Annotated in this window: 62 protein-coding genes (2 of these 62 running past the window's edge); 32 read left to right on the forward strand and 30 right to left on the reverse strand. The window is 39.1% G+C overall.

Going from position 1 to position 57,671, the window contains the following annotated elements:
* Positions 1-599, reverse strand: the start of a protein-coding gene (icd, locus tag CWB62_RS03120) for an NADP-dependent isocitrate dehydrogenase (protein WP_138530027.1). It extends 670 nt beyond the left edge of the window; 599 of the gene's 1,269 nt are visible here — the first part of the coding sequence; its start codon is at positions 597-599; the stop codon falls past the left edge of the window.
* Positions 600-785: 186 nt separating this feature from the next.
* On the opposite strand from icd, the gene CWB62_RS03125 reads away from it, so the two are divergent.
* Positions 786-1,586: a M61 family metallopeptidase gene (locus tag CWB62_RS03125; RefSeq protein WP_138530026.1), complete on the forward strand. Its 801-nt coding sequence runs from the start codon at positions 786-788 to the stop codon at positions 1,584-1,586.
* Positions 1,587-1,626: 40 nt separating this feature from the next.
* On the opposite strand, the gene CWB62_RS03130 is transcribed toward CWB62_RS03125, so the two are convergent.
* Positions 1,627-2,181, reverse strand: coding sequence for a dienelactone hydrolase family protein (locus tag CWB62_RS03130; protein WP_138530024.1), 555 nt, complete (start codon positions 2,179-2,181; stop codon positions 1,627-1,629).
* A 390-nt stretch (positions 2,182-2,571) separates the two neighbouring features.
* On the opposite strand from CWB62_RS03130, the gene CWB62_RS18610 reads away from it, so the two are divergent.
* The gene (locus tag CWB62_RS18610) at positions 2,572-2,715 is read left to right on the forward strand and encodes a hypothetical protein (protein ID WP_008113633.1); all 144 of its coding nucleotides are present in this window, start codon (positions 2,572-2,574) and stop codon (positions 2,713-2,715) included.
* Between the two features lie 126 nt (positions 2,716-2,841).
* Positions 2,842-3,675 carry a TIGR02285 family protein gene (locus tag CWB62_RS03135; RefSeq protein ID WP_138530022.1) on the forward strand — a complete coding sequence of 278 codons (834 nt, stop codon included), beginning with the start codon at positions 2,842-2,844 and terminating at the stop codon, positions 3,673-3,675.
* 59 nt (positions 3,676-3,734) lie between these two features.
* Here the strand turns inward: CWB62_RS03135 and CWB62_RS03140 are convergent, their stop codons facing one another.
* The 5 genes from CWB62_RS03140 to rnm form a co-directional block, all read right to left on the reverse strand.
* Positions 3,735-4,313 (reverse strand): YceI family protein, encoded by a 579-nt coding sequence (locus CWB62_RS03140; protein WP_138530020.1) that lies wholly within the window; start codon positions 4,311-4,313, stop codon positions 3,735-3,737.
* A gap of 1 nt (position 4,314) precedes the next feature.
* On the reverse strand, positions 4,315-4,866 hold the full coding sequence (locus tag CWB62_RS03145; RefSeq protein ID WP_138530018.1) for a cytochrome b: 552 nt from the start codon (positions 4,864-4,866) through the stop codon (positions 4,315-4,317).
* Positions 4,867-5,034: 168 nt separating this feature from the next.
* Positions 5,035-5,859, reverse strand: coding sequence for a segregation and condensation protein A (locus tag CWB62_RS03150; protein WP_058404402.1), 825 nt, complete (start codon positions 5,857-5,859; stop codon positions 5,035-5,037).
* Positions 5,860-5,865: 6 nt separating this feature from the next.
* Positions 5,866-6,486, reverse strand: a complete 621-nt coding sequence (locus tag CWB62_RS03155) for an L-threonylcarbamoyladenylate synthase (protein ID WP_138530016.1) — start codon at positions 6,484-6,486, stop codon at positions 5,866-5,868.
* Complete coding sequence (rnm, locus tag CWB62_RS03160) at positions 6,483-7,337, reverse strand: RNase RNM (RefSeq protein ID WP_138530014.1); 855 nt, start codon at positions 7,335-7,337, stop codon at positions 6,483-6,485. Before rnm ends, CWB62_RS03155 begins: the two co-directional genes overlap by 4 nt.
* A gap of 446 nt (positions 7,338-7,783) precedes the next feature.
* Here rnm and CWB62_RS03165 point away from each other — a divergent pair, with 446 nt between their 5' ends.
* Genes CWB62_RS03165 through trpA form a run of 6 tightly spaced genes read left to right on the forward strand, consistent with a single transcriptional unit; the run spans position 7,784 to position 14,374 of the window.
* Positions 7,784-9,352: an anthranilate synthase component 1 gene (locus CWB62_RS03165; RefSeq protein ID WP_138530012.1), complete on the forward strand. Its 1,569-nt coding sequence runs from the start codon at positions 7,784-7,786 to the stop codon at positions 9,350-9,352.
* A 1-nt stretch (position 9,353) separates the two neighbouring features.
* Entirely contained in the window at positions 9,354-9,956 is a 603-nt protein-coding gene (locus CWB62_RS03170) for an aminodeoxychorismate/anthranilate synthase component II (protein ID WP_138530010.1), read from the forward strand.
* A 10-nt stretch (positions 9,957-9,966) separates the two neighbouring features.
* Entirely contained in the window at positions 9,967-11,004 is a 1,038-nt protein-coding gene (gene trpD, locus CWB62_RS03175; protein WP_138530008.1) for an anthranilate phosphoribosyltransferase, read from the forward strand.
* The gene (trpCF, locus tag CWB62_RS03180) at positions 10,997-12,361 is read left to right on the forward strand and encodes a bifunctional indole-3-glycerol-phosphate synthase TrpC/phosphoribosylanthranilate isomerase TrpF (protein WP_138530006.1); all 1,365 of its coding nucleotides are present in this window, start codon (positions 10,997-10,999) and stop codon (positions 12,359-12,361) included. The genes trpD and trpCF overlap by 8 nt, the downstream gene beginning before the upstream one ends.
* A gap of 7 nt (positions 12,362-12,368) precedes the next feature.
* Positions 12,369-13,553: a tryptophan synthase subunit beta gene (gene trpB / locus CWB62_RS03185; protein ID WP_058404476.1), complete on the forward strand. Its 1,185-nt coding sequence runs from the start codon at positions 12,369-12,371 to the stop codon at positions 13,551-13,553.
* The gene (gene trpA / locus CWB62_RS03190) at positions 13,550-14,374 is read left to right on the forward strand and encodes a tryptophan synthase subunit alpha (RefSeq protein ID WP_138530004.1); all 825 of its coding nucleotides are present in this window, start codon (positions 13,550-13,552) and stop codon (positions 14,372-14,374) included. The genes trpB and trpA overlap by 4 nt, the downstream gene beginning before the upstream one ends.
* Before the next feature lie 70 nt (positions 14,375-14,444).
* Here trpA and CWB62_RS03195 read toward each other — a convergent pair whose 3' ends face one another.
* Both CWB62_RS03195 and CWB62_RS03200 read right to left on the reverse strand, forming a co-directional pair.
* Positions 14,445-15,023, reverse strand: a complete 579-nt coding sequence (locus tag CWB62_RS03195) for a type 1 glutamine amidotransferase domain-containing protein (RefSeq protein ID WP_058404395.1) — start codon at positions 15,021-15,023, stop codon at positions 14,445-14,447.
* 207 nt (positions 15,024-15,230) lie between these two features.
* A complete protein-coding gene (locus CWB62_RS03200) occupies positions 15,231-15,500 on the reverse strand; it encodes an HU family DNA-binding protein (protein ID WP_058404394.1) in 270 nt (89 codons plus the stop codon).
* A 171-nt stretch (positions 15,501-15,671) separates the two neighbouring features.
* Between CWB62_RS03200 and ispZ the strand changes: the two genes are divergently transcribed.
* A complete protein-coding gene (ispZ, locus tag CWB62_RS03205; RefSeq protein WP_138530002.1) occupies positions 15,672-16,247 on the forward strand; it encodes a septation protein IspZ in 576 nt (191 codons plus the stop codon).
* Positions 16,248-16,309: 62 nt separating this feature from the next.
* Positions 16,310-16,951 (forward strand): CPBP family intramembrane glutamic endopeptidase, encoded by a 642-nt coding sequence (locus tag CWB62_RS03210; protein ID WP_138530000.1) that lies wholly within the window; start codon positions 16,310-16,312, stop codon positions 16,949-16,951.
* Between the two features lie 54 nt (positions 16,952-17,005).
* Here CWB62_RS03210 and CWB62_RS03215 read toward each other — a convergent pair whose 3' ends face one another.
* On the reverse strand, positions 17,006-18,430 hold the full coding sequence (locus CWB62_RS03215; protein WP_138529998.1) for a sodium-dependent transporter: 1,425 nt from the start codon (positions 18,428-18,430) through the stop codon (positions 17,006-17,008).
* 189 nt (positions 18,431-18,619) lie between these two features.
* On the opposite strand from CWB62_RS03215, the gene CWB62_RS03220 reads away from it, so the two are divergent.
* From CWB62_RS03220 to CWB62_RS03245, 6 genes are all read left to right on the forward strand, one after another.
* Entirely contained in the window at positions 18,620-18,922 is a 303-nt protein-coding gene (locus tag CWB62_RS03220) for a YciI family protein (RefSeq protein ID WP_058404391.1), read from the forward strand.
* Between the two features lie 155 nt (positions 18,923-19,077).
* Positions 19,078-19,338 (forward strand): PepSY domain-containing protein, encoded by a 261-nt coding sequence (locus CWB62_RS03225; protein WP_008127725.1) that lies wholly within the window; start codon positions 19,078-19,080, stop codon positions 19,336-19,338.
* A gap of 3 nt (positions 19,339-19,341) precedes the next feature.
* Positions 19,342-20,016: a response regulator transcription factor gene (locus tag CWB62_RS03230; protein ID WP_138529996.1), complete on the forward strand. Its 675-nt coding sequence runs from the start codon at positions 19,342-19,344 to the stop codon at positions 20,014-20,016.
* Entirely contained in the window at positions 20,010-21,347 is a 1,338-nt protein-coding gene (locus CWB62_RS03235) for an ATP-binding protein (protein WP_138529994.1), read from the forward strand. The genes CWB62_RS03230 and CWB62_RS03235 overlap by 7 nt, the downstream gene beginning before the upstream one ends.
* Positions 21,334-21,744 carry a hypothetical protein gene (locus tag CWB62_RS03240; RefSeq protein WP_138529992.1) on the forward strand — a complete coding sequence of 137 codons (411 nt, stop codon included), beginning with the start codon at positions 21,334-21,336 and terminating at the stop codon, positions 21,742-21,744. Before CWB62_RS03235 ends, CWB62_RS03240 begins: the two co-directional genes overlap by 14 nt.
* Positions 21,745-21,846: 102 nt before the next feature.
* Positions 21,847-22,917 (forward strand): flavin monoamine oxidase family protein, encoded by a 1,071-nt coding sequence (locus CWB62_RS03245; protein ID WP_138529990.1) that lies wholly within the window; start codon positions 21,847-21,849, stop codon positions 22,915-22,917.
* Positions 22,918-22,955: 38 nt separating this feature from the next.
* On the opposite strand, the gene CWB62_RS03250 is transcribed toward CWB62_RS03245, so the two are convergent.
* A complete protein-coding gene (locus CWB62_RS03250) occupies positions 22,956-23,990 on the reverse strand; it encodes an AI-2E family transporter (RefSeq protein WP_058404385.1) in 1,035 nt (344 codons plus the stop codon).
* Between the two features lie 170 nt (positions 23,991-24,160).
* Here CWB62_RS03250 and CWB62_RS03255 point away from each other — a divergent pair, with 170 nt between their 5' ends.
* Positions 24,161-25,051, forward strand: coding sequence for a TIGR01777 family oxidoreductase (locus CWB62_RS03255; RefSeq protein WP_138529988.1), 891 nt, complete (start codon positions 24,161-24,163; stop codon positions 25,049-25,051).
* Between the two features lie 143 nt (positions 25,052-25,194).
* Positions 25,195-26,358: a GGDEF domain-containing protein gene (locus CWB62_RS03260; RefSeq protein WP_058404383.1), complete on the forward strand. Its 1,164-nt coding sequence runs from the start codon at positions 25,195-25,197 to the stop codon at positions 26,356-26,358.
* A 106-nt stretch (positions 26,359-26,464) separates the two neighbouring features.
* Here the strand turns inward: CWB62_RS03260 and CWB62_RS03265 are convergent, their stop codons facing one another.
* Both CWB62_RS03265 and CWB62_RS03270 read right to left on the reverse strand, forming a co-directional pair.
* Positions 26,465-29,014: a glycoside hydrolase family 3 protein gene (locus CWB62_RS03265; protein ID WP_138529986.1), complete on the reverse strand. Its 2,550-nt coding sequence runs from the start codon at positions 29,012-29,014 to the stop codon at positions 26,465-26,467.
* On the reverse strand, positions 29,014-30,288 hold the full coding sequence (locus tag CWB62_RS03270; protein WP_138529984.1) for a sugar MFS transporter: 1,275 nt from the start codon (positions 30,286-30,288) through the stop codon (positions 29,014-29,016). Before CWB62_RS03270 ends, CWB62_RS03265 begins: the two co-directional genes overlap by 1 nt.
* A gap of 258 nt (positions 30,289-30,546) precedes the next feature.
* Here CWB62_RS03270 and CWB62_RS03275 point away from each other — a divergent pair, with 258 nt between their 5' ends.
* The 3 genes from CWB62_RS03275 to CWB62_RS03285 are packed head-to-tail and all read left to right on the forward strand — an operon-like array spanning position 30,547 to position 34,314.
* Positions 30,547-31,875, forward strand: a complete 1,329-nt coding sequence (locus CWB62_RS03275; protein WP_058404380.1) for a GH1 family beta-glucosidase — start codon at positions 30,547-30,549, stop codon at positions 31,873-31,875.
* A gap of 53 nt (positions 31,876-31,928) precedes the next feature.
* On the forward strand, positions 31,929-33,266 hold the full coding sequence (locus tag CWB62_RS03280) for a glycoside-pentoside-hexuronide (GPH):cation symporter (protein ID WP_058404379.1): 1,338 nt from the start codon (positions 31,929-31,931) through the stop codon (positions 33,264-33,266).
* Positions 33,267-33,309: 43 nt separating this feature from the next.
* Positions 33,310-34,314, forward strand: a complete 1,005-nt coding sequence (locus CWB62_RS03285) for a LacI family DNA-binding transcriptional regulator (RefSeq protein WP_058404378.1) — start codon at positions 33,310-33,312, stop codon at positions 34,312-34,314.
* A 48-nt stretch (positions 34,315-34,362) separates the two neighbouring features.
* Here the strand turns inward: CWB62_RS03285 and CWB62_RS03290 are convergent, their stop codons facing one another.
* Complete coding sequence (locus CWB62_RS03290) at positions 34,363-35,031, reverse strand: DUF2987 domain-containing protein (RefSeq protein WP_058404377.1); 669 nt, start codon at positions 35,029-35,031, stop codon at positions 34,363-34,365.
* The gene (locus CWB62_RS03295; RefSeq protein WP_058404376.1) at positions 35,024-35,833 is read right to left on the reverse strand and encodes a glucosaminidase domain-containing protein; all 810 of its coding nucleotides are present in this window, start codon (positions 35,831-35,833) and stop codon (positions 35,024-35,026) included. The genes CWB62_RS03290 and CWB62_RS03295 overlap by 8 nt, the downstream gene beginning before the upstream one ends.
* 169 nt (positions 35,834-36,002) lie before the next feature.
* On the opposite strand from CWB62_RS03295, the gene CWB62_RS03300 reads away from it, so the two are divergent.
* The gene (locus tag CWB62_RS03300) at positions 36,003-37,295 is read left to right on the forward strand and encodes an anti-phage deoxyguanosine triphosphatase (RefSeq protein ID WP_138529982.1); all 1,293 of its coding nucleotides are present in this window, start codon (positions 36,003-36,005) and stop codon (positions 37,293-37,295) included.
* A gap of 90 nt (positions 37,296-37,385) precedes the next feature.
* On the opposite strand, the gene CWB62_RS03305 is transcribed toward CWB62_RS03300, so the two are convergent.
* A complete protein-coding gene (locus tag CWB62_RS03305; protein ID WP_138529980.1) occupies positions 37,386-39,545 on the reverse strand; it encodes a prolyl oligopeptidase family serine peptidase in 2,160 nt (719 codons plus the stop codon).
* Positions 39,546-39,701: 156 nt separating this feature from the next.
* Between CWB62_RS03305 and CWB62_RS03310 the strand changes: the two genes are divergently transcribed.
* Positions 39,702-40,016, forward strand: a complete 315-nt coding sequence (locus tag CWB62_RS03310; protein ID WP_138529978.1) for an Mpo1-like protein — start codon at positions 39,702-39,704, stop codon at positions 40,014-40,016.
* A gap of 84 nt (positions 40,017-40,100) precedes the next feature.
* Here CWB62_RS03310 and CWB62_RS03315 read toward each other — a convergent pair whose 3' ends face one another.
* The 3 genes from CWB62_RS03315 to CWB62_RS03325 all read right to left on the reverse strand — a co-directional run bounded on the left by CWB62_RS03315 (position 40,101) and on the right by CWB62_RS03325 (position 43,402).
* Positions 40,101-41,147, reverse strand: a complete 1,047-nt coding sequence (locus tag CWB62_RS03315) for a branched-chain amino acid aminotransferase (protein WP_138529976.1) — start codon at positions 41,145-41,147, stop codon at positions 40,101-40,103.
* 162 nt (positions 41,148-41,309) lie between these two features.
* On the reverse strand, positions 41,310-42,362 hold the full coding sequence (locus tag CWB62_RS03320) for a fatty acid desaturase family protein (protein WP_138529974.1): 1,053 nt from the start codon (positions 42,360-42,362) through the stop codon (positions 41,310-41,312).
* On the reverse strand, positions 42,359-43,402 hold the full coding sequence (locus tag CWB62_RS03325) for a ferredoxin reductase (protein ID WP_138529972.1): 1,044 nt from the start codon (positions 43,400-43,402) through the stop codon (positions 42,359-42,361). The genes CWB62_RS03320 and CWB62_RS03325 overlap by 4 nt, the downstream gene beginning before the upstream one ends.
* Before the next feature lie 403 nt (positions 43,403-43,805).
* On the opposite strand from CWB62_RS03325, the gene CWB62_RS03330 reads away from it, so the two are divergent.
* From CWB62_RS03330 to CWB62_RS03355, 6 genes are all read left to right on the forward strand, one after another.
* Positions 43,806-44,969 (forward strand): PQQ-dependent sugar dehydrogenase, encoded by a 1,164-nt coding sequence (locus CWB62_RS03330; RefSeq protein ID WP_138529970.1) that lies wholly within the window; start codon positions 43,806-43,808, stop codon positions 44,967-44,969.
* A gap of 143 nt (positions 44,970-45,112) precedes the next feature.
* Positions 45,113-45,292: a DUF6435 family protein gene (locus tag CWB62_RS03335; protein ID WP_138529968.1), complete on the forward strand. Its 180-nt coding sequence runs from the start codon at positions 45,113-45,115 to the stop codon at positions 45,290-45,292.
* Positions 45,293-45,739: 447 nt separating this feature from the next.
* Complete coding sequence (locus tag CWB62_RS03340; RefSeq protein WP_138529966.1) at positions 45,740-46,087, forward strand: hypothetical protein; 348 nt, start codon at positions 45,740-45,742, stop codon at positions 46,085-46,087.
* Positions 46,088-46,414: 327 nt separating this feature from the next.
* Positions 46,415-46,768 carry a DUF4844 domain-containing protein gene (locus CWB62_RS03345; protein ID WP_249310782.1) on the forward strand — a complete coding sequence of 118 codons (354 nt, stop codon included), beginning with the start codon at positions 46,415-46,417 and terminating at the stop codon, positions 46,766-46,768.
* A 130-nt stretch (positions 46,769-46,898) separates the two neighbouring features.
* Positions 46,899-47,282 (forward strand): DUF6678 family protein, encoded by a 384-nt coding sequence (locus CWB62_RS03350; RefSeq protein ID WP_138529962.1) that lies wholly within the window; start codon positions 46,899-46,901, stop codon positions 47,280-47,282.
* Positions 47,283-48,029: 747 nt separating this feature from the next.
* The gene (locus CWB62_RS03355) at positions 48,030-48,425 is read left to right on the forward strand and encodes a hypothetical protein (protein ID WP_138529960.1); all 396 of its coding nucleotides are present in this window, start codon (positions 48,030-48,032) and stop codon (positions 48,423-48,425) included.
* 30 nt (positions 48,426-48,455) lie between these two features.
* On the opposite strand, the gene CWB62_RS03360 is transcribed toward CWB62_RS03355, so the two are convergent.
* From CWB62_RS03360 to CWB62_RS03390, 7 genes are all read right to left on the reverse strand, one after another.
* Complete coding sequence (locus tag CWB62_RS03360) at positions 48,456-48,911, reverse strand: GNAT family N-acetyltransferase (RefSeq protein ID WP_138529958.1); 456 nt, start codon at positions 48,909-48,911, stop codon at positions 48,456-48,458.
* Positions 48,912-48,933: 22 nt separating this feature from the next.
* The gene (locus CWB62_RS03365; RefSeq protein WP_138529956.1) at positions 48,934-49,524 is read right to left on the reverse strand and encodes a DUF2238 domain-containing protein; all 591 of its coding nucleotides are present in this window, start codon (positions 49,522-49,524) and stop codon (positions 48,934-48,936) included.
* 101 nt (positions 49,525-49,625) lie between these two features.
* A complete protein-coding gene (locus CWB62_RS03370) occupies positions 49,626-50,417 on the reverse strand; it encodes an SDR family oxidoreductase (RefSeq protein ID WP_138529954.1) in 792 nt (263 codons plus the stop codon).
* Positions 50,418-50,435: 18 nt separating this feature from the next.
* Positions 50,436-50,939, reverse strand: a complete 504-nt coding sequence (locus CWB62_RS03375; RefSeq protein WP_138529952.1) for an Mpo1 family 2-hydroxy fatty acid dioxygenase — start codon at positions 50,937-50,939, stop codon at positions 50,436-50,438.
* Between the two features lie 88 nt (positions 50,940-51,027).
* Positions 51,028-51,429 carry a hypothetical protein gene (locus tag CWB62_RS03380; RefSeq protein WP_138529950.1) on the reverse strand — a complete coding sequence of 134 codons (402 nt, stop codon included), beginning with the start codon at positions 51,427-51,429 and terminating at the stop codon, positions 51,028-51,030.
* A gap of 269 nt (positions 51,430-51,698) precedes the next feature.
* Entirely contained in the window at positions 51,699-52,376 is a 678-nt protein-coding gene (locus CWB62_RS03385) for a Crp/Fnr family transcriptional regulator (RefSeq protein WP_138529948.1), read from the reverse strand.
* 1 nt (position 52,377) lies between these two features.
* Positions 52,378-53,319, reverse strand: coding sequence for a LysR family transcriptional regulator (locus CWB62_RS03390; RefSeq protein WP_138529946.1), 942 nt, complete (start codon positions 53,317-53,319; stop codon positions 52,378-52,380).
* 113 nt (positions 53,320-53,432) lie between these two features.
* Here CWB62_RS03390 and CWB62_RS03395 point away from each other — a divergent pair, with 113 nt between their 5' ends.
* Entirely contained in the window at positions 53,433-54,380 is a 948-nt protein-coding gene (locus CWB62_RS03395; protein WP_138529944.1) for a sodium-dependent bicarbonate transport family permease, read from the forward strand.
* A gap of 33 nt (positions 54,381-54,413) precedes the next feature.
* Here the strand turns inward: CWB62_RS03395 and CWB62_RS03400 are convergent, their stop codons facing one another.
* From CWB62_RS03400 to CWB62_RS03415, 4 genes are all read right to left on the reverse strand, one after another.
* Entirely contained in the window at positions 54,414-54,941 is a 528-nt protein-coding gene (locus CWB62_RS03400; protein ID WP_138529943.1) for a M23 family metallopeptidase, read from the reverse strand.
* Positions 54,942-55,087: 146 nt separating this feature from the next.
* Complete coding sequence (locus tag CWB62_RS03405) at positions 55,088-55,495, reverse strand: hypothetical protein (protein ID WP_138529939.1); 408 nt, start codon at positions 55,493-55,495, stop codon at positions 55,088-55,090.
* 314 nt (positions 55,496-55,809) lie between these two features.
* Entirely contained in the window at positions 55,810-56,214 is a 405-nt protein-coding gene (locus CWB62_RS03410) for a hypothetical protein (RefSeq protein WP_138529936.1), read from the reverse strand.
* Positions 56,215-56,559: 345 nt separating this feature from the next.
* Positions 56,560-57,372 carry an alpha/beta fold hydrolase gene (locus CWB62_RS03415; RefSeq protein WP_138529934.1) on the reverse strand — a complete coding sequence of 271 codons (813 nt, stop codon included), beginning with the start codon at positions 57,370-57,372 and terminating at the stop codon, positions 56,560-56,562.
* 203 nt (positions 57,373-57,575) lie between these two features.
* Between CWB62_RS03415 and sbcB the strand changes: the two genes are divergently transcribed.
* A protein-coding gene (gene sbcB, locus CWB62_RS03420) for an exodeoxyribonuclease I (RefSeq protein ID WP_138529932.1) crosses the window boundary here: on the forward strand, positions 57,576-57,671 show its 5' end (the start). The gene runs 1,350 nt beyond the window's last position; 96 of the gene's 1,446 nt are visible here — the first part of the coding sequence; its start codon is at positions 57,576-57,578; the stop codon falls past the right edge of the window.

Below are 57,671 nucleotides of genomic sequence, written 5' to 3' on the forward strand. Positions count from 1 at the left end.
TTTATACCTATCCCGCAGTCTTGTGAAAATCTAAGACGTGTAACCCCCATTTCTTCACATAAAAAGTCGAGCATTTTTTCACTTTCAATGCTGCCAGCTTGCCACTCAATGCCAGAATATACATCTTCGCTACTGTCACGAAGCACGGTAATATTAGTTGAAAAGGGATTTTTTAATGGAGAAGGCAAAGCACTCATTCCTTTGATGGTACGCATGTTTACAAATAAATCCATTTCTTGGCGCAAGGCAACATTTAAAGACCTAAACCCTCCGCCTAAGGGGGTTGTTAACGGACCTTTTATTGCTATTTTACATGCTCTTACCGCTTGTATTGTTTCTTGTGGAAACCAATCACCATCGTAAAGCTTGGCAGCCTGCTCACCATTAAACACTTGCATCCAATGTATTTTTCGTTTGTTTTGGTAACAGTGTGTAATAGCACAATCTACAATATTTCTCATAACAGGCATGACATCTTGCCCTACACCATCTCCATTAATATAGGCAATAATAGGCTCTGAAGGAATAACCCACTGCCCTTGCTCATCTACCGTTATATGTTGCCCATGCTTGGGCATATTTATATGTTGGTATTGCATTACTAAAGCCTATAAATCAATGTATAAGTACGATTAAAACATGTTAATTGGGATGTGTCTTTAATTGCCTTTTTATAGTTGGTATCAGTTTAAAAAATAACAAATACAGTGTGCTAATGTAGACGAAACGGTGGTCTTATAGCGTGTACGGTTCGTATTAGTTTTTAAATATAATGAGGGGTTTTAATGAAGATATTGTGGACGTTGTTATTTTTATGCTCTTTAAACATCTATGCCCTTGAAGTTGATATTCACCAGCTTAACTCGCTATCTAAAAATGGCCAACAAGTTGTCTCTACTTGGATTGATCAGAGTGTAAAAAAAACTGAAAATACGCTTGGGCCTTTAAAGCAAACTACCTTGCCTATTTATTTAAAGCCTCAATATTTTGCATTTGAGCCTGTACCATGGGCAACGGTAAAGCGAAGCAACCCCGATGGACTTGAACTACACATAGACAGGTATGCTAGTCTAAATGCATTGACTAAAGACTGGACCCTATATCACGAGCTATCGCATTTATATTTGCCGCTTTTTCCCTATTCTGCATTTTGGTTAAGTGAAGGGTTTGCCAGTTACATGCAAAACGTAATTATGCGTGACAGCGGTGTAATAACCCAAGCGCAATTTGTTCAACGATTAAATGCTGGTTTTGATAGAGCTAGACTACAAAGTAAAACCAAATCGCAGCCCTTAAGTGAACTCTCTGCTGATATGTGGAACCAAGGTGCTCAACAACGTGTGTATTGGACAGGCGCTGCGTTTTTTGTTGAAGCCGATTTAGCACTTCAACAGCAAGGTCAAACCCTAGCTGAGATAATAAAAGCCTATCAACTATGCTGTAGAACAGCACGTTCAAGTGCTAAAACGTTTATCAAAGATTTTGATAAACTCTCACGGAGTAGTATTTTTGCTTCTTTATACGCAGAATATAAAAACCGTTCTGACTTCCCAAACATAACAAAAAAATTAATTAATACACTTTAAAATGTTTTACTTTTTAAATTAAAACACACCTCACCCAGAATTATGAAAACTCATTAGACTTTAAATAGTTGTAAAAGTGTTGGTAAGCTTGCTCGTTATAATTTAAAGAACGCTTGTTCATAAATCCATGGCAATAACCTGTTGGTTGGCAAATTACGTTTTGCTTTTCATTAAGCTCATTAATAACAGCTGTAACATCAAAGTGTGTTTCATGGTAAGGAAAAATAAATTCACATGGCACATTGGCTTTTAAATTTAAGTAGTTTCGTATTTGCGATGGATAAAAGCCAACCACTTTTTTAAGATGTGGATTGCCTGTTAATAACTGAGCTCGCCACGCAGCGCTAGCCCCCGCACTAAAGGCGATACAAACTGTAGGTGATATGAGTCTATCAAATTTTTTATGCAACATTGTTGTATACGCGTTATGACCACACTCCTTTATAAAATTTTTATAGTTATTTTCTTCACTTTCAATAGCTTGCTCTTTCCCACCATAGGGTTCAACAAGGGTAAACTTCGTGTTTAATGCTTTACAAAAGTCCTGTAAAGCGGGCGTTTTTCCGTAAATATCACTGACTATTATGTAATGCATACTATTCCTTTTAGTCGTAAATCAACGTATTTAACCAGTTGATAAAATCTATGTTTTATATATTTATACAAATAACTTGCGCGTAATTATTATTTAGGTTAAATTCCCCCTCTGGTTTAAGAAACCACCGCGGTTAACCTATTTACCCTGATCCAGTAAGCCCCGCACAACGTATATTTGAAAGCTAAGTTATTGTACGGCGAGTACCCCTTAAATAATACCGAGATGAATTTTACTATCATCGTAAAAGTGTCATAAAGATCGTCAACACTGTAATGAAGCTAAACACAACATCGTTAATTTATTGACTGCAATCTGCTATAAAAATAGCGCAGAATAAATTACAAGAATAAAGTGAGTTTTATTATGTCTTATAAATATAACGGATCTATGATCCAAATTGCACATCCTGTGCAATCAATTTCAGTAAACAAACATCGTGTTATCTTTAGTGATACGCAAGGTTTAAAAAATGCATTATTTCAAAAAGCAAGTGATGCACGTCAGTTTGTGAAATGGTTAAAAGCCAGCTAAACACAGTTTTCATCGTGGATTAACGCGAGATTATTGAGAATATTATGCCAGCCTTGTTGCTGGCATTTTACTTTTTAATACTTAGGTGTTAAAACACTAACTCAATTACATTCGTTGGTTGCTGTAATGTTACGTGTATTTTTAACTCTTTTACCTTATTTTTTTCTAACTTCATTGTGCCATGCTCAAACAATTAACTGGTTAACCAACGATTTTGCGCCCTACTATATTTTAAATGGTAAATATCAGGGCCAAGGCCGCGACGAAACAATCATTAAATTACTCGAAGACCAACTACCACATGTTGAATTTAACCGTGTTGTAGTGCCTGCTAGCAAGTTAATTCAAACACTCTCAGATAAAACTAATGACGCGTGTGTGCTCTCTCTTTACAAAAACGAAAACAGAAAGCAGCAAATGGTGTTTACTCAAGAGAGTTCTACAGTGGGTTTGTCTCCCTCTGTTGCACTTCATAAAAAACTAGCGAGTGCGCTATCGCTTAAAAACGACACTGAGGTCTCTTTGTATGATTTACTGCAAGAGAAAAAGCTAACATTAGGCGTTTCTTTAAGTCGCTCTTATGGGGAAGCTATTGATCGTATAATTAATTCAACGCCCGATGTTGATATTGTTATTCGTCCTACCCGAGATAGCTTAGCTAGTCTTACCTATATGCTTAATTTAAAACGCATTGATATTTTACTTGGCTACCCAAGTGAACATTTTTATTTAGCTAAATCTATGAACTTTCAAAATAACTTAACCCAAAGGCCGTTAACTGAAGCACCTGCGTTAAGTTATGGCTATATTGGTTGCACTAAAACCGAACAAGGTATTAAAAATATTGCTTTGCTAAACAAACATCTTAAGGTAATAAAACAAACAGATGAATACATTCATGCACTATCAAAGTGGTTGCCCGAGCATTTAAAGCCATTGCTAAAAACAAGAATGAATTAAACCAAAAAGCGCCACTTAATGCGGCGCTTTAAAAGTTAATTATTTAGTGACAGCCCAGCTTATTTACGAATACCTTCAATAAATAATCCTATATCAACATGAGTTGACGCAGGCCCTAAATTATAATTAATACCATAGTCACTTAATTTAAGGCTTGTTTCGCCTTCAAAGCCTACACGGTAACCACCCCATGGGTCTTGGCCTTCACCGATTTTGTCTATTTCAAAGGTGATACTTTTTGTTACACCATGCAATGTAAAATCACCGGTTACTTTGCCTGAATTATCATCATTAAACGTGATGTTAGTACTTTTAAACGTAGCAGTTGGGTATTTATCAACATTTAAAAAATCTTTACCACGTAAGTGTTTATCACGCTCTGCATGATTAGAATCAAGGCTCGTTGTATCTATATTTACCATTATTTGTGACGCATTAGGTTTTTCTGCATCGTAATTAAATTCACCGTCAAACGTATTAAAACGCCCATGTAACCAGCTGTATCCCAAATGCTTTATTTTAAAGTTCACAAAAGCGTGTGCCCCTTTTGTATCAATAATATATTCAGCAGCATTTGCAGCCGATGCTGATAAAACGAGAGCCGCAGATACGGCCGTATTTTTTAGTAATTTTTTCATATTAATCTTCCTTCAATGGGGTAATCATTCTTGTTAACGTTTTATCTTTATCTATAAAATGGTGCTTTAACGCACCCAGCGCATGTAAAATAACAAACCCAATTAATATACATGCACCGTAGTAATGAACTTTTCCTGCAATATCTGCTTGATCATCAAAAACAAAATCAAGAGCGGATACATTAAACAGCATAAATACTTCAATCGGTCGTCCGTCTGCAGTTGAAATTAAGTACCCCGCTACCACAATAACAGCCAATAATATGTACATAACTACATGAGCCGTGTGTGCCAGTTGGTTTATTTTCGAATTTGTTCCTAAAGGTTTTGGATTAACAGATAAAACGCGCCATAAAATCCTAAAAACCAAAACGGCTGCAAGCGTAATACCTATGCTTTTATGTAAATCTAGGGAGCCTTTATACCAGCTGTCATAATAGGTAAGTTCGACCATGTATAAACCCAAGCCAAATAAGCCTATAACAGTAAGCGCCATTAACCAGTGCAAAGTAATGGCAACGAATCCATAAGATAGCGGCGTATTTTTAAGCATAATTAATATCCTGTGTTTTAATATGTACAAGATATAGCAGATTGTCATTTAGTAAAATAGCGTAAACAAACAGCTTCTGTGCATATATGCACAAAAGTAATTGGCGTAAATTAAATTAAGGAAATTAAAGGGTAATTAAAGGGTAATTAAAGTATTTATTAGCAGCGGCTATTCACTAAGACTGACGTAGATTAAACTTTCTGCGTTAACTTGCAGACAAGTAATTAGTCCTTCTTTTATTAGCTCAAGCATAGCTATAAAGCTTACAACAACCCCGCTGCGACCTTCTGATACTTTAAAAAGTTCATTAAATACTATTGCGCTATTTGCCTTGGAGAGTTGGTGTAATATTTGGCTCATACGCTCACGGGTTGACAAAACTTCTGCTGTTATTTGATGATGTTCAAAGGTTTTAGCTCTTGCCATAACTTCACTCAGGGCAAGCATTAAATCTTTAAGCTCTATTTCGGGTAGGTTTTGGTTTGTATCGTCGTTAATAGGCATGACGGCACGGGCAACAAAAATATCACGCCCAACACGAGGAATGTCATCTAGGTTTTCAGCTGCTTTTTTAAATTGCTCGTATTCTTGTAAGCGTTTAATAAGTTCGGCACGCGGATCTTCCTCTTCTTCGAGCTCTTCATGGACAGGAAGTAGCAGGCGTGATTTTATTTGTGCTAATAATGCCGCCATGACTAAATATTCACCGGCGAGCTCTAAGTGAAACTCGCTCATCATTTCAACATAACTAACATATTGCTCTGTAATACTGAATATCGAGAGCTCAAGTACATCAAGCTTATGTTTTTTTATTAAATAAAGAAGTAAATCAAGCGGCCCCTCAAAGGTTTCTAAAATAACTTCGAGTGCGTCAGGTGGAATATATAAGTCTTCAGGTTTATCAACAACGGCTTTTCCATGCAAAAAAGCCAGTGGCAGATTTTGCTGCACTGGCTCATCAATTACTGGTGGGTATTTAGTTGTTGATGTCACGTTTATTTACTCAAACGGGCTCACATCACCACAGCCAACACGCAGTATTTTTACATCGTCTTCAGACAAATCAATTACCGTTGTTGCTTGCTCTGGTAGGTATCCACCGTGAATAATAAGATCGACGTGTTTATCAAGCCTATCTAAAATTTCGTCAGGATCCGATTCTGTAAATTCTTGCCCTGGTAAAATAAGCGAACACGACATGAGTGGCTCGCCTAACTCAGCTAAAAGAGCACATGCTATTGGGTGCTCAATAACACGTATACCAATCGTTTTTTTCTTATCGTTTAATAAACGCTTAGGAACTTCCTTTGTGCCTTTGAAAATAAAGGTGTAAGGGCCCGGCGTATTATTTTTAATTAACCTAAATAGTTGATTATCAACACGTGCATAAGTTGATAACTCTGATAAATCACGGCATACAAGCGTAAAATTGTCGTTCTTATCAATTCCACGAATACGCTCTATACGCTCTTTGGCTTGCTTATTACCAATATTACAACCAATCGCATAGCCCGAATCTGTAGGATAAACAACAATGCCCCCTTGCTTTATGATATCAACAGCCTGAGTTATTAGTCTTGCTTGTGGGTTATCTGGGTGAATATGAAATAATTGACTCATGTTAATGCCCCTTTTGGTCCTTCCCAAACTTGCCAGACACCTTGGCAATCTTTGGGTAAGTATAAATTTTTACCAAGCTCTAAATAGCTTGTTGGAAAATGAAAATCAGAGCCTTGCGAACATAATAGTTCGTACTCTCGGCTAAGTTCGCCCAAAAACTGGCGCTCGCTGGGTGCTTGCTGAGGTTGTGCTACTTCCATTGCATCGCCACCTGCGTTTTTAAATTCAATTAACAGCTTACGTAACCACTTATTAGACATTCGATAGCTACTCGGGTGGGCAAGCACTGCAACGCCCCCTGCTGCATGTATTGCATTAATAGCAGTTTGCATATCGCACCAACAACTTGGTACGTATCCTGTTTTACCTCGCCCTAAATACTTTTTAAATACCCCAGGGAAATTTTTAGCTACTCCACGCTGCATTAATGCACGTGCAAAATGAGCGCGTGTAATTTGTCCATTTACAGCAAGCTCTTTAGCTTGGTCATAAATGCCTTCAAAGCCATTTTTCTCTAAACGAAAGCCTATTTGTGTTGCCCGCTCTTCGCGCTTTTGTTGCTGTGCTGATAATAAGGCATCGAGCTCTTCGTTATCGACATTTATGTTTAAGCCTAGAATATGAATCTCAAAACTTTCCCATTTCGTCGATATTTCTGTGCCTGTAATTAATGACAGCGGAAGATTCTCTGACTTAATAAATGATTGAGCCGGCTTAATAGCTGCCACAGTGTCATGATCGGTAATAGCAAACACATCAATGTTTTTATCTACCGCACGGTTTAATAATTCTTCAACCGTTAAATGCCCGTCTGAATGTGTGGTGTGACTATGTAAATCATATTTTATCAAAAGAAAACTGCTTAAAATTAAGGTTTAAAGGTGTTTATGCAAGTATAACAAGTTTTTTCACTAAATTGTTTTTAATAAACACTTGACACAAAAGCACAAGATACGTTTTACTGTAGCCACTTTAAGGCACATCAAGAATTAAATACTATGAACAATTCAAACCTAAACACAATCTGGTGGTGGCACTCGTAATAATCGGGTGATGAATTGTCGTGTCTGACAAAATTTCAAAACCCGCAAATATGCGGGTTTTTTTATAACTAAATTTTAATAAATACATAATAAATTTGAGGCAGAAAAACATGAATAACGGTCTTACTCTTACACATCATTGGTGGTGGCGCCTGGTATAGCGGGACTGTAATGATCTGTTTGTAATTTAGATACGTTATTCAAACCCCGCATTGCACAGCATTGCGGGGTTTAATTTTTTGAGGGAATGAGGTTTGATTTTTAGTCATATAACAACTACACCGGGTGAAGTAACCAGTATTACGCAAACACGCGATTACATTAGTAGCCCACTTGCATTATACGCAGCGCTTGATAAACCCAACTCACTGCTACTTGAATCAGCTGAAATTGATTCTAAAGACAGTGTAAAAAGTTTAATTTTAGTCGATTGTGCATTACGCATCGTTTGCCAAGGCAAAACAGTCATAATTACAGCCCAATCAAACAATGGGCAGCAGCTGTTAAGTTACTTACAAGCTAATGTTAAAAACTGTAAAGCCGAGCTAAACGATACAAGCCTAACCCTAAATTACTTAAGTACACATAACGACATTGATGAAGCCAGTAAATTAGTAGCGGATAACGCATTTAGTGCCCTACGAACCTGTATAAACTCAATCAAAAGCACCACTAACAATCCATTCTCTTTATTTTTAGGCGGTGTATTTGCCTACGACATGGTTGCAAACTTTGAACAGTTAAGTGATGTGCCCGATGGCGAAAACAGCTGCCCTGACTATGTATTTTATTTAGCTGAAACACTCGTTGTAATTGATCATCAAAAACAAACCACAGAACTGATTGGTAATGTGTTTAACGGCCCAGACGTGCACGCAAACTGTTTTGAAGTAGGTAAACAACTGGAGCGATTAAACAGTCTTTGCGATAACGCAGCCCAGTACAGCGCCCCATTAAACAAAGGGGAATGCGACGTTAATGTAGACATAAGTGACGAGACTTACTGCGAACAAGTTGTAAAACTAAAAAAGAACATTGTTGACGGTGATATTTTTCAGGTTGTTCCCTCTCGAACTTTTTCCCTGCCTTGCCCTAACGCTTTACATGCGTACAGCCAATTAAAACAGCAAAATCCAAGCCCTTACATGTTTTACATGCGCGACGAAGAGTTTGCTTTATTTGGTGCATCGCCGGAATCGGCACTTAAATATGATGTTAATAACCAACAGGTAGAAGTATATCCAATTGCAGGGACTCGCCCTCGTGGTAAGTTTGCTAATGGGCAAATAAATCCTGACTTGGATAGTCGTATTGAGCTTGAACTTAGAAACGATCAAAAAGAACGGGCAGAACACCTAATGCTTGTTGACTTAGCCCGTAACGATGTAGCGCGCATTAGTGTTGCAGGTACTCGTCATGCAAAAGAGCTCTTAAAAGTAGACCGTTATTCGCAGGTTATGCATTTGGTTTCACGTGTTGTTGGCACATTAAAACCAGAACTAGATGCACTGCATGCTTACCAAGCGTGTATGAACATGGGTACCTTGGTAGGCGCACCCAAAGTACGTGCCGCAGAACTTGTTCGCCAAACAGAGGGCAAACGACGCGGCAGTTACGGTGGCGCAGTGGGTTATTTAACCGGTGATGGCGCAATGGACAGCTGTATTGTTATTCGCTCTGCTTTTGTTAAAAACAACATGGCCTATGTTCAAGCTGGGGCTGGGGTTGTATTTGATTCAGACCCGCAATCTGAAGCTAACGAAACACGTGCCAAAGCTCAAGCGGTCATTACCGCCATTAAATCAACTTACGAGGCGGTATAACATGAGTGCATCACAACCAATCAAAATTTACTTTTTAGATAACTTTGACTCGTTTAGTTACAACCTAGTAGACGAACTAACCATGTTAGGCGGTGAGCTTGTTGTATACAGAAATAACATAAGTGCCGACATCATTTTTAATAAAATGAGCCAAGAGCAAGGCCAAGTTTTACTTGTGCTTTCACCAGGTCCTGGCACACCCAGCGATGCAGGCTGTTTGATGGATCTTATTCAGCTGTGCAAAGGCCATTTTCCAATGCTCGGTATTTGCTTAGGGCAACAAGCTTTAACACAAAGTTATGGCGGAGTAATCGGTCACGCAGGTGAAACCGTACATGGTAAGTCGTCAATCATTGAATTAAACGCACATCCTGTTTTTGAAAATATGGGCGAAACAATGCCGGTAGCACGTTACCACTCATTAATGGCCACGAAGGTGCCCGATAGCATAGACGTAATAGCACAATATCAAGACATTCCAATGGCTATTTATCACCATGGTGACAGTGCGTTGGGTTACCAGTTTCACCCTGAATCAATACTAACGCCTAATGGTGCCTTGTTGCTGCAACAAAGTGTTGCTTACTTAACAACTAATAAATAAAGAGGACATTATGAGTACACAATTACCCACTTCCCTTAATGTTCAAAGCGCTATTGAACAGTTAATTACAAAGCAATCACTCAACTACAGCCAATCAAAAGCACTATTTGATGAAATTATGCAAGGTAATATGAGCGATATCGAGCTAACAGCATTACTAATCAGTCTTAAAATAAAAGGTGAAGTTAGTGATGAAATAGCCGGGGCTGCAGCATCCATGCGTGAAAACGCAGTCGCGTTTAATACCACCTGTACACAACTTGCAGATAGCTGCGGCACCGGTGGCGATGGGTCAAACACGATTAATATCAGTACCACCGCCGCTATTGTTGCAGCTGCAGCAGGTATCAACGTGGTAAAACACGGCAACCGCAGTGTGTCGAGTAACTCAGGCTCTGCCGACTTACTCAAAGCGCTCGGTATTAATATAGATATGAGCCCAGAACAAGCAGCAAAATGCCTTGAGCAAACACACTTTACGTTTTTGTTTGCGCCTCATTATCACAGCGGTGTTCGTCATGCGATGGGCGTACGTACTACACTCAAAACACGTACAATTTTTAATATTTTAGGCCCTCTTGCTAACCCAGCGGCACCTGATGTGCAATTACTAGGTGTTTACGACGAGTCGCTATGTATGCCTATGGCACAAACGCTTAAAACATTAGGCACTAAACGCGCAATGGTCGTGCATGGTTCAGGCACTGACGAAATTGCTCTTCACGGGTCAACGCATGTTGTTGAATTAAACAACGGTGAAATAACCCAGTTCACGCTCAACCCAAGCGACTTTGACCTTGCAAACTATTCACTTGAACAACTAGCAGGTGAAGGCCCACAATATAACGCAGATGCAAGTGTTGCTATTTTACAAGGCAAAGGTACTGACGCCCATAATGCCGCTATTGTGGTCAATGTTGCTGCACTTTTATACCTAACAGGAAAAGCCGATTCGCTTAAAGATGGCGCTCAGGCAGTACTCTCACTTTTAAGTTCAGGCAAAGCCATGGACACATTAAATGCAATTATTGAGGTAAGTCATGGCTAATGTATTAGACAAAATTGTTGCTGATAAAAAACGAGAATTAATCGAACGAAAAGCCGCACGTCCGCTTGAAAGTTTCAAAGATCAGGCTGTGCCTACCAGTCGCGATTTTTATAGCGCATTGGCAGCACCGGGGATTCAATTTATTTTAGAGTGTAAAAAAGCATCCCCTTCAAAAGGGTTAATAAGAGAACCTTTTGATTTAACCGAAATCACTGCAGCATACAAAAAGTATGCAAGTTGTATGAGCGTTCTAACCGACACTAAATACTTTCAAGGCAGCTTTGATTACCTTGAATTTGTACGCAGCCAAGTTGAACAGCCTCTTATTTGTAAAGACTTTTTCATAGATGAGTATCAGGTTTACATGGCCCGCATTTATGGTGGCGATGCAATTTTACTTATGCTTTCAGTACTTAATGATGAAGAATATACAGCACTTCACACAGTGGCTGATTCACTCAATATGGCCGTGCTTACAGAAGTAAGTAATGAAGAAGAAGTACACCGAGCACTTGCCCTGAATGCTAAAATTATTGGTATTAATAATCGTGATTTACGTGATTTAAGTACCGATTTAGCAACTACCGAGAGACTGCGTAAATTAATACCTGAAGATAAAGTCGTTATCTCTGAGTCAGGTATCTATACCCATCAAGACGTTAAACGCTTAGCTCCGCTGTGCGATGGCTTTTTAATTGGCAGCTCGCTGATGGCCGAAGCTGATTTAGAGCAAGCATGTCGCCGTGTTATTTTTGGTGAAAATAAAGTGTGTGGGCTTACTCGCAGTCAGGATGCGCAAGCAGCGTATAATGCTGGCGCCATATATGGCGGTTTAATTTTTCACCCTAAATCTCCACGCTGTGTTGATTTAGATTGCGCCCAAGCCATAACGCAATCAGCACCACTAAAATTTGTAGGTGTTTTTGTTGATGAACCAACAGAGAAGGTTGCTCAAGCTGCAAGTGTGTTAAAGTTAGCGGCAGTTCAATTACATGGCAAAGAAAGTGACGATTACATTAAAGCGTTGCGTACACAGTTACCAAACAACTGTGAAATTTGGAAAGCACAAGCAATTAAAGATGCGCTACCAACTCCTATCAATGGCGTTGACCGACACTTGTACGACACTCACAGCGATACACAAGCTGGTGGCACAGGTAAGGTATTTGATTGGTCAGTACTTCGCGATGCAACAACGCCATTTATGCTTGCTGGTGGCTTAAATCCAGACAATATAAAAGATGCGCTTTTTCAAGGCGCTTTAGGCCTTGATTTAAATTCTGGAGTTGAAGACGCTCCAGGTAAAAAGTGCCCAAAAAAATTACATCATGCTTTTACAAGTATCAGAAATTATTGAGGTTAAAATGCAAAATCCAGCTTATTTTGGCGAGTTTGGCGGTATGTTTGTACCCGAGTTACTTGTCCCTGCGCTTAAGCAGTTAGAAAACGAATTTAACAAAGCGCAAAAAGATCCTGAGTTCCAGGCAGAACTTAGTAAATTATTAAATGAGTATGCAGGTCGCCCTACTCCTCTTACTTTAACGCGTAATTTAGTTAAAAATCCAAAGGTTAAACTTTACTTAAAGCGTGAAGATTTACTTCATGGCGGTGCTCATAAAACAAACCAAGTACTCGGCCAAGCATTACTAACAAAACGCATGGGTAAAAAAGAAGTCATTGCTGAAACCGGCGCAGGTCAACATGGTGTTGCTACCGCTTTAGCGTGTGCACTGCTAGGTTTAAAGTGCCGTATTTACATGGGTGCAAAAGACGTGGAACGTCAACAACCTAATGTATTTAGAATGAAATTAATGGGCGCAGAAGTCATTCCTGTTACAGCGGGTTCTGGCACATTAAAAGATGCCGTTAACGAGGCATTACGTGACTGGTCAGCTAACTACCAAGAAGCGCATTACCTATTAGGAACTGCTGCAGGCCCTCACCCATTCCCAACTATTGTTCGCGAATACCAAAAAGTAATTGGTGAAGAAGCCAAGCAACAAGTGCTTGACGCTGAAGGTCGCTTACCAGACGCTGTTATTGCCTGCGTTGGTGGTGGCTCTAACGCTATTGGTATGTTTACCGATTTTATTGACGAGCCTAGTGTAAAACTTATTGGTGTTGAACCTGCGGGTAAAGGTCTAGACACTCATGAACACGGCGCCACTATTTGTAAGGGGACTAAAGGTATACTGCACGGTACATACACTTACATTATGCAAAATGATGATGGCCAAATTGAAGAGTCATACTCTGTATCAGCCGGTCTTGATTACCCAGCGGTAGGCCCACAACATGCATTTTTACATGAAACTGGCCGTGCACAATATGTAGGTATTAGTGATACTGAAGCACTTGATGCATTTCAGTCATTAGCTAAAAACGAAGGTATTATTCCTGCTCTTGAATCAAGCCATGCATTAGCTTATGCGCTCAAATATGCAGAAGAGCAGACGCAAGACAGTGTTATTGTTATTAATTTAAGTGGCCGTGGCGATAAAGATTTAGCACACGTACACAAAGTATTATCTGAAGGAGGCCAGCTATGAGCCAAATTAAGACGGACCGTTATGGTGCTATGTTTTCTGCATTGAATGAAAAAAAACAAGGGGCGTTTGTTCCTTTCGTCACTATTGGCGACCCAGGTAAAGAGCAGAGTATTGCTATCATTAAAAGCTTAATTGATGGTGGCGCTGATGGACTAGAACTAGGTATCCCTTTTTCAGATCCAATAGCTGATGGCCCGGTTATTCAAGCCGCTAATATCCGTGCGCTTGATGTGAATATTAACACCCAAGACTGCTTTGATATTATTAAAGAAATTCGTGAATACAACGCCGATATACCAATAGGCCTGTTACTTTATTCCAACCTAGTGTTTAAGCGTGGCTTAGAAGCGTTTTACAAAGATGCAAAAGCCGTAGGGGTAGACTCTATTTTAGTCGCTGATGTCCCTTTGCATGAGTCTAAAATGTTTAGAAAGGCTGCAATGGACAATGGCGTAGACCCAATATTTATTGCCACGCCTAATGCAAACGACGACACGCTTCGCCAGTGTGCTTCATATGGCCGTGGCTATACCTATTTACTTTCACGTGCGGGTGTAACTGGTACAGATACTAAAGCACAAATGCCTGCAGGTAATATTGTAAATAAATTAAAAGAGTATCATGCAGCTCCTGCACTACTAGGCTTTGGTATTTCAACGCCAGAAGATGTTAAATCAGCATTAAATGCAGGTGCAGCTGGCGCTATTTCTGGTTCAGCGGTAGTAAAAATTATTGAAGCAAACCTTAATGATTTAAACGCAATGACTGCGCAGTTAAAAGCATTTGTCAGCGAAATGAAAGCCGCAACCGCATTACAATAAGTTTAAATTTACGCATTAAAAAAGGGCATTAAAAATGCCCTTTTTTATTTTAAACTCATACTTAGAAAGCTTAATGAGCTTGGTGTTTACCCTCGAGAACTTCTTCAATAAATTTAGCATTAAAAGCATCTAAATCTTCGGGGCTGCGGCTGGTAACCAACCCTCTATCTACGCACACTTCTTCGTCTACCCAATTGGCACCTGCATTCATTAAGTCACTTTTAATACTTGGGAATGAGGTTACCGTGCGGTCACGTAACTTATTTATTTCTGCCAATAGCCAGGGGGCATGACAAATTGCGGCAACCGGTTTGTTTTTTTCTGCACCAAAAAAACCATCTATGAAGGCTTTTGCATGTTTATCTTGGCGAAGGCTATCGGGGTTAAATAACCCACCGGGTAACATTAACGCATCGTAATCAGCAGAGTTAGTATTTGTTACGAGTTTATCTACTGAGACTTTTTCGCCCCATTTATCTTCATTCCACCCAGTAATTTGACCCTCTTTAATAGAGACTATCTCTATTTTGGCTCCAGCATTCAATAATGCATCACGCGGAGAAAACAGCTCACTTTGTTCAAAGCCATCAGTGGCTAGAATTGCAATTTTTTTACCTTCAAGTGGCGTGCGCGATTGTAATTTATTCATTTGGCTCTCCTTATTAAATAATTAAGTGTTTAACTCACTGTATAGTAAGCACATCGGATGCCAGCTTTAACTTACTGAAACTTATTAAAAATATTAATTTATGATAGAGAGCCATGTAAATTATTTATAATTTATGAATAATCTACATGGCGTTTTAAATGGAGCTTTGTGTAAATGGCAAAATAAAAGATAGGTAAACGTGATGTATTAAAGGCGATCTTTAAGTGCTTTTGCTGGTTTAAAAACGGCCTTGTTAGCCCCTTCGATTTCAATTGTTTCACCTGTTTGCGGATTGCGACCCGTTCGCGCCGGATAATAGCTAAGTGCAAAGGTACCAAATCCATTAATTTGTACCTGATCGCCTTCAGAGAGCGATTTAGTAATCACTTTTTGGATGCTTGAAAGAGCAGCTTTTGTATCTTTTTTAGTGAGTTCACTGTGTTTTGCCATTTCGACGATAAGTTGAGTTTTGTTCATTTAAGGCTCCTAAATACACGTAAACAATGAATGCGTTTAGCGTGGGAATATAATGATGAATAAATAAAGCCACGCAGGCTAAGGCTTACAGGGCTTTAAGTCAACCTTGTAGTTACCAAGTGTTATGTGGTAAAAACGCTTTAATTTATTTTTGTATAATTTAGGTAGTATATGCACGCACTAATTGAATACATTCCACTCATACTGTTTTTTGCAGTGTTTAAGCTTGTAGATATTTACTGGGCAACGGCTTTATTAATTGCAACGTCTCTTATTCAAGTCATATTTAGCTATTACAAGCATGGGAAAGTGCCGACCCGCCAGTGGATATTTTTTTCTATTGCTGCCGTATTTGGCACCTTAACGCTGGTTTTTCACGATGAGCAATTTGTAAAATGGAAAGCCACTATCATATACGCTGGTTTTAGCATTATGCTGCTTGTAAGTCGTTATATTTTAAATAAAAACTTAGTGAAAAAAGCCCTAAGTGCCATTTTAGAAAACGCCAACGACACGAATAAAAAAATAGTTGTACCTGAACCATTGTGGGATAAGCTCAATTTAATGTGGGTAGCTATTACCGCCGGTATTGCTGCGCTGAATATTTATATAGCGTATAACTTTTCACTCGATTTTTGGGTGAATTTTAAGGTATTTGGCTTAATGGCCATTACTTTCGTTAGTATTTTTGCCACAATTATTACGCTTTATAAATACCTTCCCGATGATGACGAAGCCGTAAAATAGTTCTCGTCATAAAAGTGTCGTCTTAGCTTGTTAGTTTGTAAAAAAAACAACCTGAGACGACCTTGAACGCTAATCAATACCGTTGGCTAGAATTTACCCTTATATTTATCCTACTACCAATACTAGGCTTTAGCTTACGTCATCATTTAGCCAATTGGCTTTTCCCTGCCCTTATTATTTTAATGAGCGTGTGCGGTATGCTTTTATTAAGCGATCCTCACTTTAAGCGTTTTAGGCTTACCAGCCTTGGGCAGTTCTCTGCTGTAAAAAAGCGTCTGTTTAGCTTCTTTTTTTTAGGCGCCCTTTTCTCAGGTATGTTTTACGGGATCATCCATCAAGAAAACTGGTTTTCCTTACCTCGTAACTCTTTTAATGATTGGCTACTTCTATTACTGCTATACCCTGTATTATCGGTTATTCCTCAAGAGCTAATATTTAGAACCTACTTTTTTCATCGTTATAAACACATTATGCCTAAAAAAAGTGTGCGTATAATTGTCAGTGCCACCGTGTTTGCATTAGCACATATTGTTTATGCTAACTTGATTGCAGTAGGCTTAGCTTTTTTAGGTGGATTGTTATTTTCGTATACTTATGCACAAAGCCGCTCAACGTTTGTGTGTGTTATTGAGCATAGCCTCTGGGGAATTTGGATGTTTACTTTGGGTGTTGGGAGTTATCTAGACTCGGGTGCTTTAAGCTAAATGCTAGGCAAAAAAAAGCCGCGACAAGCGCGGCTAATTTTTGTACTTTACATTTTAAAAGCCAAATAACTTTAAACCAAAGAATTTAGTCGCAACCGTGTTTATAAATATCACGGCTAAAATAAACGGGATAAACGTTGAAAGAGAAAAATTAACGTATTTCTCCATCATGCTACCTTCGTAGCTAGGTGAGCCTTGGCTAAGTTCCTGAGTTAAACGCGCCTTTTTCCAGCGGTACATTACAAACAAACACACCATTAAGCCATTTAAAGGTAATATAGTGTCATAAAATACATCAATTACAATATCAAAAAAGCTCTTACTGGCACCGCCATAGCTGGTAAACGACGTTAAACTATCAACCATACCAAACGACATTGTGCATATAATTGTTAACACGCCTGTGCTGAGGGTTAAAATACCCAATGCCTTCTTACGGCTGATACCTTTACGATCACTTAATGATGCAGTAGGCACCTCTACAATAGAAACCAATGAAGTGATTGCAGCAAAAAATACTAACAAAAAGAATGCAAACGCTACAGCCGATGCACCTACATAACCAATATCATTTTGTAATGCTAATAATATCTTAGGTAGGAAAACAAAAATCATTGATACCGACGAGTCTGATAACGATTCTGGATTTGTGTTTGGGTCAAAACTAAATATAGCGGGTAGAACCATAAGGCCTGCAACAAACGCAACCAATGAGTCTGTTATTGCCACCATTTTTGCACTGCTTACAATATCGTCTTTCTTCGAGATATAAGACGCATAAGTCATTAAAATACCCATACCCAACGATAAAGAGAAAAACGCTTGGCTCAATGCGCCATTGAGTACGCTTGCACTCATTTTTGAAAAATCAGGAATAACGTAATACTCAACACCTGCCAATGCGTTATCAAGCGTTAAAACGTATGCAACCAACGCAAGTAACATGACTAAAAGTGCAGGCATTAATACTTTGGCTGCTTTCTCTATGCCTTGTTTAACGCCGCCTAGTAAAATAAGGTTAACAATAACAACCACTACTGCCATATAGGCGAATACGGTGTAGCTATTTATAAACGTGCCAAAGTGGCTTGGGTCAGCTAATGCATCTAAGTTACCCATACCTGCTTGTATTAGGTATCCAAAAATCCAAACTGTAATTACCATATAAAAAACGGCAATCATAAAGGGTGTTAATACGGCTAAAAAGCCTGCAAACTTCCATTTTTTATCGTTATTTGCTAGTAACGTGTATGACCCAAGTGGATCTTTTTGAGCGTTACGGCCCATGGCCATTTCAGCCATCATAACCGGTAAACAAATAAAAACGACAAATAGAGCATAAATTAATAAAAATGCGCCGCCACCATTTTTAGTCGCAGAAACTGGAAAACCCACTAAATTACCAATACCAACAGCTGAACCAGCAGCTGCCAGTATAAATCCGAGACGGGAGCTAAATCGCTCTCTATTATCGCTCATGTATAAAACCTTTTTATTATTTTGAGTATCTGAGCGACTCTACCAGTGTTACACAGCCGTTTTCAAGCAAATAACGTTAAAAATAAAATCCAACTGTAAACCTAAGTGTATACGCTTTTGATTCGCCAATTTTCGACGCTGTGGTAGTATTTACATAATAAAATTTAACAACTTTTACGAGAATCCATTATGTTGTACATGATTTATTCAACTGACGTTGAAAACAGTCTTGAATTAAGAAAAGCAGCTCGCCCAGCGCACTTAGAACGTCTAAAAGAGCTTGATGCACAAAACCGACTACTTACTGCAGGCCCTTTCCCCGCTATTGATAATGAAGACCCTCAGGATGCTGGTTTTACAGGCTCAGTTATTATTGCAGAATTTGATTCGTTAGAAGCTGCACGCGAATGGGCAACTGATGATCCTTATGTTTCAGGAGGCGTATACGTCAATACAATTGTTAAACCATTTAAAAAAGTGTTTCCAGCATAAATAACAGCGTGCTGTTACACGCTAACCTGTAATTCAGGATTTGTTCACACGTTTTTAATTAAAATTACCAATGTAATTACGGATTTAACGTTTTTACTTGAATTTTAGTAACTTAGTTAATTAAACTAGGGTTATCTGGTCTAGGAGTTTCTGTTATGCGCGTATTATTAAGCCTCATTTTTATTGCTTGTGTTAGCTTTGCTAGCAACAGCCAAGCTTCGGCTACGCCCACTAAAAAGGTTGACCAACCGGTGGATAAAAAGAAAGCGGTAATACTTGCTAAACAAAGCATTGGCGGTAAAACGCTTAAAATAACTGAAAAACCAGAGTTTTATACCGTACGAATACTCAAATCTGACGGCCACGTCGTTGATTTACATATTAATAAAAAAACCGGCGAAGTGAAAAAGGATTAAAAAATGCGAATTTTAGTTATTGAAGACGATCTACATTTAGCAGACAACTTACGTAATGCACTAGAGAAAGAACGCTACAGCGTAGACTTATGCCACGATGGTGAAACGGGTTTATTCCACATCACTGAATACCCTTTGGATATGGCTGTTGTTGATTTAGGTTTACCCAAAATAGACGGTATCGAGTTAATTAACAAAGCCCGTGCACAAGGCGTGACAATTCCGATTTTAATTTTAACAGCCCGTGACCGCTGGCAAGATAAAGTTGAAGGGCTAGATGCTGGTGCAGACGACTATCTGACAAAGCCATTTCATGTTGAAGAATTAGCAGCGCGTTGTAACGCACTTATTCGCCGCAGTGCCGGTAAAGCTAACCCTGAAATGACAGCAGGCCCTATAAAAATTCATACGCGTTCGCAACAAGTATGGGTAGACGACAAAGAGCTAAGCTTAACGGCATACGAGTACAAAGTACTTGAATACCTTATGGTTAACCCACAAAAAGTGATTTCTAAGTCTGAACTTACCGAGCATATTTACGATCAAGACTTCGATCTTGACTCAAACGTAATTGAAGTATTTGTATTACGTCTGCGTAAAAAGTTAGACCCAGAGGGTGTATTAAACCCAGTTGAAACGTTACGTGGCCGTGGTTACAGGCTTAAAAGCCAGTGGTAGGACCGCAAGTATCACTAAAAATAAGGCAAGGATTTATCCTTGTCTTTGTTTTATTGGTGGCACTACCAATTTTATTTTACTCAATTGGTAAAGCGTATTACGCATCCCTCGTCGAGGCCACAGAAAAAACACTAGAAGCACAACTCTACTCTCTGATCTCTGAAGTAGACTTCACTGAGCATGGCATAATTATGCCAAGCACCATATTAGCGCCCGAGCTTAACAGATTAAACTCTGATACTTACGCGATGATCTACCGAGATGATGAGTCAATTTGGCATTCAGAGTCAGCGGTTAATGTAGACTTTGTCCCCCAGCAAATAGAAACAAAAGCGGGTGCCGCCGATTTTAGGCGTGTTGAATATAAAAATACTGTTTATTGGCAGCTAAGCTTAACGGTTATTTTAAATAATATTGACCAATCTGAGCAAGCTCGCTTTATTTTAGTAAAACGCAACGACGCTCTACTTCGTTTAATGGACGGTTTTAAACAAACCTTAGTTGAGTGGATGTTTGTAATGGGGATAGCCATTACAGCTTTAATGGCGGTTGGTTTTATTTGGAGTGCACGCCCACTTCAGCGCTTAGATAAAGAAATAAAGGCCATTGAGTCTGGCGATATTCAAAAAATCAAAGGGCTTTACCCAATAGAATTACAAACTATAAAAGCCGATTTAAACCTGTTACTTGAATCCCAGCAACGACAAAAAGAACGCTACAGAGCATCGCTCAGCGATTTAGCGCATGCTCTTAAAACGCCGCTTGCCGTGCTTAAATCAAGCCCGCTTGCAAATGATGCAGACGCTCAAGAACAGTTAGACCGTATCAATGTGATGATCGAACATCAATTAAAACGAGCCGCCACTGGCGCGTCAGACACTTGGAAGAAACAAACACCCATAAAACCTGTTATTGACTCAATACTCAGTGCAATGGCTAAAGTTTATCGCGACAAAGATATTATTTTTGATTGTATAGTCTCTGATAAAGACTACTTTTTAGGTGACCAAACTGATTTAATGGAGCTGTTAGGCAATTTAATAGACAATGCTTGTAAAGCCTGTCGTTCGCAAGTGACCGTCCAAGTAGTGCAGAGTAAAACGTTATGTATAGGTATAAGTGATGATGGCCCAGGTGTTCCAGAGGATAAGCGTGAATCATTACTTAAACGCGGCACACGCCTGGATACTTATCAAAATGGGCATGGCGTTGGAATGGCCATCGTGTCAGATTTAGTCACTTCGTACCATGGTACTTTGACCATAACCGAAGCTGATAAATTAGGCGGAGCACAATTTATATTAGAGTTTAATTACAATGACAAAAAATAGTACCCGTACAACTTTATTTGCTCTTTTGATACTTTTAATAAGTGTCAATGTAAATGCTAACGATGCTTGCCAATTACCCGACAAGCCAACGATGAATGAGTCGAAGCGCTACATCCAATGTCTTGATACCCAATTAGATAAAGCCAAACAAGAACAAGGTACCTGGGTACAAAAGCGTAAATATGAACTAGTACAATCTGAAGAAGCCACAGGCAATACGCAGGTACTCCAACTATTTATGCGTAGTATAAAAAACAACGAAAAGTACATTGAAAGCGCCTGCCAATGGCGATACATATTACAACTTCCTAACGCAAAAGCAGCCGCTATAAGTTACAAACACTGTGAAATTCAGTTAGTTAACCAATTTACTGAATCATTAAAGCAACCTCTTTAACGCAAATTTAATTAACAATGAAGTTATAATTACACGCTTGACATTATTTAAGCTACAAAACAAACTACCTACCAGTAGATTGATTTAATTAATGAGTAGCTTATGACTAAACCTATACTAATTATTGGAGGCGGGCTTGCAGGGCTTTACGCCGCCACTAAATTGCATCAACGTAATATTGCGTTTTTATTAGTTGAAGCCAAAGCCCAGTTGGGTGGCCGGATTTATTGCGAAGGCTCACTGAGCGCTAGCAATGCGGGCTTTGACCTTGGCCCTACCTGGATTTTCCCTCATCAACCTAAAATTCAGTCATTAGCTAAATCACTCAATTTAACACTGTATGAACAGTACAACCAAGGCGACGTGCTATACCAAGCACCAAATCAAACTGCTCAACAAATTCCAGGCGCTGGCGATATGCAACTGTTTAGGCTCAAACACGGCATGACCACGCTAATAAATAAACTTTACAAGCAATTACCTGCAAAATCAGTGTTATTAAATCACTCAGTCACTGAACTCACAAAAACACATAAAGGCTGGCATTTAACAATAAATAATAATGGCCAAACAGTGCACTACAACACAAAAACTGTGATCACGGCCCTGCCTCCACGCATGATCACTCAACATTTAACGCCCGAGCTCTGGGCAAGCCAAAGGCTCATTAATCGTTTGAATACCACACCTACTTGGATGGCGGGACAGGCTAAATTTGTAGCCACTTTTGATCACGCTTTTTGGCGAGAACGCAATCTATCTGGGCAATGTTTTAGCCGAGTAGGACCTATGGTTGAAATCCATGATGCGAGTGCAGATAACAACAAGCATGCTGCTTTATTTGGCTTTATCGGCGTACCTTATTCAACTCGCAGTAAAGTTACCAAAACACAATTAGTAGAAGCCTGTATTAACCAGTTAACCTATTTTTATGGCGAGGCCGCTAAAAGCCCTACACAGTGTTTTATAAAAGATTGGGCTGAGGATGAATTTGTTGCCAATAACGAGGATAAAACACAACCTTCGCAACACCCAGAGTTTAATTTTAGTGAATTAACACCTGAGCTAAATGAGTTAAATATTCATTTAGTCGGAAGTGAATTTGCAAACAAAGAAGCCGGTTATTTAGAGGGAGCACTTAACGCTGTTGATGACGCATTAAGTGCTATATAGAATTTTAAATGGGGCATAGTGGTAATAAATGCCAGAAGTTAACGTATCGCGTTATCTTCACCACTGCCTAATAATGTGGCGACCCACTTGCCCTCTATGCTGGTTTCAAGACCTATTTTAACAATCATGGTTAATGGGACAGACAAAAGCATACCCACAGTACCAAGTAGCCACCCCCAAAATATTAAAGATAAAAATACAACAAGGGTTGATAGGCCAAGTCCTTTACCTAAAAATTTGGGCTCTACAATGTTACCCATCACCGTGTTTATTGTTAAATAGCCCGCCGCTACCATACCTGCAATTAATGGTCCTTGAGTTATTAAAGCAAGTAAAACTGCAGGCACAGCAGCAATAATTGATCCAATATTCGGAATGTAATTAAACATAAATGCTAAAACGCCCCACAATATAAAGTAGTCAACATTAAGCACCCACAAATAAATAGATACAATAATACCGGTAGCTAAACTAACGAGTGTTTTTATAGCCAAGTAAGAATTGATAGATTCTAAAAAGCGGTCAATTTGCTTCATTTTACTGTCGGGATCTTCAAGAGCCATATGTATTTTATTGCTAAGAAGCGGGCCTTCAAACAGCATAAAAATAACCGTTAAGATTATTAAAAACATGTTTGCCATTACTCCACCAAGTCCTGTCAGCATGTTCGTTGCAACATCAACCATTTTACCTGGATCGAACATCGAAATAAGTTGTTCTTTATTAATTAAAATATTGTATTGCGAGGCTAGGTCGACCAGCCAGATAAACTCTTCTTTAAGTTGCGCTTTATATTCGGGTAGCTGCTGAGAAAAATCGTTAATTGATTGACCAACTAAGCCACCTAAACTGACTCCCAGGCCAACAATAATGAGTACCACAAGCATCACTGCTATGCCTTTTGGGATTTTATAACGTGCAAAAAATTTAATCAGTGGATTACATATAATGGCAATGAATGCAGCTAATATAAACGGAATAATAATTACACTTGCGGCTTTTATTCCTGCTAATACCACCACTAAAGCAGCAAAAACAATTAAGCTTTTATTTACACCTGTCAAACCAGCCAATTTATTAATCCTTTTATTATTTATATGCACACAGTGTAAGGCAAAACCTAATGAAATGAAATAATTACGAAGTGATCATAACCCTTAGTCGTTCGTATAAAGTTCAAAAGCTAAGTGCTAGTGAGTATAAATTTAAAACACTTGCTACAATTATAATTTAAGGATTCAACATGCATATTTTTGTTACAGGTGCCACTGGGCTAATTGGCCAACATTTATGCCCTTTTTTAGAGCACCACAACACGGTTACAGTACTAACCCGTAATACCACAAAAGCACATGTTTTATTGGGTCATAAAATTAAGGCTGTCACTAACATAAGCGATGTTGATTTTAATACCGTAGATGTTGTTATTAATTTAGCAGGTGAGCCCATAGTTAATAAACGTTGGAGCGATAAACAAAAACAAATCATACGCGATAGCCGCATTAATATAACGCAGCAAATTAGCCATGCTATTGCAACAAGTACCACTCCACCTCATACGTTCATATCAGGCAGCGCTATTGGCTATTACGGCAGACAAAGCAATAAGCGTATTGATGAAACCTTTACTGATCCCCACGACGAATTTAGCCATCAACTGTGTAAAGATTGGGAAAACGTAGCGTTAAAAGCACAGTCTGAAAAAACACGAGTGTGCCTATTACGATCCGGCATTGTGTTAGCTAAAAAAGGCGGTGCGTTGAGTAAAATGCTCCCTGCATTTAAATTGTGCTTAGGTGGACCAATAGGTGATGGCGAGCAAGGCATGTCGTGGATTCATATAGACGACATGACACAACTTATTTTATACATAATGAAACACCCTGAAATTTCGGGCCCAATTAATGCCGTTGCACCAAACCCAGTTAGCAATGCAGAATTTAGTAAACGCTTGGGTAATGCGTTATCTCGCCCCGCTTTTATGCCCATGCCTGCATTTGTTTTAAAGGTATTAATGGGCGAAATGTCTGATTTACTTACTACGGGGCAATTTGTCCTACCCACTAAAGCGCAAAAGCATAACTATCGTTTTCATTATGAAACCGTTAAATCGGCCTTAGATAATTTGGTTTAGCTGGTGTTAATTATCCTCAACGTATACTCTGTCCAATAACAACATGGGTAACTACTACTATTTACCCATATTGACCTTTTAAACTTAATACCTAATACTTAAGCTAACTTTAGTATACTTACCCATTTAAAAAGAGAAAAACAATGCTACACCTGCCTACCGTTATTGGTCTCTCTTTTGTACTTAACTTACTAATAGGGTTATTTTTTTTATCAGTCCACAGTTATAAAAAACAATCTTCTTTTTTAATTTTTGGTTTTGCGTGCATCGCATTTTCATTTGCTGAATTATTGGCTTGTTTGAAACTAGTAATTAACTTTCCCTTTATTACTGGCTATTTAGCGAATATTTTTATAATACTCAGCCCATTTTTAATTATTCTTGGACTGCATAAATACAAATACAGCAAATCATTAAACTTACGCCCAATTTACTACCTTCTGTTATTTACTGCGGTGGTTTTATTGTCGGTTTACCCATACTCTGCAGCTCAAATGTTAACTAGCTTTATTATTGCCGGCTTATATTTATTTTCTGCTTACACCATTAGTACTATGGACTTTGTTGCAACCTTGCAAAAAAAAGCCTTAATTACCTGCTTTTTAATCCATAGTTTACTTATGTTTGTTCAAACAGCACTGCTTTCCTTACCTATTTTGAGCGTAAGCGCTACAACCTACTTAGAACCTTTAGAGCTCATTTTAAGTAGTCATTTAATTTTGGCCACTTGCAGTGCATTGTTACTCCCTTATTTATTAGCATCTAATACAGAACATACGCTTGCCAGCATTGCTAATACCGACGTGTTAAGTCAGCTATTTAACCGCCGTGGTTTTTTTACAAAAGGAAAAAACGCGTTAAGTTTGCCACTTTACCAAAACAAAAGCGTGTCACTTATTTTGCTCGATATTGATTTTTTCAAACGCGTTAACGACACCTATGGGCACGAAGCTGGCGATCAGGCCATAAAGTGGATAGCGCAGCATGTGAAATCACAATTTTTGAATGAAGAAATATCAGCCCGAATCGGTGGCGAAGAGTTTGCCATACTGTTACCAGACTGCTCATTAAGTGATGCCAGAAATAATGCTGAAGAACTACGCGAAAGCATAAGCTGTTATCCATTTTATTACGAGGGACACGATATAAATTTATCGGTGAGTGCAGGCGTAAGTAGCGCCATAAACGATGAGCTGACTATAAAAGAATTATTAGCCACCGCCGATAAAAGACTGTACCTAGCTAAAGAAACAGGCCGCGACAAAGTAGTTACCTACGATGAAAAAAGCCTACTTTTACAAGGTTAATTACCAATAAAAGTATATTTATTGGTGTATTTGAATCATAAAAAAGCCCTTCGATGAAGGGCTTTACTACACACAACAATTTATTTCTAATTAATTTGGCACACTCTTATTCACATTTAAGCGTTGCTTCATCTGCTTTGTTTGGTACAAATTGAATATCTGATACCGATACTGACGCTTCACCGGAACTGTGCAAACTAAATGGACTTGTTAAGCTTGCAAAGTTTACGCCTTTATCAGCAAAGCATTTAAGGTCAATCGATACTGACTGCCATTTGCTTAGTAAACTAGTATCTACCACGTTAGAGAGGTTAATACTCTCACCACATTCACCCGAACACATCGCAAGTGAAAGTTCATTGCCAAGCGGTTGATTAAGCTTTATATCAAAACTAATAACACCATTTGCTTCAACATAAGTAATGGTATCTTCAGCAAAACTCGTTACTATTTCAGCACTCGCTTTTTCGCTTCCGTTAAAGTTAAACTGGCGAGCATCTTCTTGCACAACCTTATCTTCTGTTCGATATTTTATAGCGCCAAATTCATGGGTGCTGCTCGACACATCTAACAGTTCATCACCAGATTTGAGCAATAAACGCCAGGGTGCTACCGGTGCCCCCACTAAAATATCCATACTCGTTAGTGATGAATTATCTAATTGCGAGTTTTCATCTAAATTATCGGCAAGTACATTTTTATCACCATAGGTTAAACCAAAGCCATAAGGTAGTAATGGCGAGTAATCATCGTCTCCCTTATTTACAGTTGTTTGAACTGCCGTTTTAGGCCATGAAAAAGACAGCTTGCCTTTAAAATTGTGTTTAATACTGCCGTCGGCTCCTTTTAGTAGTACATCAGCAACACCGCCACCTTCAGTACCAGGTAACCATGCGGCTACAAACGCATCAGATGCATTAAGTTCACTATTTACCCACATTGGGCGACCAGATATAAACACAGAAACAACTTTTATTCCTTGTGCTTTTAATGATTTGAGCAACGCTAACGATTTTTTATTGCCGCGCTCAAATTCAAGGTTATCTCTGTCACCATGGCCTTCCGCGTAAGGCTCTTCACCAAATACAACAATGGCTACATCTGGGCGCTGCTCAAACGCGCCATCATCACTGAGAGTTACTTTACCACCAGCTGCCGTAACTTGCGCTTCTAAGCCTTTATAAATTGATGTAGCTCCCGGAAAATCAGCATTTTTATTGTTAGTCCCCTGCCAAGTAATACTCCACCCACCAGACTGTTTACCGATATTATCCGCACCGTCGCCGGTGATCAGTACATGTTGATTTGGCGCAAGCGGCAATAAGTCATTTTTATTTTTAAGCAATACCAGTGACTCACGAACTGATTGTCGTGCTACTTCACGGTGTTGTTGTGCGCCAATTAATTCTGTTTTTCCTGAATATAAGCGGTTAGCTGGGCTTGGTTTGTCAAATAAGCCCGCACGCAGCTTAACGCGCAGTACACGTGCTACAGCGTCGTCAATACGTGCCATGCTAATCTCACCAGAGTTAACTTGGGCAATGGTATTTTCGTATAGTGGTTTCCAAGCGCCAGTTGGCACCATAAATATATCTAGTCCGGCATTAATAGCTTGTGGGCAGCTTTCGTTACTACAGCCTTTGATTTGTCCGTGACCATTCCAATCACCAACTACAAAACCGTCAAATCCCATACGTGTTTTTAATACATCGGTTAGTAAATATTTATTACCGTGATTTTTAACGCCGTTCCAACTGTTAAATGACGCCATGACTGACTGACTACCAGCCGATAAACCACCTACGTAACCTTGGGCGTGTATGTCAAATAACGATTGTTCACTGTCAATGTTGTTACCTTGATCGTCACCATCAACAGTGCCGCCATCACCTAAAAAGTGTTTAACAGTACTAATGACACGTTTATCACTTAAAAAGCCTTCATCGGCTTTACCTTGCAAGCCATTTACAATAGCTGCTGAGTATTCACGCACTATAGCGGGATCTTCAGAATACCCTTCATAGGTTCTGCCCCAACGATCATCTCGAACAACTGCAACTGTTGGCGCAAATACCCAATCAATACCGGTAGCCATTACTTCTACCGCAGTTACTGAGGCTATTTTTTCAATAAGTTCTGGGTTATTCGCCGCTCCGAGGCCAATATTATGGGGAAATAACGTAGCACCAATCACGTTATTATGACCGTGCACTGCATCGGTGCCCCACATCGTCGGAATTTTGCTGCCATCTAAAGAGTCATCAACAGACGCCTGATACATTTTCTCAGCAAGCGCTACCCAATCTTGTGGTGTAGCATGTTTATCACCATTTGGAAAAGCCCCCCCACCGTTTAGGTAAGAGCCAAAACCATATTTACGCATGTCTTCTACGGTAATATCACGTATTTCAGGCTGAATCATTTGCGCAACTTTTTGCTCTAGCGTCATTGATTTTAGATAGCTGGCTATTTGCGATTCAATCTCAGCCTCTTTTTTTACAGCTATATTAAGCTTTGGCCATATTTGCTCTGCACTTGTCTGCTCTTTATTGGTATTAACCTCTGTACCATTATCATTAGAACATGCCGTTATAGTTGTTACTGATGCAATAAGTGTTGCTAATGCAATTTTATTAAGCGTAAAACGTGTGTTCATTATAAAGTCTCCTTAGCTTGAACGGGTTTACTACCGCTTAAGCCATAAAATACGATGAATATGTAACATAAAACCGGTAAAAAATACGAAAGTTGAACACCCATGTAATCTGCAAATGCACCTTGTATTAGCGGAACAATAGCACCACCTACAATTGCTAAACATAAAATACCAGACCCTTGAGCAGTGTGTTTACCTAAGCCATTTAGCGCTAAGCTAAAAATAGTAGGAAACATAATTGAATTAAATAAACCAACTAATAAAATTGACCACATGGCTAATTGTCCCGATGTGCTCATAGCAATAATCACTAAAATAATAGCCATTGTGCCGTTAAAGCCAAGCACTTTGCCTGCAGGTAGTTTTTGCATAACGGCGGCACCAATGAAACGTCCCACCATGGCACCACCAAAATAATAAGTGATGTAATGCGCTGCTACATGCTCTTTTAATCCAGCTATATTCTCTTGTGCTAAAAAGCTCACCAGAAAGCTGCCAATAGCAACCTCTGCGCCAACATACATAAATATGCCTACCGCACCCAATACAAGGTGGCGATATTGCCAAGCACTTCCTTCAATAGTATCTGAGTTTTCAGCCGCTTCTTTTTGCTCGCTCATGATGTCTGGTAGTTTGAGCCATGCAAAAATACCCGCTAACGCAATTAACATTGCAGCAAGGATTAAGTAAGGAAGTTGAACCGACTCTGCATTTTGCGCAGGTGTTAAAAAAGCATCTGAGGCAGAGCCTAGTATAAGTAATGCCCCAAATGATGGCGCAACAGTAGTACCAAGCGCATTAAATGCTTGCGTTAATGTTAGACGAGAAGACGCTGTTTTTTCAAGTCCCAACAAGCTTACATACGGATTGGCAGATACTTGCAATAACGTAATTCCGCTTGCTAGCACAAATAGCGCTAATAAAAATACAGGATAATTGTGCATTTGAGCCGCAGGGTAGAATAATACACAACCTACTGCAGCGATAAGTAATCCAACAACAATACCCTGCTTGTAACCTAGCTTTTTAACTATGTGACCGCTGGGAATAGATACTAAAAAGTAAGCGCCAAAAAAACAAAACTGTACAAGCATAGCCTGCACATATGTTAAATCGAATACCGCTTTTAAGTGCGGGATTAAAATATCATTTAGGCAGGTAATAAAACCCCACATAAAAAATAGTGTTGTTAACGATGTGAGTGCAAACCCATAATTATTACCGCCTGTGTTTTGCGATTGTGTGTGTGATGTCAGTGGTGCTGAACTAGCCATGTGCTCTCCGCAATTTATTATTATCGTTAACCTTCTATGGATTTTTAATAAATTGGCGGCTAAGCCATGCTATTAAAGAGTTGACCTGAAGGTTAATTAACATTAATCTTAAAAATGTAAGCGCTTTCACAGCTAATTAAATACGAACATGTAACATAATTCAACAATTTTTATTTTTTTATCAAGTCCAGAGTCAGCTACGGGGCAGTAAATATCGGCGCGAAAAGTGCAATTAAGGTTTTAAAAGGTTTGTAACTAATGACTAAAATATCTTTACCAACTTGTTCACCTCTATTAACAAAAGAGTTTATTTACGGTGTAGCAACAGCGTCTTTCCAGATAGAAGGCGGGTCAACACACCGGCTGCCATGTATATGGGATACCTTTTGCGATACTCCAGGTAAAATAGCTGATAACTCTAATGGGCATGTTGCATGTGATCATTACAATAATTGGAAACAAGACATTGATTTAATCCAATCATTAGGAGTCGATGCTTACAGGCTTTCTATCTCTTGGCCTCGCGTTATCACAAAAAATGGTGAGCTTAACCCTGAAGGCGTAAAATTTTACACTGACATATTAGATGAACTAAAAAAGCGCAATATCAAAGCGTTTGTCACTTTATACCACTGGGATTTACCTCAACACCTTGAAGACGAAGGCGGATGGTTAAATCGTGAAACCGCTTATGCGTTTGCTCACTATGTTGATTTAATTACCTTTGCATTTGGTGACCGGGTGCATTCATACGCTACCTTAAACGAACCCTTTTGCAGTGCTTTTTTAGGGTACGAAATTGGCATTCATGCTCCCGGTAAAGTGGGTAAGCAATACGGACGCAAAGCCGCGCACCATTTATTATTAGCTCATGGCCTTGCCATGACCGTGTTAAAACAAAATTCACCGACGACTTTAAACGGTATTGTCCTTAATTTTACACCCTGTTACAGCATCTCTGAAAACGCTGATGACATTGCAGCAACAGCGTTTGCAGATGATTACCTTAACCAGTGGTACATGAAGCCCATTATGGATGGTGCATACCCTGCTATTATTGAACAACTCCCTTGTGAACATCTGCCAGATATTCACGATGGTGACATGGCAATTATTTCTCAATCTATTGATTACTTGGGTATTAACTTTTATACCCGCCAATTCTATAAAGCCCATCCAACTGAAATTTACGAGCCAATAAAACCCACTGGGCCGCTAACCGATATGGGCTGGGAGATTTATCCTGAGTCGTTCACCGAGTTATTAGTCACACTTAATAATACCTATGCCCTGCCACCTATTTTTATTACTGAAAATGGCGCAGCGATGCCCGACAGTTATAATAATGGTGAAATCAATGATGTAGATCGATTAGACTACTACAACAGTCACTTAAACGCTGTTCACAATGCAACAGAGCAAGGTGTAAGAATTGACGGCTATTTTGCCTGGAGTCTAATGGATAATTTTGAATGGGCGGAAGGCTACTTAAAAAGATTTGGCATTGTTTACGTAGATTACAGCACACAGCAACGTACTATAAAAAATAGTGGCCTAGCCTACAAAGCATTAATCTCAAATAGATAATAAAACGTATTTATTAACGCAATTAAAAAAACATAAAGCGAGATAAAGCAACCATGGTTAGTGTAAAAGAAAAAATAGCCTACGGATTAGGCGACACCGCTAGCAACATTATTTTCCAAACGGTTATGATGTTCCTAATGCTTTACTACACTGACGTGGTGGGCTTATCCCCCGCTGTTGTAGGCACTATGTTTTTAGCTGTTCGCATTTTTGACGCGGTAACCGATCCCTTAATGGGCAACCTAGCTGACAAAACACATACTCGCTGGGGGCATTTTCGCCCTTACCTATTATGGCTTGCGTTACCTTTTGCCATTATTAGTATCTTAGCGTTTACTACACCAGACTTAGAAGGCACTGACAAAATAATATACGCCTTCAGTACCTACACACTTCTGATGGTCGCTTACACGGCTATCAACATCCCGTATTGTGCACTAGGCGGGGTGTTAACCGCAGACTCAAAAGAGCGTGTCACTATTCAATCGTACCGTTTTGTATTTGGTATGCTCGGTGGGGTAATTGTTGCTGGGTGCACCATGCCAATGGTTGAATACTTTGGCCAGGGCGATAGCGCTAAAGGTTATCAGTTAACCATGACCGCCATGAGTGTTTTAGGCCTTGTGCTATTTTTACTTTGCTTTTTAGGTACCAAAGAACGTATTCAGCAACCCAAGGAACAAAACATTCCTTTTGCTAAAAGCATTCAAGCGCTCATAAAAAACGATCAATGGCGTACCTTGTGCATTGCGGCATTTTTCTTACTAACCGGTCAAGTGCTTAGGCTAACTTTGGCGGTTTATTACGTAAAATATTACCTAGGCAGAGAAGATTTAATTACCCTATTCATGACCCTAGGCGTGGTTGCCAGCATGGTAGGTTGCGCTGTTGCACAGCCATTAGCGGCGCGTTTTTGCAAAATAAAGGCCTACATAAGTTTACAACTTATCGCTGCAACTATTTGTGGATTTAGCTACTTTATTAGTAGCGATCAACTCGTTTTGGCGTTTGCTGCTTTTATTTTATGGAAGTTCTTTTTAGACATGGCAACCCCACTCCTTTGGGCAAAAATGGCTGACACCATTGATTATGGCCACAAGGTAACGGGTTTACGAATTACAGGCCTCGTCTACTCGGGTGTTATATTTTTTATTAAGATGGGTGTAGCTGTTGGTGGGGCTATTGCTGGTTGGTTACTATCGTTTTACAGTTATCAGGCTGATGTCACGCAAACAATAAGTACTCAGCAAGGAATTTTACTGTCGTTTACTGTGCTACCAGCCCTTGGCTCACTCTTTGTAGCTTATACAATGAAAAAATACACGTTAACCAATCAGGTTGTCGAAAATATTCAATCAAAGCTAACTACAGTTAACAACACTAAGGTATGATTTAGCTGAATAAGTTAAGGGTGAAAGCGAGTCAATAAGTAACATGGCAACAATTTATCAAGTATCAGAGCTTGCAGGTGTATCGTTAGCTACCGTTTCTCGGGTAATGAACAAAAATACAAAAGTAAGCGATAAAACAACTAAAAAAGTACTCGATGCAATGCAAACATTGGGTTACAAACCTAACTCAATAGCCCAATCCTTGGCATCAAATTGCACTAATAGTGTGGGTATTTTAGTATCTGAATTACACGGTCCTTTCTTCGCTCAAATGATGGCGGGGATTGAGTCTGAGCTAAGAGCTGCCGGTAAACACGTTATTATCACAACCGGCCACAGTGAAGAAGACAAAGAAAAAGAAGGCATCGACTTTTTAATTAGCAGACGCTGCGACGCCATAATTTTGCATGTTGAAGCAGTGACTGATGACTACTTAATATCGCTCAGTAAAGGCACAACACCGGTTTATTTAATGAGCCGCTACGTGCAAGAACTCAAAAACAACTGCATTAGCCTAGATAACAAGCTAGGCGGATATTTAGCAACTAAATCAGTACTAGAACAAGGCCATACCGAAATTGCTTATATTGCAGGCCCTCAGTTTAAAGCCGATGCTGCAAATCGTTTGGCAGGTCATAAACAAGCCCTTGAAGAAGCCAATATCACTTTTGACCCATCGCTCTTTTTTGAAGGTGACTTTAACGAAACCGGTGGAAGCTCAGCGCTTGAGCATCTGATGAATAAAAACCTAAGTTTTACCGCCTTAGTATGTGCCAACGACGAAATGGCGTCGGGTGCGATGAAGTATGCCCGTGAACACGGCTACCATTTGCCTAACGATTTATCAATTGTTGGTTTTGATAATGTAATATTTGCAAACTACCTCTACCCTACACTAACAACAATTGATAACCCGGTTGCTAAAATGGGTGAAATGGCCGCAAAGCTTGTTCTAAAAGATGTATACCAAACCAAAAATATCGAAATAAACCGTTTTTTTGAGCCTACGCTAATGCAGCGCGACTCCTCTGCTCCTCTTAAAATTTAAAAAAGCGGCTAATGCCGCTTTTTTAATATTTCATTGCAACGTTTACTGTTACTTTGCAATCCATGGGGTTACTTTTAGTACATTACTAATATCACCGAATGACTGCTCATCCTCTTCCCAATTATCGTCAACATCAAAGTAACAAATCGATTCCTTACACGTCACGTTTTCATCTTTAATGTTTATTGGATTTTTAAAGGTAACAGCCACGCCCTTTTGTTCAGGTAATAAAAACCACATTAATTTACTAACAAAAAAACCAGACAAATCAGTTAGCAATTCATCCAACTCATCATTAATGGTATATAACGCATGTTTTGAAAAGGCTAAATCGTCAAACTCGTTAGCTTCTATTTGTAGCTTTAACTGACAATCATGTTCAAGGTTTTGTGGCTCTATAACAATAACGGCTTTATCTGAATCAAGTTGTTTATCAAAAGGTAGCAACAGCTGCGCACTGTCCGTAAAGTTAAGTGGGTACTCGTTATTTTCTGTTAAAATGGTTCCGTTTTTTATTGCACATGCCTCGTTAGTTGCAATATCGCTTATATAAAAGTTAACGCGAGCATATTGAAAATCCCCTTTATTAACTACTTTTAAACGGTCATAAAAACCATCGTACGACATTACAAACTCTCTGGCATTGGCGCTAAATGCACTTAAGCCCAACAAAAAAAGTAAACTCGCGTAAAAACAACCTGTCATGTATTTATTCATCAAAGTAAGCTCTGTTTTGTCTGATCATCGTATTTAATTCTTCTATATATGCCTCACCTCGCTCAGAGTAAGACATTAAACCATGGGTTAACTTGGTTGCTAATACTGGTTTTTTTTCACGACGCAGGTTTTCACGTATGCCTCGTAACTCTTTGTAAGCGCCGTGGGTATTTATATTTCTGAAATAAGAGCTTACTGCAGCACGCACCGATTGAAATGCAGCGACTTCGTGTGCTGCGCCAGTGTTACGACGCTTTGGCACCATGCCGCAACCTTTTGAGTAACACCACTGACCAAAAAAATTCAGACCAATTCGCGCAAACCGAGAGGTCCCCCAAGCTGACTCATTTGCAGCTTGCATTAATGCCATTTCTTTAGGAATAATATCAACACGTCGCAAAGCCTGAGTTAGCACAAGTGTGTTAACCGTTTCAGGTAAGCCATATTGTTTAAGGATTTTTACAATATCTTTGTTTTGTTTCTCTTCAAGCGATAGGTTGTTTTCAAGCATCATACGGGCTATTTCTAGCTTGGCACGTTGTTGTAATATTTTTTTATTTTCAGCCTCAACATGAGGGCGAATAAAATCAAAAAATGCGCGTTTTTTCTCTTTTACATCGGTAAATTCAGAAAATTTAGGCAACGTGACATTGTGTAACGGCTTTTCTTTTTTCTTCACTTTTTTAGCTTGTTCACTGGTGGTTTGATCTACGCTATCGGTTTCATCACTTTGTACAAACGGGTACGCAAGCGCCCATATAAAAAGGATGGCTAACAAAAACTGAAAGATAATCTTAAGCATGTATTGTCTCATTCAAACAACTATTTATGTATGGTAACTACACACACATACGAACCTTCATTATACCTAAGCCACTATATAAACGCGAATTACAAAAATATGTTCATTCGCAATTTATAAGTGCATGGGTATACTAAGCACTAAACAGGTTAAATAGTGGTTTAGCAGTATGGACAAAGTTTGGCAAAGTAGAATAATAGAGCAATATAAACACAGACCTAACGACAACCGTTCACCTTGGCAGGTTGACCGCTCAAGAATCATTCATGCCGCTGCGTTTAGGCGCTTACAAGCTAAAACACAAATTATGGGGATTGGCCTAAACGATTTTTATCGTACCCGCCTTACCCATTCGTTAGAGGTGTCACAAATTGGCACCGGTATTTTAAGGCATTTAAAAGCACAGCACAGTGATTTTAGCCATTTCCCATCAACCGGTTTACTCGAAACACTTTGCCTAGCTCACGATATTGGCCACCCACCCTTTGGCCATGGGGGTGAAATTGCCCTCAATTATATGATGCGAAACCATGGTGGCTTTGAGGGAAATGCACAAACCTTACGCATTGTTGCCAAGCTAGAGCCATACAGTAATGGGTATGGTATGAACCTTACACGCCGCACATTACTGGGGTTTATTAAATACCCAGCGTTTATAAACGAGTTGTGGCACACCATACCTGATACTCATAACACACGTGCGTTTATTAAAGCCGATGATTGGCGCCCAGCAAAAGGGTTATACCAAGACGACGCACACATATTTAACTGGATTGTTGAACCATTAAGCCAAAACGACAAAACACTATTAAACACCCACGCAACAATAGATAAACACCGTGCCAAAACGCTATATAAATCACTCGACAGCGCCATAATGGAACATGCCGACGATATAGCTTACGCCGTGCACGATTTAGAAGACGCCATTGCAACTCATGTTTTAACATTAGATGACTGGCAAACACATGCATTACCTCACTTGCAAGCGCTTAATTTTGACTGGCTAAATAGCTTACTTGAAACGTTAACATCTCGACTTTTTTCAAAAAATGATTTTGAACGAAAAGACGCCATAGGTGAGCTGGTGAACACCTTCATCATTCATATTCACTTAGACATACAACACGAGGCATTTGAATGCCCTATTTTAAAATACACAGCCAAGCTCCACCCAGAGTATGAAAACGTGCTACAAATACTCAAGCACTTTGTATTTCAACGCTTAATTCGCGACCCTGAAATGCAACAAATTGAGTTTAAAGGGCAAAACTTACTCATTGAATTGTTTACCGCGTTTGCAAGCGATCCGCTTCGTTTATTACCCGAAACCACGCAAGCACAGTATATTGCAGCGCAAAAGCACAACCAAGGTATGCGCATTATTTGTGACTACTTAAGTGGCATGAGTGATGAATACGCATATAAAACCTATCAGCGATTATTTTTGCCAGTGCAGTAGTCAAGCATGAGGGCTTTTGAGGTGCCCAACATAAACAAATAAGCCGAGTAAATTTACTCGGCTTATTTATTTTTTAAACGTATACGCGTTTTATAACTCTTTAACGCCCATGTTATATAACGTAAAACCAAACATATCTGCGTATAAATCTATAACCTTACTGGTTGGTGTACCTGCACCATGGCCTGCATTAGTTTCAATGCGGATCAGCGTAGGGTTGTCACCGGCCTGCTTTGCTTGTAATTCAGCGGCAAATTTAAATGAGTGTGATGGCACCACACGATCATCATGATCACCGGTTGTTACCATAGTGGCTGGATATTCAACGCCTGCTTTAACATTGTGAAGTGGCGAGTAAGCTTTAATATATTCAAACATTTCTTTACTTTGCTCACTAGTACCGTAATCGTATGCCCAACCAGCGCCCGCTGTAAATGTATGGTAACGAAGCATATCAAGTACGCCTACGGCCGGTAATGCAACTTGAAATAAGTCAGGGCGCTGCGTCATAACCGCACCGACTAATAAACCACCGTTTGAACCACCGCGCAGTGCTAAACGTTTTTTAGACGTGTACTTTTTATCTTGTAAGTACTCTGCTGCTGCAATAAAGTCATCAAACACATTTTGCTTTTGCATTTTTGTACCGGCATTGTGCCAATCTTTTCCATATTCACCACCACCGCGAATATTTGCAACGGCATACACTCCACCTTGCTCCAGCCAAAGCGCGTTAACGGGGCTAAAACTTGGCGTTAAACTTACATTAAAACCACCGTAACCGTATAAAATAGTCGGGTTTGAACCGTCTAATTTTATACCCGTTTTGTAAGTGATGATCATCGGCACTTTAGTACCATCTTTTGATGTGTAAAAAACTTGCTCAGAGGTGTAATCGTTACTATTGAAATCGATTGCCGATTCACGATAGACCTTTGACTCGCCAGTGCTTACATCAAACGAAAAAGTAGTCCCTGGGGTTTTATAGTTAGTAAACGAGTAATAAAGCGTTGTTTGATCTTTTTTACCGCGAAAACCACGTGCAGTCCCTACGCCTGGTAAACTAATTTCACGGATTAAATCACCTTGCTTGTTGTATTGCTTAACCTGCGAAATTGCATCCACCATGTAATTAGCAAAAAAGGTATTCCCCCCTTTGCTTAGGTTAAGTACGTTATCGGTCTCTGGAATAAAATCGACCCAATTTTCAGGCGCCGGGTCATTTGCGTTTACCGTAACCACTTTTTTATTGGGTGCGTTTAAATTTGTAACTAAGTAGAGCGTATCGCCGTCGTTATCAATCACAGATGTATCTGAATCTGCGTTACCTACAACAGTAATAAAATCACTGTTTTCTTTACTTAAGTCTTTTATAAACAGCTTGTTTCCAGACGTTGAAACACTGGCCGAAATTAGCAAGTACTTGCCATCATATGTCACATCGGCGCCAACGTAACGATGCTTTTGCGCCTCGCTGTCGCCAAATACAACGCGATCGTCATTCTGCGATGTACCTAAAGCATGGTAATACACTTTATGTTGATCTGTTTTAGCCGACAGCTCACTGCCTTTTGGCTTGTCGTAGCTAGAGTAGTAAAATCCTTCATTACCTAGCCAATCAATACCACTAAATTTCACATCAACTAAAGCTTGCTCTACTTGCTCTTTAGTCGTTGTATTAATAACGATAATTTTACGCCAATCACTACCACCTTCAGATACTTGATACGCTAATAAACTGCCATCTTCAGAAAACGACAAACCCGACATAGACGTTGTGCCATCGTCACTAAACTTATTAGGATCTAAAAATACCTCAGGGGCATCATCACCTTTGCTACGGTATAAAACAAACTGATTTTGCAAGCCGTCGTTTTTGTAAAAGTAGGTGTAGCCGCCCTCTTCAAATGGCGCACCTATCTTTTCGTAATTCATCAGTTTTTCAAGGCGTTCCTTGAGCTTATTTCTGTAAGGAATTTGTTCTAAGTATGAAAAAGTAGCTGTATTTTGAGCGTTGACCCAATCAGCTGTTTCTTCACTCATATCATCTTCTAACCAACGGTAAGGATCGGCAATATTTTCTCCAAAATAGGTATCAACTACATCCCCTGTTTTGGTCTCGGGATACACCACTGAGTTAGCTTTATTCATAGATAATTTTACTTCTTTTTGATCCGACGTATTGGTGGGCTCTGAACAGCCACTCAGTGCTAACAATACAGCACAGGCAAGGGTACGTTTAAGTAACATAATGTGTGTTCTTATTATTTATTAAGTAGTAGTAATAACTTATGAGTTTTTTAAGCTTATGTCTATTAAGATGCGTTAAGTGCCATTTATCGCTGTAAACAAGTGTAAACTTACGCTTTAATGGTAAAAACATACAATAAAAATAAAGCGTGATTTATGGAAAAAAATGAGCCTAGTTTCAACAGTTTTAAAGCTTTTTACCCTTATTATTTAAAGGAGCATCGCAACGTAACCTGCCGGCGTTTGCATTTTGTAGGCAGCCTATTGGTACTTATGGTCATTATTAGCGCATTATTAAGCCAAACATATGCGTTATTGTGGCTATTACCCGTAATTGGCTATGGCTTTGCATGGGTGGGGCATTTCTTTTTTGAAAAAAACCGCCCAGCCACGTTTAAGCACCCTTTTTATAGCTTATGGGGAGACTGGGTTATGTTTAAAGATATACTCACTGGAAAAATAAAATTTTAATAAAGTTACTCGCACCAAAAAGCCACCTTAATTAGGTGGCTTTTTGGTTACTTTATATCAATTCGCTTAATAGAGTATTAAACGCTAAACCACTTTAGTTAACCAACCATGTGTATCTTCTGCTTTACCCCATTGAATGTCGTTCAATGCTTGGCGCAGACGCGCGGTTGTTGGCCCAGGCTCCCCTGTGCCCACTTTGTATTCTTTATCGTTATGAATAAAAGTACCCACAGCCGTTAATACCGCGGCAGTACCAGAAAGCGCAGCCTCTGTACCTGGCTTTGCAGCACGCTCTAAAAGCTCAGTGACTGTAAAATTACGTTCGCTAACCGTCATGCCTAAATCTTTAGCAATCGTTAAAATGCTATTACGCGTTACGCCGTGTAAAAAGGTGGAGTCGAGCGCTTTGGTTATAATTTCGTTGCCATCAATCAAAATAAAGTTGGCAGCACCGGTTTCTTGTACGTCCCCACCTGGGCAAAATAATATTTGGTCTGCTTGATACTGCTTGCGAGCTGCGCTAATTGGACCAAGCGCACTGGCGTAGTTACCGCCACTTTTAACCATGCCCATATGAGGTGCACAGCGCATACCATCTTCTTCAAGTAAAACACGTAGTGCCGTTGCACCACCGGCAAAATAATCACCAACGGGCGAAAGTAAAGTGTATAACAATGAGCTCATTGAAGGTGCTGCTGCCTTACCAATTGCCGCTTCTGTGCCTATGTGTGTTGGACGAATATACATAGAGCCAGGCGGTAATGGAGTTTCATCAGCATATTGGCGAACAATATCAATAATCATCGTTTTAAGCATATCGCCATCAAAACTTGGTAAGCTTAAAAGTGCAGAACTTTGCTGCATACGGGCTATGTTTGCATCCATTCTAAAAATATAAACAGACCCATCGTCATGACGAAATGCTTTTAAGCCCTCAAAACAGGTGCTTGAATAATGAAGAACGTGTGCACCAGCATGAAACTCAAGCTTATCGCATGGAACAACTGAGGTTTCGCTCCATTGATTATCTGAAAAACGAGCTTGAATCATCTGCGGCATAAACACAGTACCAAATGCGGCCATTTTAATCTCTCTTGTGTGGTCTATTTTTCTCCATTGTATGACAATCATGCATCATTTAACCATAGCTAAAGTAACGGATTTTTAATTAACAATAAGAAAAAACAACACTCACTGTATGTTAATTAATCATAACAGCAAAAAACCGGCATGTGCGCTAACAAATGCCGGTTTATGTTTTCAATTTTTAAAGCGCTTTACGCAGCCCTATCGCTATTTAAACGAGTATCTAATAATTCGCTTTAACACCGAGCCATATTGTTTAAAAAATCCGCCAGTATGGTAATCAATGCCGTGTTTTTGCATAACCGCTTGTACCTGAGGTGCCACTTCTTGATAACGTGACGACGGCATATCTGGAAATAAATGGTGCTCAATCTGGCAACTCAAATGCCCTGTTAAAATATGAAACCAATTCGCCCCTTTAATATTAGACGAGCCCAATACTTGACGATAATACCACTGGCCTTGTGTTTCATTTATACAGTCTTGCTCTTTAAACGTTTCGGTGTCTTCAGTAAAGTGGCCGCAAAATATAATTGTCGAAGTCCATAAATTACGCAGTAAATTTGCTAATAAATTACCCGCTATCACCCACAAAAATAAAGGCCCTGCTAATAACGGAAATATCGCATAATCTTTAATTAACTGCCTAGCGCCTTTGCTAAAAAAGCGCTGTTTTAATGTGGTATGCGACACTTGCCCTTCACGGTTTTCTTTCTTTTTCCCCATGAAAACGCGCTCTGCTGCTAGTTCATGGTACGACACGCCCCACTGAAACATCACACTTAAATTTATATAAGTAAAAAACTGCCACACATTTTTAAAGCGCCATTTGAAATCATCACTTAAGCGCAGCAGTCCATAACCAAAATCACGGTCTTTGCCAATAATGTTAGTGTATGTATGGTGCTCAAAATTGTGAACCCGATGCCAACTTTGGCCATCGCAGGCTATATCCCATTCATATTGCTCAGAATTAAGCTGTTTGTCGTTCATCCAGTCGTATTGCCCATGCATAACATTATGGCCAATTTCCATATTATCGAGAATTTTAGCCAAGGCCAGTAACAAAACACCTGCAACCCATAGTAAAGGCTGAATAAATCCAAGCATTAATAATATTCGCCCGCTCCACTCACATAGCCTTTGCTTTCGAACGACAGAGCGAATGTAGTCAGCATCTTTTTGCCCTACTTTGGCAAGCGTATTCATTTTTATGGTATCTAAATCGCTTGCAAGCTGGTCAAAGTTTATATTTTTCATAATTGTAACTCCAAGTTACTCACAGGTTGGCTTATACAAAGCTGAATTAATTGCTCGCCGTTGTCTGACATTTCACCTGTTTTTAAATTACGTACAATTCCCGATTTTTTAATACATTGGCACTGATGGCAAATACCAATTCCGCAGCCACGTTTTACCGGTAATTTTTTAGCTTCAAACTGGCTAAGAAGTACATCATTGCCTTCAACAATGTGAGCTTGGCTGTTCACTTTTACAGTAAACTGATCTTCATTGTTTACTTGGGGTAACGTTAAGCCAAACGCTTCTTGGTAGTAATTAAGGTCATGTTTTTTAGCAAACTCTTGTACTGTTTGCATAAACCCTAGTGGCCCACAGCAATATATATCGGGATTGTCCCACTGTTTAATATTGCTGGTAATGTCGCTCGACTGCTCACGTGTTAACAATAAAAATGAAAAATGACTAAATTGTGTGGCCAATTCTCGCAACTCATCAACACATTGGTGCTCGCCTGATTTTGCGTAATACACCAAATTTACTGCTTTGGTTGTTTGCGCTAAGTAATCGTCAAGCATTGCTAGCATCGGCGTTATACCAGACCCACCAGCTATAAATGTGGCGGGAGTATGTGTATTTTTAAATACAAACTCACCCGATGCAGCCGATATATTGCACCATGTACCCGCTTTAGCTTTGTTGTTTAATAGCCCGGTAAATCGTCCTTGTTCGCTTGTTTTAATTAACAAACGTATAAATCCCGTTTCGTTGAAATATTTAACACCTGAAGCAACTGTAAAAACGCGCGTTAATAATCGTCCATTCATTTCAATGGTTAAGCTGATGTGTTGCCCTGCGGTATGCGCAGGCCATTGTCTACTTGGTTTGAGCTGCAAACTCAAAAATTCACCATTCAATGATTCTGAACTAATCAGTTGTGCTCTAAATTGCCCTGCACGCCAAGCAGGTTTGAACACTTGCATTATTGGCTCTATATAGCCTGCAAACGTTTGATGGTGTAAAAACCACGTTGAAAATTGATTTAATGCCTGCGTCAACATTCTAATAAAATCTCTATATTGGTCTATTGCTCAATGGTTTGTGCAAACTGGGGTGTTAGCACAAATCAGAACCTTAATTATTTGAGCGTACAAGTGTAAGCTCAAACTTCAGCGCACAAGTGTACGCTGAAAATTTGAATTTTCAACCCTATTAGCGTATTTATTCCACAATTTAGTTAAAAAATCGAATGAAAAACAAACTAAACAAAATTAATAAACGTATTTGTAAACTTACTTTAAAAGTAAAAATAGACTTTACTAATTGAGCTTACTCATTTTTAAAGTTCGCGGCTAACATAGGTAACTAGCTAAAAGTAATGGTATTTTTCACTTGTCGCAACACTTAGCAAATTTTTACTGCTCGTGCTAACGTAACCCTAATTTGATTAATTTTGGAAATATCATGGTCAACATAAAATCAAAAAAATATACATATTCTGTTAAAAGCGCCGCGCTAACGGCTGCTTTATTTTCGCTTTCTGCTATGCCAGTCAGTGCAGTAGATTTTAAAGCGCTGTCGAGTTTGCCACTAAATGTAAAAACAATAAGCGTTGCTGAGGGTGTGACTATTCCTTGGGCAATAGAGGCATTACCAAACGGTGATTTATTAATTACCGAGCGAAGTGGAAAACTATTTTTATTACGTAAAAACACCTCAACGCTTACTCAAGTAAAGGGATTGCCCGATATAGACGCTAACGGCCAAGGCGGCTTACTTGATTTAGCACTGCATACCGATGATAAAAACAACCAATGGCTTTACCTTACTTACTCAAGTACTGAGGGCAAAGGCAGTGGTAGTAACACGGCGTTAATGCGCGCAAAATTGAGCGATGATCACACTCAACTACTAGAGCTACACGTTTTATACAAAGGTGAGCATAATAGTACAAAAGGCCAACACTACGGCAGTCGTATTGTGTTTGATAAACAAGGCTATGTTTATTTTTCAATAGGAGATCGTGGTTCTCGCGACATCAACCCGCAAGATCTTACTCGCGATGGAGGTAAAATTTATCGCCTTCATCAAGATGGCCGTATTCCAACAGATAACCCCTTTGTTAAACAAGCCGATGCTAAGCATGCCGTATGGTCTTACGGGCATCGAAACCCGCAAGGCATGTGGTTTGATACAAAAAATAATGTACTTTGGGCTCACGAACATGGCCCCCGAGGCGGTGACGAACTTAATTTAATAAAACCAGGATTAAACTACGGATGGCCAGTAGTTAGCTATGGCGTAAATTACAGCGGCACGTCATTTACAGACCTGCAAACAAAGGAAGGCATGCAATCGCCAACATCACAATGGACACCATCTATTGCGCCATCAGACATGCTATTTGTCACCAGCGACAAGTACCCTAAATTAAAAGGTAAAGTGCTTTTATCGTCGATGAAGTTTTCGTTTTTAAGTGCACTTACTCTTGAAAAAAACACGTTAAAAAACCAAGAAAAAATATTAGAAGGCATTGGCCGCGTAAGAAGTTTAGCCCAAGGTGCTGATGGTTACATTTATTTAGGCCTAGATGGCCAAGGTATTAAACGCCTAGAGCCTGAGCTATAAAACCGTTTAGTAACCGCAGCATAGCAAATAATTCGTTTACCTTGTTTTAATTTAATAAGGTAAACGCCTTACTGCTAAAAGAACTTTTTGTCGCTTTGTAGCGTATGGTAATGCAATCACTTTTATAAAATTAAGCGAGTCCCATGTTTTCGATATTCAAATCAGACCCAACAAAAAAATTACGTAAAGAGTACGACGCCAAATTAGAGCAAGGCATGCAAGCTCAGCGTAAAGGCGACATTAAAAGCTACGCCATGTTAAGCGAAGAAGCCGAAAAAATCTGGAGTGAAATAGAAGCGCTTGAAGCAAAAAAAACCAAATAAATTCGTATTAAACGTGTTTGCCCGTTTCACAAGCAGGTAGACGCGTTTAGTAAATAATTAATTACCTCTTTGTTTTACAGCTCCGACCCGCAAAAAACCTACCCTTATAATAGCCTTACACAAACAATTGTATTTAAAGCGGATACTTATATTATCGTTGCCATTTTTTAGAGGTGGTAAAATGGTTTAAAAAAGCTTTTGGTTTTTATTTTAAATCTTTAATTACTGCAATTGCTAAAGCGATGGCGTTTTTCCTCCTAAGTCAGAAAGTGAGGACAATTTCCTCTTTTTTGCCTGTTGTTAAAAGTGCTATGGTCAACTATATCCGACTTAAAGTTTAATACTCGCAATGTGTTACAGGATTTGTTATTAATATTAAAAATAAATAAGAGGACATACATTGCTCATAGAGGAAAGTGTCCTTTGATAAAGTTGTTAGGTGCTACGGTGAAAAACCAAAAATCTTCGTTTTTTTTAGTACCATTTTTATTGCTGGCAACGCCGTTTGCTTTTATTTCTAAGCTTTTCGAAAACCGCATCGAACTGTCACGAGTCGAAGTACAGAGTATCCTTGATAGAATGCGGAGTAATGAGCCAGATGAGAATCTTTGGGATGACTTTTTAAGTGTTCCAATTAAAGATAATTTTTTGGATATGATTCGTGAAAAAGTTGAGGTTTTATGGGCTTACGATGAGTACTTAACCAAAAGCGCAAGTGGTCAATATATACTTAATCAGAAAGGCTTGGACGAATTAGCCAACATAATTCAGGAGCTACGCTTTGGTCGCACCTAACAAAAAAATTAAGTTCGCCCGATCCGCGGGCTGGGACGCCGTGATTAGTAACTCTGTATTCATTCAGTTCGCAATTATGTTTATTGGGTTAATTAAAGTTTGGGGAGATAGTGGATTAGGCAACATTACTATGGGTAATTTTTTATACGCAATGGCAATCACAATTCCTCTATCCCTTATTACTGGGCTACTGATAGTTATGTATGAATCACGTAAAGGTAAAAACGATGTATAACAAACCAATCAAGCGAATGCGAGAAGCTATTGCGGATTTATTTGCACTGCAAGCGCACCGCTTATTGGGGTATTATGTGCCAAGAGGATAATATGGAATACAGTCCTTTATTAGAAGTTCAGGATCAGACCTTAGTCATAACTCGATCCACATTGTCGGAGTTAAAAAGCTTTAAGGGTAGTGATTTTTTTGCTGAACTGCCAGGAAGTGTTCCAAACGAAAAACAGCTATTAACTAAAACACTAGAATCAATTTTAGACACTCTTATTAATGGTCTTCTGCAGAACCCATCAAAATTTTGGGTCATGGAAACGTTTTTGCCAGAATTAAAAATCATGGAAATGCAAGACACTGAGGCGAAAGAACACTTTGGGGACCATTTAGAGATAATTATGGATATCCTACATATAGAAAGCTCAGATGGCTTATTGAGCTACTCCTTGTAAGGATGTATCGGGTGGCACATAACAAAAAATTTAAGTCACTCACTTGGTTCGCTGGGACGCAAATATTTGGGGCGGCTTCGCCATTGTGCCCCACACTTCTGCGCCCCTTATATAAAAGTTAGGTATACACATGAGTCTTCTGCCAATGGCTGATGCAGTGTCCGATGAAAAGGACGTGAAAGAAGCTAAAAGGATTATTGCTGAAAAGCAACTGGTTGGTGCTGCCAACAATACAAAATGGAATGAACTCATCTCAGAAATACGAGTTCTACCCAATCCCCCTTGCTACCGAACAAAGGTTGTAAATGGTTACGTATCAGGTTGGGATAGCGAATGGTATTATCACTTACCATTTCCACTGCTTTGCGTTGAGTGGATTGATATAGAACTAACTGAAAATGTATTAGCTCTTGTGAATGAAATTGGTTTTGAGTTCGAAAAAACTAAGTCAATAATCAGGATTTGGGGTTACTTTCCAAAGTGTTACGAGGGTTTTGGGGAAGAGTATACCTAACAAGCCAAGTCATCGAAAAACCACTCACTGACTGCTCCAAAACGTTCTCGTTTTCAGATGCTTAGGGGGTTAGGCGACAACAAGGACATCGCAAATTATGGACACATTTTTTTCAGCACTATCTGGTTGCTCTGCAGCCGTTGCTGCTTACTTCTCATTCCAAGCTATAAGGGAATGAGAAGAATGTTTTTTTTGTTAAAAGAAATGATGTAGCAATCAATATCGATTTTTTATACAGAAAATTTCAGTTCGAGTATGAAACTTTCTATATTTCTAAATATTTAGGCAATCAAGAAATTATTGTATCTTCGAAATATTTCGTAGACGAAGCCTTATTCGAGAAGTTTATCGATCTTTTACATAAGTTACATAGACTAGAGCATAATTCAAAGTCTGGTGCAGAAATAAATGACCTATTGAGAGAAATAGATCAACTATTCATAGCTATACTTCCAAGCCAGAGGCTAGATGAATAAGTGTCGCCGAACAAAAAATCAAGTCACACACTTCGTTCACTGGGACGCAAACATGCCCATTATGCTCCTCATGCCTTCGCCCCTTATTTTAAAAATTAAGGCTTCAGAATTACTCATTTTTAAGAAAATTAGCCTGTTTTATAGGTTCCAAATAGCATTGCCTAATGCTTTAAAAACGCTTAGAGTTAATTACAGGAACCCTTTTTTAATTGAGTTTGGCTGTTGGAGTTATTCTACAGTCTTATTATAAGCCCTAAATAGAATCGAGTTTATGTCTCTGTTAGTTTGTAAAAAATGTAATTCAATAACTACCGCAAGGATTAAAACTCCCAACGCTAGGCAACAAAATTATGTTTGTCCTGTTTGTGGTACTTCAATTAATACATTTAAGATTATTAATTATGTAATTGGTCTTACTGTTTTGTTTACGCTTTGGGTTATTTCATTTTTCTCTCATCATATGATTGAGGGGAATTTTAAGTTTAACCAAGAGAATCAATTATCATTAATAGCCGTTAGTGTACTAGTAACCTTTATTGGCTACGTTACTTACAGACGCTCCAAGGAAGTTGAAAAATCTAAAAAGTGGGTGTTATTTGGTAGTATTGCAGGGGTATTACTTTTAAATGAAATTCATACAGCAGCCTTAAGAGTTTGGGGCCTATAAGGAGGTTAAAATAAACATTGCTCTTCCCGTTTAATTGGCCTCACTATTATTTTCATCATACACATTTACAGGATTAATTTGCATTAGCAGTGCGGGGTTATCAATTGGTTTAAACCCATATTGCGCATAAAAGCCATGCGCATCCGATGTGGCTAATAAAAAGCGCCTGAGGCCTTGAAGCTCAGGGTGTTCTACTATTGTTTTAATGAGTAACTTGCTCAGGCCACGCCCTTGTAGGTGCGGGATAATAAATACATCTGCCAAGTAGGCAAAAGTAGCGTTGTCGGTAACTACCCGTGCAAAACCAACTTGCTCGTTATGAGCGCTGTAAACGCCAAAGCACATTGAGTTATCAATCGCTTTTTGCATCACACTTTTAGGTATGCCTTTTGCCCAGTAACTATTAGCAATAAAGTTATAAATAACGTTAAAGTTCAGCTTAGACTTGTCTGTACTAATTGAGTAGTTGTGAGGTTGTTGAGTCATTTTGAACTATCCAGTACAGTGTTTAATAGTTTTTTACATACTTTAACTGTGTATCGTGTAGTTTTGAAAGCAACAGTAACGAACAAATAGCGCCAAATAACGCTAATGCCATATCAGACTGTGTATCCCACACATACCCTTGCGTCCCTAAAAAAGCCTCAGCGTTTTCACCGGTCAGTACTGCCACCCACCATTCTATTAATTCGTAAAACGCACTAAACGCCAAACTGACAGATATAACAAATAAAGTTAACCAACCTCGGCCATTCACAACCTGCTTTCGTAGCAGTATTTCGCGCGCTAGCAAAGCAGGCACAAACCCCTGAAAAAAGTGCCCTACTTTGTCATAGTTATTTCGCTCGCTACCTAATAAATTGTCAAATAAAGGTACTTCTGCGTAGGTATAGTGGCCACCCACCATCAGCACAATACAATGCACTAAAATAAAAAAGTACAATAAAGGGGTTAATTTAAAATGTTTATACGTGCTTGCTATAAGTGCTAATCCAATCACTGCGGGGATAACTTCAAGCAGCCAAGTAAATTGATCTTTAGGGTTAATGCCAGACCAAATTAATGCACCAAAAAAAAGGCTAAGCCATGCAAATTTCACGAGTATCCTTTCCTTATTTATTTAATTTTAATACAGTCTACCTTTTCAATATTAACAAAACTACCACCTGTTATTGGCTCAATTAATAGTAAACAGTACTTTTATCTGTAGTTAGTTTTAGCCGTTAACCGATTAAATAAAGTAGGGAAAAACCGTTTTATTGTTGGTGCCCAACCACTTAACCCTTGCCCTACAATAACTTCGTCTTTTTTGTTGGCAATTGCTTTTATCATTTTTGCAGCAGCATCAGATACTGCCATGCCGTTTTCAATTGATTCTTCAGGTTTATTTTGTGCGACGCCCTGCTCGTTTAACGAGTTATGCGCAATCGCTGTTTTTATCGAACCGGGGCAAATAGTTAAGCAATGAATATTGTGTTCAGCCACTTCCGCCCGCAGGCAATCCATAAATCCTACAACTGCATATTTTGAGCCTGAATAACCCGTTCTAAACTTTGAGCCAACTTTTCCTGCCACACTACTAATAGCCACAATTGAACCGCTTTTTCTGGCAACCATTGAGGGTAATATTGCTTTTGTCAGTGCTATTAAACCAAAATAATTAACCTCCATAAGCTGGCGGTATACATTAAAGTCGTTTTCTAAAAATAAACTCCGCTGAGATACCCCGCCATTATTTATTAAAATATCTATAGCGGGTATGTCATCAATTTGTGAATTCACCGAGCTAAGCACTTGCTCTGGGTTTGCTAAATCAAGCGGTATAATTAAATGTCCATCACCTTCAAGCGTTGCTTTTACCTCAGTGAGCTTTTCAACATTGCGGGCAGATAAAATAATGCGTGCGCCTAACTTTGCAAATTGAACGGCAAGCTCTTTGCCAATACCTGACGATGCGCCGGTGATCCACACTGTTTTATTATTAAAATCCATTTGCACCTCTTTACTTTATTACGCTTTTGTTGGCCCAGCTATCGTATTCACTTCGTTTTCAAGCTGTTTGTAAAATCCCATTAAAAATAATAATTCAACGGTTACGTACAATGGGCCAATAATTAAACCTATTAAATCATCAACAAACGCAGGCTTTTTACCTTCATAATAATGCCCAATAAACTGCAGCACCCAACCAAAAACAAATACCCCCACGCCAATGCTTAACCAAGGCCAAAAAGCCATAGCCGCGATTGGCTGCGCCGCTAAAAGTAATAAAGTAAACAAAACGCCCATTATTAAGCCAAGCGACACACTTAACATTAAGTAATACACCACGCTTGCAAAAACAAAAAGCTGTGCACCATCAATAAGTAAGCTGCCAAGGGGTAACTGAATACGCGCTAATAAGCACAGCACCGCAAATACAATAAGCGGAATACCAAAAAAGTGAGTTAAAACATTGCGTTTAGAGCGGTGGTATAAACCATATTTGCCCAGTTGTTGTTGAAGTGTTTGCATTGTGTATTCCTCTATAAAGTTTTAACTAAAAACTGAACATAACAAATAAAAGTGTAGCAACAATGTCACCTACCCGACACTTACAAAACTAAACCAACGCTGAAATAATACGTCCCTTTTCCCACTCTGGTTGACAATCCATTCTTTCGCGCCCTTTTTGATACTCTTGTTCAAGCATTTTTTGTAGTTCATCCATTTTTTTATTAATTGAATCACTGTCAGCGCCTTGCTTTTGTAACTGCTCAGATAACGCTTCTATTAATGCTTTTATCTCGGTTATTTTGTCTTTATCGATACCTAAACGCTGGTATACCAATGCCTCTTGGGCATTTTGTAAAAAGTTATTAGTAACCTTTGGCCCATTTAACGATTTCTCTTCTTTGGTGGTCTGTTGAATAGGGAGATCAATTGCCGCACGGTTACTTTTTAATGCCGTATTAGTGTCACTCACATAGCTACTATGTTGATTTATAAAGGGAGTTATCATCATTAGCTTAAATCCATTGCCGCAAAGTATTACTTGTAGCAATTTTGGTTCCAACAAAGAGTGCAAGTAAACTAATTTAAAGCTAGGGTCTGTTGTTCTTTTATGGTTGAATTTTCAGCGACCTATTTGATATTTGGGTAAGGTAAAGCTAGGCAACCAACACTCTAGTTAAACCATTTAGGGTGTGTTTTTTATCTGGCTAGTAATTTTTAATTCAACGCAGTCAGCGCTAAAAAAACGGTTTGTTATAGGCTTATTGTTCGCCGCTCAATTTAACTAGCAAGCGCCTGTAGTTTACGTATATCCAACACAGTAATGCACTGATACCCCAAACTAATGGCATTTAGTTTTACCAGTTTTTGTAGTATTTGATTAATAGTTTGCCGTGTTAGGTAGGTCATATCAGCTAACTGTTGCTGAGATAATGCCAGCGGAACGGAAAAATTGGTTTGCTCACCCAGCATTAATAATCTGTTACATACCTTTTGCTCTGCACTGTGCAATGCATGATCTTCCATTGAAGAAAACATAAGGCGTAATTTTTGTGCCAATAGTAAACCAAACTCTTGCCAATACTCAGGGTGTTTACCTAATAACTGCTCCAGTGAGCGTTGTGGAACGAAATATAGCTCTGCATTAGTTTGCGCATAAACGTCATGGGTTCTTAAGCCTTTATCAAATAATGTTACTTCACCAAACCATAGTGACGCATCAATGAAACTCAATACGGCCTCTTTTCCATTACTATTTACGCCACTTATTCGCATAATGCCGCTTAAAACAACGTATATTCCGTCGTGTGGGTCACCACGTAAAAATAATGACTCATGCGCATTAAGGCTTATGCATTTGCCATTAGCTAACAAAAACTGTTTTAAGTGCTCACACCGGCTAGCAAACCATGGTCCCTTTTCAATAATGTCGATTTGTTTTTGTGTTATTGCGCTCATTTTAAATCCGTAATTTATCTAACTCGTTTCTCACCCATTGTGAGCCAAGATATTGCTCTAAATGCTGCTGTGCAAATTTTAAAAAGTTTCGCGCCGCATGCGATATATGCCTTTCGGTTCGCATAACAAAATACCAATGGCTTGCCAAATGAGTGTCGGTAACTGTTAATACCTTAAAGTTTGCATCGTCTTTTGCAAGCACGTGGCGAGATAAAACAGCGATTCCCATGCCCGACGATACCGCAACTCTAATTGCTTCATTACTGGCCATTTGTACCGAATCGCTGAGTACTAAACCACGACTTTGTAGCTCGCTTTCAAATAACATGCGTGTTGCCGAGCCATTTTCGCGTAATAAAAATCGGTATTGCATTAAATCCCCAAGCTTTACTGACTTTACACTGGCAAGAGGATGATTAACCGGCACAATAAACTCAAGCGGATTATGTAAAAAACGTGCAGCTTGCGCATGTTCAAGCGATGGAGGATGGCTGAAAACATAAATATCGTCTTCACCTCGCTCAAATCGATCAAGCACTTCTGCACGGTTGCCTATCTCAAGAGGAAGCTCTACATGCGGGTGCAAATTACTATAAGGCCCCAACAATTTGGGCAAAATGTACTGCGCGGTATTGACCATGGCTATTTTACACCTGCCGCGCTCTCCGCCATTGAGCTCTGTTAAAAAGTCTTGGTAGTCTTCAAAATGCCCAAATACTTGCTGGCAAGTTTTAAAAAGCGCTAACCCAGCCTCTGTTACATGCAGTTTTTGTTGCTGCATATGTATTAATGGCTCGCCTATGGTCTCTTGCAAGCGTTTTATTTGCAGCGAAACAGTGGGCTGGGTTAAGTGCAAGCGCCTCGCGGTTTCACTAATTGAACCTGTTTTTACTACGCTCATAAATACTTCGAGCAACCTAAATGAAATATGTCGTAAATCCATAACGCCCACCTATAGATAATTACCTATACCTAACTAGTATTTATTTTATTATTTACTATACAAAGTTTTAAATACAATAGCGCTACTTAATTTCATATTTAAAAGGAAATGTTGTGCCTGATATAGTTGTTATGTTTTTTATTTTAGGATTAGTAGCAGGAATATTACGCTCTGATTTAACCATTCCTAAAGCAACGTACGAAACGCTAAGCTTATTACTCATGCTAACTATTGGTTTAAAAGGCGGCATGGTACTTCATGGTAATTTAAGTTGGCAGCTACTACCAGAAATGGGCACAGTTATGCTTTTAGGCGCACTTATTCCGCTACTGTTATATCCCATTTTAAAATACGTTATTAAATTATCGGTGGCCAACAGCGCCAGTATTGCAGCGCATTATGGCTCGGTAAGTGCCGGTACTTTTGCGGTTGCGTTAGCGTATGCCGAATCTGCAAATTTAGCCGTAGGCGCTGAAGTAACACTCTATTTAGTTATGCTGGAACTTCCCGCTATCATTGTTGGCTTATTACTTTACCGCAAGCTTGATAAAGACCCAGGCCAAACAAGTTCACTCTCATTAAAAGCGCTCTGGCACGAAACCCTTACCAACAAAAGTGTTATTTTATTAGTGGGTGGTGTAATTATTGGCATGATGTACGGCACATCACAAGGCAGCCAGGTTACCAGCTTATTAACAAGCAGTTTTAAAGTAGTGCTCGCTTTATTTTTACTAGAAATGGGATTAGTAGCTGCACAAACACTTCGCCCTTTCCCATGGCAACATTGGAAATTAGCCACTTTTGCTATTATTACCCCATTATTTTTGGGCACACTAGGTGTGGGCGTAGGTACTTTATTAGGATTAGAACTTGGTTCAGTGGTTATACTCGGTAGCTTGGTAGCCAGTGCCTCTTACATTGCAGCCCCTGCTGCAATAAAAGCCGCTATTCCCAAAGCCGATATAGGCCTTGCCATGCTTAGCTCGCTGGGTGTTACTTTTCCGTTCAATGTAATAGTAGGTATTGGCCTTTACCACCAGCTTGCCGTCGCTATTCAATAGCTAACATTTAGCGCGGTGAGTTGCCACTGACCTTTAACGGTTAACCAGTTTTGTGTGTGGGTTAATATAAAACATTCTTTTCCAACCTTGGCTTTCATTTGTTGCAAGCCAAGGCAGTGGAAATAAAGACACAATTGAATAATGAACATGAGGTGGCTTACCGACTGCATTTCCTGTGCTACCCAGTAAGCCAATATTTTCATTTAGCTTTACAACGTCACCTTCACTTACAGTGTAGCTATTTAAATGTGCTAAATAATGAATACGCCATTTAGCCCCAAGTATAGCAACTACCTTACCGCCTCTTTTAAGCTCGCCACTAAACACAACAAGCCCGTTAACGGGTGCAACAACATGCGTATTTTTCTTACCAAAAATATCAATACCTTTATGAACCCCCGACTTACCCCATGGCTCATACCAAAAAGTAGCATGATTCCAATCGTTGGGTGTTGCTCCTAATACGGGATTAGCTATTTTTTCAGGCAAAGCAAACACGGCGAGTACTAGGGTTAATATAATAATGACTAAGGTGAGCAGTAATATTTTTATGGGTTTCAAAATAGGGCTTATTTTTGAGTTAAACAATTAAATGTATTATTAACCCGCAATTATGAATAGATGATGAGCATTTTAAAAAGCAAAGAACACAAAAAAGCCGATGCAAGATTACTCTAACATCGGCTTTTTCACTATGGTAATACTTATTATAAAGAAAGCTCTTCTTTAGCACGTGTTAAATTGTGCGACACCATTGTGCTATTAGACATTGATTTAGCTTCGTATAAATCAGCAAGACCAGCTGTTTCGTTGTTCGCTTTTAAACGCGCTATACCGCGGTTGCTTAACGCAAATGAAGTCAACTGGCGTACTTTAAATCGAGGTGCATCAGCATCTTTTAACAATGCAATTGCTTTAGTACAAATTGCTTCAGCCTGTGCGTAATTTTTAGATTTAACATTAAGTGCGCAGTTGTTAAACGATTGCTCAAGCGGCTGCGGCGCAGTTTGCGCTTCAATAACCATTAATTTGTAATCACTTGAATCAGCCATTACAGCTGCAGAGCAAGTTAATAATGAGCCAAGAGCGATGGTTTTTAAAAGTGTACGTTTCATGGTTTGCCTTTCCTAATTAAGTGAGTCGTGCTTGTTGCCGACAACTGAACTTTAGAGTAAAAGCTCAAACCTCACAAACGATAAAAACAAACTCAATAAGTGAATAAAATTAACCTATAGACTTTAGTCTAATAACCTTAAAAATATCTGGATTATTTAGTAAATTACATTTTATAAACTATGACTAAAAATAACGCTGTGGTTATAAAAATAGGATTAAAACAATAAAAACTATAATGATACCAATACAAAAAAGCCCCAGCAGGTTAAACCTAGCTGGGGCTTTTTTTTAACTTGGCGCTAACTAAAGCAGCTTATAAAGAAAGCTCTTCTTTAGCGCGATTTAAGTTGTGCGATACCATAGTGCTGTTAGACATTTGGTTAGCTTCGTACAAATCGGCTAAAGCAGCTGTTTCGTTATTTGATTTTAAACGCGCTACACCACGGTTACTTAATGCGAATGATGTAAGCTGGCGTACTTTAAAACGTGGTGCGTCTGCATCCTTTAAAAGCGCAATTGCTTTAGTACAAACTTCTTCAGCTTGTGCATAATTTTTAGACTTAACATTAAGTGCACAGCTATTAAATGATTGCTCAAGTGGCTGCGGCGCAGTTGCAGTTTCAATAACCATTAATTTGTAATCACTTTGATCAGCCATTGCAGCAGCTGAACAAGTAAGTAAAGAGCTAAGAGCGATAGTTTTGATAAAAGTTTTCATGGTCGTAGTCCTGTTATGCCAATTGTTTAAATTAGTGAGCTTTTTTAGCGTCAAGAAAATAGCTTAATAACAAGGCAAAAATTATGAAATATAGTCGTTCTATATAAATAATTTTTAACGCAGTTAGTGAGTTATTTAATTCGCTAAAATGATCATGTTTTAATAAAATTGGTATTAGTTAAGTCGTGCTTGTTGCCGACAACTGAACTTTAGAGAATTACCATCAAACCGACAAACGATAAAAACAAAACCAATAAGTGAAGATAATTAACTTATAGACTTTAGTCGAATGCCGACCATTAATTTCGAAGATTGACATCTATCAAAACAACCAAAAATTTAAACTTATTGAGTGCGTTCAAGCAACTTCACTATTTGGGCTACAACCATTTCTGGCTCATCTTTTTGCGGGTAGTGATAGCTTTTATTTGTTATGACTATTTCACCTTGGGGAAATGCATTAACCCATTTTGAATGTAAGTCACCCCACATTTCACGCGCTTTGTCGGTAAAAAATAATACAGATGGCTTTTTATACTTTTTAACGGAGGCGATAACAGTCACGGGTATATCAGCAATTTGCGGATAATCAGGTAGCGGGCGTTTTGCCCAGAAATCTAAATACTGATTCGACATGCCATTTTTCATGTCATCAAGCTTTATTGCTGCAATTTCTTTTTCAGCGCGTGGTAAATCAATCGCGCGCATAATATCTACATCATGCTCTGATGCAGGCTCAATTAACATCAGCGCTTTAATCTGATTAGGGTATGTTGCAGCAAATACACGCGCAATATAAGCACCATAAGAGTGCGCAACATACACAACAGGCTCATCTACTTTAAGTGCTTTAAGTAATAACACAGCCTCAGCTGCATATTCTTCAGAGCTGTAGTTTTTCTTTATTTGCGCAGAGCCACCATTACCAATACGAGAATACCGTATAACTTTCGCGTGCTTGGTAAGTGACTCAAAAACAGGATCCCAATCACTTAAACCAGCAGAGCCGCCCGCTTCAAGTAAAATAGTATGTTTACCTTCACCTGCTAATTCGTACTCTACATCAAAGCCATTTATTTGAACCTTAGCTCTACTGGCCATTACAACGTGCGGGATAAAAAGCGAATAAAAAATGATTGCGGTAAAGAGTATTCTCATCTTATTTTTTACGTAAGTTTATTTTAAAAATTACCTTAAGCGATATTAAATATGACTTCCAGCGATAATAGTTAAATTTACTAAAGTTTAAATTAAGGTACCTATAAACTCTCTCGCCCATATGCCATAATCTAAATAATTCATTATTTTAGTAACTTGGCGCATATTTGTGCATTTTAAAGTTAACTACTCAGGGTTTTACCATGGCATATCAAGAGCAAAATCAAGCAACTATTTACTGGCACGATTATGAGACTTGGGGGGCAAGCCCTCAAAAAGATAAGCCGAGCCAATTTGCG

The organism is Pseudoalteromonas sp. S408, from assembly GCF_005886645.1.
Lineage (GTDB): Bacteria > Pseudomonadota > Gammaproteobacteria > Enterobacterales > Alteromonadaceae > Pseudoalteromonas.

Excerpts from the sequence above, each read along its gene's own strand:
- CWB62_RS03125 (WP_138530026.1), top strand. The coding sequence starts at position 786 with ATGAAGATATTGTGGACGTTGTTATTTTTATGCTCTTTAAACATCTAT.
- CWB62_RS03130 (WP_138530024.1), bottom strand. The coding sequence starts at position 2,181 with ATGCATTACATAATAGTCAGTGATATTTACGGAAAAACGCCCGCTTTA.
- CWB62_RS18610 (WP_008113633.1), top strand. The coding sequence starts at position 2,572 with ATGATCCAAATTGCACATCCTGTGCAATCAATTTCAGTAAACAAACAT.
- CWB62_RS03135 (WP_138530022.1), top strand. The coding sequence starts at position 2,842 with ATGTTACGTGTATTTTTAACTCTTTTACCTTATTTTTTTCTAACTTCA.
- CWB62_RS03140 (WP_138530020.1), bottom strand. The coding sequence starts at position 4,313 with ATGAAAAAATTACTAAAAAATACGGCCGTATCTGCGGCTCTCGTTTTA.
- CWB62_RS03145 (WP_138530018.1), bottom strand. The coding sequence starts at position 4,866 with ATGCTTAAAAATACGCCGCTATCTTATGGATTCGTTGCCATTACTTTG.
- CWB62_RS03155 (WP_138530016.1), bottom strand. The coding sequence starts at position 6,486 with ATGAGTCAATTATTTCATATTCACCCAGATAACCCACAAGCAAGACTA.
- CWB62_RS03170 (WP_138530010.1), top strand. The coding sequence starts at position 9,354 with ATGAGTGCATCACAACCAATCAAAATTTACTTTTTAGATAACTTTGAC.
- trpD (WP_138530008.1), top strand. The coding sequence starts at position 9,967 with ATGAGTACACAATTACCCACTTCCCTTAATGTTCAAAGCGCTATTGAA.
- trpCF (WP_138530006.1), top strand. The coding sequence starts at position 10,997 with ATGGCTAATGTATTAGACAAAATTGTTGCTGATAAAAAACGAGAATTA.
- trpB (WP_058404476.1), top strand. The coding sequence starts at position 12,369 with ATGCAAAATCCAGCTTATTTTGGCGAGTTTGGCGGTATGTTTGTACCC.
- trpA (WP_138530004.1), top strand. The coding sequence starts at position 13,550 with ATGAGCCAAATTAAGACGGACCGTTATGGTGCTATGTTTTCTGCATTG.
- CWB62_RS03195 (WP_058404395.1), bottom strand. The coding sequence starts at position 15,023 with ATGAATAAATTACAATCGCGCACGCCACTTGAAGGTAAAAAAATTGCA.
- CWB62_RS03200 (WP_058404394.1), bottom strand. The coding sequence starts at position 15,500 with ATGAACAAAACTCAACTTATCGTCGAAATGGCAAAACACAGTGAACTC.
- ispZ (WP_138530002.1), top strand. The coding sequence starts at position 15,672 with ATGCACGCACTAATTGAATACATTCCACTCATACTGTTTTTTGCAGTG.
- CWB62_RS03215 (WP_138529998.1), bottom strand. The coding sequence starts at position 18,430 with ATGAGCGATAATAGAGAGCGATTTAGCTCCCGTCTCGGATTTATACTG.
- CWB62_RS03220 (WP_058404391.1), top strand. The coding sequence starts at position 18,620 with ATGTTGTACATGATTTATTCAACTGACGTTGAAAACAGTCTTGAATTA.
- CWB62_RS03225 (WP_008127725.1), top strand. The coding sequence starts at position 19,078 with ATGCGCGTATTATTAAGCCTCATTTTTATTGCTTGTGTTAGCTTTGCT.
- CWB62_RS03230 (WP_138529996.1), top strand. The coding sequence starts at position 19,342 with ATGCGAATTTTAGTTATTGAAGACGATCTACATTTAGCAGACAACTTA.
- CWB62_RS03240 (WP_138529992.1), top strand. The coding sequence starts at position 21,334 with ATGACAAAAAATAGTACCCGTACAACTTTATTTGCTCTTTTGATACTT.
- CWB62_RS03245 (WP_138529990.1), top strand. The coding sequence starts at position 21,847 with ATGACTAAACCTATACTAATTATTGGAGGCGGGCTTGCAGGGCTTTAC.
- CWB62_RS03255 (WP_138529988.1), top strand. The coding sequence starts at position 24,161 with ATGCATATTTTTGTTACAGGTGCCACTGGGCTAATTGGCCAACATTTA.
- CWB62_RS03260 (WP_058404383.1), top strand. The coding sequence starts at position 25,195 with ATGCTACACCTGCCTACCGTTATTGGTCTCTCTTTTGTACTTAACTTA.
- CWB62_RS03265 (WP_138529986.1), bottom strand. The coding sequence starts at position 29,014 with ATGAACACACGTTTTACGCTTAATAAAATTGCATTAGCAACACTTATT.
- CWB62_RS03270 (WP_138529984.1), bottom strand. The coding sequence starts at position 30,288 with ATGGCTAGTTCAGCACCACTGACATCACACACACAATCGCAAAACACA.
- CWB62_RS03275 (WP_058404380.1), top strand. The coding sequence starts at position 30,547 with ATGACTAAAATATCTTTACCAACTTGTTCACCTCTATTAACAAAAGAG.
- CWB62_RS03280 (WP_058404379.1), top strand. The coding sequence starts at position 31,929 with ATGGTTAGTGTAAAAGAAAAAATAGCCTACGGATTAGGCGACACCGCT.
- CWB62_RS03285 (WP_058404378.1), top strand. The coding sequence starts at position 33,310 with ATGGCAACAATTTATCAAGTATCAGAGCTTGCAGGTGTATCGTTAGCT.
- CWB62_RS03290 (WP_058404377.1), bottom strand. The coding sequence starts at position 35,031 with ATGAATAAATACATGACAGGTTGTTTTTACGCGAGTTTACTTTTTTTG.
- CWB62_RS03295 (WP_058404376.1), bottom strand. The coding sequence starts at position 35,833 with ATGCTTAAGATTATCTTTCAGTTTTTGTTAGCCATCCTTTTTATATGG.
- CWB62_RS03300 (WP_138529982.1), top strand. The coding sequence starts at position 36,003 with ATGGACAAAGTTTGGCAAAGTAGAATAATAGAGCAATATAAACACAGA.
- CWB62_RS03305 (WP_138529980.1), bottom strand. The coding sequence starts at position 39,545 with ATGTTACTTAAACGTACCCTTGCCTGTGCTGTATTGTTAGCACTGAGT.
- CWB62_RS03310 (WP_138529978.1), top strand. The coding sequence starts at position 39,702 with ATGGAAAAAAATGAGCCTAGTTTCAACAGTTTTAAAGCTTTTTACCCT.
- CWB62_RS03315 (WP_138529976.1), bottom strand. The coding sequence starts at position 41,147 with ATGATTGTCATACAATGGAGAAAAATAGACCACACAAGAGAGATTAAA.
- CWB62_RS03320 (WP_138529974.1), bottom strand. The coding sequence starts at position 42,362 with ATGAAAAATATAAACTTTGACCAGCTTGCAAGCGATTTAGATACCATA.
- CWB62_RS03325 (WP_138529972.1), bottom strand. The coding sequence starts at position 43,402 with ATGTTGACGCAGGCATTAAATCAATTTTCAACGTGGTTTTTACACCAT.
- CWB62_RS03330 (WP_138529970.1), top strand. The coding sequence starts at position 43,806 with ATGGTCAACATAAAATCAAAAAAATATACATATTCTGTTAAAAGCGCC.
- CWB62_RS03335 (WP_138529968.1), top strand. The coding sequence starts at position 45,113 with ATGTTTTCGATATTCAAATCAGACCCAACAAAAAAATTACGTAAAGAG.
- CWB62_RS03345 (WP_249310782.1), top strand. The coding sequence starts at position 46,415 with ATGGAATACAGTCCTTTATTAGAAGTTCAGGATCAGACCTTAGTCATA.
- CWB62_RS03350 (WP_138529962.1), top strand. The coding sequence starts at position 46,899 with ATGAGTCTTCTGCCAATGGCTGATGCAGTGTCCGATGAAAAGGACGTG.
- CWB62_RS03355 (WP_138529960.1), top strand. The coding sequence starts at position 48,030 with ATGTCTCTGTTAGTTTGTAAAAAATGTAATTCAATAACTACCGCAAGG.
- CWB62_RS03360 (WP_138529958.1), bottom strand. The coding sequence starts at position 48,911 with ATGACTCAACAACCTCACAACTACTCAATTAGTACAGACAAGTCTAAG.
- CWB62_RS03370 (WP_138529954.1), bottom strand. The coding sequence starts at position 50,417 with ATGGATTTTAATAATAAAACAGTGTGGATCACCGGCGCATCGTCAGGT.
- CWB62_RS03375 (WP_138529952.1), bottom strand. The coding sequence starts at position 50,939 with ATGCAAACACTTCAACAACAACTGGGCAAATATGGTTTATACCACCGC.
- CWB62_RS03380 (WP_138529950.1), bottom strand. The coding sequence starts at position 51,429 with ATGATGATAACTCCCTTTATAAATCAACATAGTAGCTATGTGAGTGAC.
- CWB62_RS03385 (WP_138529948.1), bottom strand. The coding sequence starts at position 52,376 with ATGAGCGCAATAACACAAAAACAAATCGACATTATTGAAAAGGGACCA.
- CWB62_RS03390 (WP_138529946.1), bottom strand. The coding sequence starts at position 53,319 with ATGGATTTACGACATATTTCATTTAGGTTGCTCGAAGTATTTATGAGC.
- CWB62_RS03405 (WP_138529939.1), bottom strand. The coding sequence starts at position 55,495 with ATGAAACGTACACTTTTAAAAACCATCGCTCTTGGCTCATTATTAACT.
- CWB62_RS03410 (WP_138529936.1), bottom strand. The coding sequence starts at position 56,214 with ATGAAAACTTTTATCAAAACTATCGCTCTTAGCTCTTTACTTACTTGT.
- CWB62_RS03415 (WP_138529934.1), bottom strand. The coding sequence starts at position 57,372 with ATGAGAATACTCTTTACCGCAATCATTTTTTATTCGCTTTTTATCCCG.